The organism is Haemophilus sp. C1 (genome assembly GCF_001276515.1).
Classification (GTDB): Bacteria; Pseudomonadota; Gammaproteobacteria; order Enterobacterales; family Pasteurellaceae; genus Haemophilus.
In genome coordinates this window covers 57,672-115,342 of the sequence record NZ_LDVZ01000004.1, presented here as the reverse complement: position 1 = coordinate 115,342, position 57,671 = coordinate 57,672, and the positions used below count along the sequence as shown (strand labels likewise).

Annotated in this window: 56 protein-coding genes, 1 other RNA gene and 1 riboswitch (2 of these 58 cut by a window edge); of the genes, 34 read left to right on the top strand and 23 right to left on the bottom strand. The window is 38.0% G+C overall.

The annotated features are described in order from the left end of the window. From recG to gmk, 4 genes are all read right to left on the bottom strand, one after another. On the bottom strand, positions 1 to 385 hold the 5' portion of the coding sequence (recG, locus tag ABW51_RS02895; RefSeq protein WP_053465494.1) for an ATP-dependent DNA helicase RecG. The gene continues 1,697 nt to the left of window position 1, outside the view; 385 of the gene's 2,082 nt are visible here — the first part of the coding sequence; its start codon is at positions 383 to 385; its stop codon lies off the left edge, out of view. Then, positions 382 to 2,496, bottom strand: a complete 2,115-nt coding sequence (gene spoT, locus ABW51_RS02890; RefSeq protein ID WP_053465493.1) for a bifunctional GTP diphosphokinase/guanosine-3',5'-bis pyrophosphate 3'-pyrophosphohydrolase — start codon at positions 2,494 to 2,496, stop codon at positions 382 to 384. Before spoT ends, recG begins: the two co-directional genes overlap by 4 nt. Before the next feature lie 72 nt (positions 2,497 to 2,568). Next, on the bottom strand, positions 2,569 to 2,835 hold the full coding sequence (gene rpoZ, locus ABW51_RS02885; protein ID WP_005625717.1) for a DNA-directed RNA polymerase subunit omega: 267 nt from the start codon (positions 2,833 to 2,835) through the stop codon (positions 2,569 to 2,571). 62 nt (positions 2,836 to 2,897) lie between these two features. Then, entirely contained in the window at positions 2,898 to 3,524 is a 627-nt protein-coding gene (gmk, locus tag ABW51_RS02880) for a guanylate kinase (RefSeq protein WP_053465492.1), read from the bottom strand. Between the two features lie 250 nt (positions 3,525 to 3,774). Here gmk and gap point away from each other — a divergent pair, with 250 nt between their 5' ends. Together gap and ABW51_RS02870 are read left to right on the top strand one after the other, a co-directional pair. Then, positions 3,775 to 4,794 carry a type I glyceraldehyde-3-phosphate dehydrogenase gene (gene gap / locus ABW51_RS02875; protein WP_005646416.1) on the top strand — a complete coding sequence of 340 codons (1,020 nt, stop codon included), beginning with the start codon at positions 3,775 to 3,777 and terminating at the stop codon, positions 4,792 to 4,794. 193 nt (positions 4,795 to 4,987) lie between these two features. Then, positions 4,988 to 6,796, top strand: a complete 1,809-nt coding sequence (locus ABW51_RS02870) for an AMP-dependent synthetase/ligase (RefSeq protein WP_053465491.1) — start codon at positions 4,988 to 4,990, stop codon at positions 6,794 to 6,796. Between the two features lie 36 nt (positions 6,797 to 6,832). Here ABW51_RS02870 and ABW51_RS02865 read toward each other — a convergent pair whose 3' ends face one another. Genes ABW51_RS02865 through ABW51_RS02855 form a run of 3 tightly spaced genes read right to left on the bottom strand, consistent with a single transcriptional unit; the run spans position 6,833 to position 9,185 of the window. Then, positions 6,833 to 7,618 carry a Cof-type HAD-IIB family hydrolase gene (locus tag ABW51_RS02865; protein ID WP_005630495.1) on the bottom strand — a complete coding sequence of 262 codons (786 nt, stop codon included), beginning with the start codon at positions 7,616 to 7,618 and terminating at the stop codon, positions 6,833 to 6,835. Between the two features lie 18 nt (positions 7,619 to 7,636). Further along, positions 7,637 to 8,101 carry an rRNA maturation RNase YbeY gene (ybeY, locus tag ABW51_RS02860; protein ID WP_053465490.1) on the bottom strand — a complete coding sequence of 155 codons (465 nt, stop codon included), beginning with the start codon at positions 8,099 to 8,101 and terminating at the stop codon, positions 7,637 to 7,639. A gap of 1 nt (position 8,102) precedes the next feature. After that, positions 8,103 to 9,185, bottom strand: a complete 1,083-nt coding sequence (locus ABW51_RS02855) for a PhoH family protein (RefSeq protein ID WP_053465489.1) — start codon at positions 9,183 to 9,185, stop codon at positions 8,103 to 8,105. Positions 9,186 to 9,319: 134 nt separating this feature from the next. On the opposite strand from ABW51_RS02855, the gene ABW51_RS02850 reads away from it, so the two are divergent. The 4 genes from ABW51_RS02850 to fbpC all read left to right on the top strand — a co-directional run bounded on the left by ABW51_RS02850 (position 9,320) and on the right by fbpC (position 14,753). After that, positions 9,320 to 10,864: a class I SAM-dependent methyltransferase gene (locus ABW51_RS02850; RefSeq protein WP_053465488.1), complete on the top strand. Its 1,545-nt coding sequence runs from the start codon at positions 9,320 to 9,322 to the stop codon at positions 10,862 to 10,864. 166 nt (positions 10,865 to 11,030) lie between these two features. Further along, entirely contained in the window at positions 11,031 to 12,029 is a 999-nt protein-coding gene (locus ABW51_RS02845; RefSeq protein WP_053465487.1) for an iron ABC transporter substrate-binding protein, read from the top strand. A 146-nt stretch (positions 12,030 to 12,175) separates the two neighbouring features. Further along, positions 12,176 to 13,696 carry an ABC transporter permease gene (locus tag ABW51_RS02840; protein ID WP_053465486.1) on the top strand — a complete coding sequence of 507 codons (1,521 nt, stop codon included), beginning with the start codon at positions 12,176 to 12,178 and terminating at the stop codon, positions 13,694 to 13,696. Continuing rightward, positions 13,683 to 14,753 (top strand): Fe(3+) ABC transporter ATP-binding protein FbpC, encoded by a 1,071-nt coding sequence (fbpC, locus tag ABW51_RS02835; protein ID WP_053465485.1) that lies wholly within the window; start codon positions 13,683 to 13,685, stop codon positions 14,751 to 14,753. The genes ABW51_RS02840 and fbpC overlap by 14 nt, the downstream gene beginning before the upstream one ends. Positions 14,754 to 14,787: 34 nt before the next feature. On the opposite strand, the gene ABW51_RS02830 is transcribed toward fbpC, so the two are convergent. The 5 genes from ABW51_RS02830 to ABW51_RS02810 form a co-directional block, all read right to left on the bottom strand. Beyond that, on the bottom strand, positions 14,788 to 15,468 hold the full coding sequence (locus ABW51_RS02830) for a M15 family metallopeptidase (protein WP_053465484.1): 681 nt from the start codon (positions 15,466 to 15,468) through the stop codon (positions 14,788 to 14,790). A 1-nt stretch (position 15,469) separates the two neighbouring features. Continuing rightward, a complete protein-coding gene (dapE, locus tag ABW51_RS02825) occupies positions 15,470 to 16,603 on the bottom strand; it encodes a succinyl-diaminopimelate desuccinylase (protein ID WP_053465483.1) in 1,134 nt (377 codons plus the stop codon). A 27-nt stretch (positions 16,604 to 16,630) separates the two neighbouring features. Next, positions 16,631 to 16,975, bottom strand: a complete 345-nt coding sequence (locus ABW51_RS02820) for an ArsC family reductase (RefSeq protein ID WP_053465482.1) — start codon at positions 16,973 to 16,975, stop codon at positions 16,631 to 16,633. Between the two features lie 79 nt (positions 16,976 to 17,054). Next, positions 17,055 to 18,935, bottom strand: a complete 1,881-nt coding sequence (htpG, locus tag ABW51_RS02815; RefSeq protein ID WP_053465481.1) for a molecular chaperone HtpG — start codon at positions 18,933 to 18,935, stop codon at positions 17,055 to 17,057. Between the two features lie 121 nt (positions 18,936 to 19,056). Beyond that, entirely contained in the window at positions 19,057 to 20,118 is a 1,062-nt protein-coding gene (locus tag ABW51_RS02810; protein ID WP_053465480.1) for an ABC transporter substrate-binding protein, read from the bottom strand. A gap of 48 nt (positions 20,119 to 20,166) precedes the next feature. Continuing rightward, positions 20,167 to 20,256, bottom strand: a riboswitch (TPP riboswitch). Positions 20,257 to 20,376: 120 nt separating this feature from the next. On the opposite strand from ABW51_RS02810, the gene uvrD reads away from it, so the two are divergent. The 5 genes from uvrD (at position 20,377) to ABW51_RS02785 (ending at position 26,540) form a co-directional block, all read left to right on the top strand. Then, positions 20,377 to 22,557: a DNA helicase II gene (gene uvrD / locus ABW51_RS02805; protein ID WP_053465479.1), complete on the top strand. Its 2,181-nt coding sequence runs from the start codon at positions 20,377 to 20,379 to the stop codon at positions 22,555 to 22,557. Positions 22,558 to 22,648: 91 nt separating this feature from the next. Continuing rightward, positions 22,649 to 23,650 (top strand): ABC transporter permease subunit, encoded by a 1,002-nt coding sequence (locus tag ABW51_RS02800; protein ID WP_053465478.1) that lies wholly within the window; start codon positions 22,649 to 22,651, stop codon positions 23,648 to 23,650. Positions 23,651 to 23,664: 14 nt separating this feature from the next. Beyond that, positions 23,665 to 24,552, top strand: coding sequence for an ABC transporter permease subunit (locus tag ABW51_RS02795; RefSeq protein ID WP_053465477.1), 888 nt, complete (start codon positions 23,665 to 23,667; stop codon positions 24,550 to 24,552). A 9-nt stretch (positions 24,553 to 24,561) separates the two neighbouring features. Then, positions 24,562 to 25,554, top strand: coding sequence for a dipeptide ABC transporter ATP-binding protein (dppD, locus tag ABW51_RS02790; protein ID WP_053465476.1), 993 nt, complete (start codon positions 24,562 to 24,564; stop codon positions 25,552 to 25,554). Positions 25,555 to 25,556: 2 nt separating this feature from the next. Then, complete coding sequence (locus ABW51_RS02785; RefSeq protein WP_053465475.1) at positions 25,557 to 26,540, top strand: peptide ABC transporter ATP-binding protein; 984 nt, start codon at positions 25,557 to 25,559, stop codon at positions 26,538 to 26,540. A gap of 28 nt (positions 26,541 to 26,568) precedes the next feature. Here ABW51_RS02785 and ABW51_RS02780 read toward each other — a convergent pair whose 3' ends face one another. Further along, the gene (locus ABW51_RS02780; protein WP_053465496.1) at positions 26,569 to 27,375 is read right to left on the bottom strand and encodes a DNA ligase; all 807 of its coding nucleotides are present in this window, start codon (positions 27,373 to 27,375) and stop codon (positions 26,569 to 26,571) included. A gap of 207 nt (positions 27,376 to 27,582) precedes the next feature. Between ABW51_RS02780 and lpcA the strand changes: the two genes are divergently transcribed. The 5 genes from lpcA to artM all read left to right on the top strand — a co-directional run bounded on the left by lpcA (position 27,583) and on the right by artM (position 31,113). Then, positions 27,583 to 28,167, top strand: a complete 585-nt coding sequence (lpcA, locus tag ABW51_RS02775; protein WP_053465474.1) for a D-sedoheptulose 7-phosphate isomerase — start codon at positions 27,583 to 27,585, stop codon at positions 28,165 to 28,167. A 126-nt stretch (positions 28,168 to 28,293) separates the two neighbouring features. Then, complete coding sequence (gene artP / locus ABW51_RS02770) at positions 28,294 to 29,025, top strand: arginine ABC transporter ATP-binding protein ArtP (protein WP_053465473.1); 732 nt, start codon at positions 28,294 to 28,296, stop codon at positions 29,023 to 29,025. A gap of 16 nt (positions 29,026 to 29,041) precedes the next feature. Beyond that, positions 29,042 to 29,761 (top strand): lysine/arginine/ornithine ABC transporter substrate-binding protein, encoded by a 720-nt coding sequence (locus tag ABW51_RS02765; RefSeq protein WP_053465472.1) that lies wholly within the window; start codon positions 29,042 to 29,044, stop codon positions 29,759 to 29,761. Positions 29,762 to 29,764: 3 nt separating this feature from the next. Further along, positions 29,765 to 30,430 carry an arginine ABC transporter permease ArtQ gene (gene artQ, locus ABW51_RS02760; RefSeq protein ID WP_053465471.1) on the top strand — a complete coding sequence of 222 codons (666 nt, stop codon included), beginning with the start codon at positions 29,765 to 29,767 and terminating at the stop codon, positions 30,428 to 30,430. Continuing rightward, positions 30,430 to 31,113 (top strand): arginine ABC transporter permease ArtM, encoded by a 684-nt coding sequence (gene artM, locus ABW51_RS02755; protein ID WP_053465470.1) that lies wholly within the window; start codon positions 30,430 to 30,432, stop codon positions 31,111 to 31,113. Before artQ ends, artM begins: the two co-directional genes overlap by 1 nt. A 230-nt stretch (positions 31,114 to 31,343) precedes the next feature. Here the strand turns inward: artM and ABW51_RS02750 are convergent, their stop codons facing one another. The 4 genes from ABW51_RS02750 to ABW51_RS02735 form a co-directional block, all read right to left on the bottom strand. Continuing rightward, positions 31,344 to 31,856 (bottom strand): opacity family porin, encoded by a 513-nt coding sequence (locus ABW51_RS02750; RefSeq protein ID WP_053465469.1) that lies wholly within the window; start codon positions 31,854 to 31,856, stop codon positions 31,344 to 31,346. 50 nt (positions 31,857 to 31,906) lie between these two features. Further along, positions 31,907 to 32,422 carry a SprT family zinc-dependent metalloprotease gene (locus ABW51_RS02745; protein WP_053465468.1) on the bottom strand — a complete coding sequence of 172 codons (516 nt, stop codon included), beginning with the start codon at positions 32,420 to 32,422 and terminating at the stop codon, positions 31,907 to 31,909. 698 nt (positions 32,423 to 33,120) lie between these two features. After that, complete coding sequence (gene metK, locus ABW51_RS02740) at positions 33,121 to 34,275, bottom strand: methionine adenosyltransferase (protein WP_053465467.1); 1,155 nt, start codon at positions 34,273 to 34,275, stop codon at positions 33,121 to 33,123. Between the two features lie 83 nt (positions 34,276 to 34,358). Beyond that, a complete protein-coding gene (locus ABW51_RS02735) occupies positions 34,359 to 34,952 on the bottom strand; it encodes an anthranilate synthase component II (RefSeq protein ID WP_053465466.1) in 594 nt (197 codons plus the stop codon). A gap of 56 nt (positions 34,953 to 35,008) precedes the next feature. Here ABW51_RS02735 and ABW51_RS02730 point away from each other — a divergent pair, with 56 nt between their 5' ends. Further along, entirely contained in the window at positions 35,009 to 35,980 is a 972-nt protein-coding gene (locus ABW51_RS02730; RefSeq protein ID WP_053465465.1) for an aminodeoxychorismate synthase component I, read from the top strand. After that, positions 35,980 to 36,546, top strand: coding sequence for an aminotransferase class IV family protein (locus ABW51_RS02725; RefSeq protein WP_053465464.1), 567 nt, complete (start codon positions 35,980 to 35,982; stop codon positions 36,544 to 36,546). Before ABW51_RS02730 ends, ABW51_RS02725 begins: the two co-directional genes overlap by 1 nt. Positions 36,547 to 36,585: 39 nt before the next feature. Here ABW51_RS02725 and ABW51_RS02720 read toward each other — a convergent pair whose 3' ends face one another. Further along, complete coding sequence (locus tag ABW51_RS02720; protein ID WP_053465463.1) at positions 36,586 to 36,930, bottom strand: DUF496 family protein; 345 nt, start codon at positions 36,928 to 36,930, stop codon at positions 36,586 to 36,588. A 186-nt stretch (positions 36,931 to 37,116) separates the two neighbouring features. Between ABW51_RS02720 and serC the strand changes: the two genes are divergently transcribed. Both serC and hisC read left to right on the top strand, forming a co-directional pair. Next, positions 37,117 to 38,205, top strand: a complete 1,089-nt coding sequence (serC, locus tag ABW51_RS02715) for a 3-phosphoserine/phosphohydroxythreonine transaminase (protein ID WP_053465462.1) — start codon at positions 37,117 to 37,119, stop codon at positions 38,203 to 38,205. 90 nt (positions 38,206 to 38,295) lie between these two features. Further along, positions 38,296 to 39,396, top strand: a complete 1,101-nt coding sequence (hisC, locus tag ABW51_RS02710; protein ID WP_053465461.1) for a histidinol-phosphate transaminase — start codon at positions 38,296 to 38,298, stop codon at positions 39,394 to 39,396. Between the two features lie 73 nt (positions 39,397 to 39,469). On the opposite strand, the gene grxD is transcribed toward hisC, so the two are convergent. Continuing rightward, on the bottom strand, positions 39,470 to 39,793 hold the full coding sequence (gene grxD / locus ABW51_RS02705; RefSeq protein ID WP_005627223.1) for a Grx4 family monothiol glutaredoxin: 324 nt from the start codon (positions 39,791 to 39,793) through the stop codon (positions 39,470 to 39,472). Between the two features lie 150 nt (positions 39,794 to 39,943). Continuing rightward, positions 39,944 to 40,984: a porin OmpA gene (gene ompA, locus ABW51_RS02700; protein WP_053465460.1), complete on the bottom strand. Its 1,041-nt coding sequence runs from the start codon at positions 40,982 to 40,984 to the stop codon at positions 39,944 to 39,946. A gap of 382 nt (positions 40,985 to 41,366) precedes the next feature. Between ompA and ydiJ the strand changes: the two genes are divergently transcribed. From ydiJ to cydC, 7 genes are all read left to right on the top strand, one after another. Further along, a complete protein-coding gene (gene ydiJ, locus ABW51_RS02695) occupies positions 41,367 to 44,450 on the top strand; it encodes a D-2-hydroxyglutarate dehydrogenase YdiJ (protein ID WP_053465459.1) in 3,084 nt (1,027 codons plus the stop codon). A gap of 13 nt (positions 44,451 to 44,463) precedes the next feature. After that, complete coding sequence (locus tag ABW51_RS02690; protein ID WP_053465458.1) at positions 44,464 to 44,880, top strand: hotdog fold thioesterase; 417 nt, start codon at positions 44,464 to 44,466, stop codon at positions 44,878 to 44,880. Continuing rightward, positions 44,877 to 45,848 (top strand): ferrochelatase, encoded by a 972-nt coding sequence (gene hemH, locus ABW51_RS02685; RefSeq protein WP_053465457.1) that lies wholly within the window; start codon positions 44,877 to 44,879, stop codon positions 45,846 to 45,848. The genes ABW51_RS02690 and hemH overlap by 4 nt, the downstream gene beginning before the upstream one ends. 79 nt (positions 45,849 to 45,927) lie before the next feature. Continuing rightward, positions 45,928 to 46,785 (top strand): co-chaperone YbbN, encoded by an 858-nt coding sequence (locus ABW51_RS02680; protein WP_053465456.1) that lies wholly within the window; start codon positions 45,928 to 45,930, stop codon positions 46,783 to 46,785. Positions 46,786 to 46,858: 73 nt separating this feature from the next. After that, entirely contained in the window at positions 46,859 to 47,815 is a 957-nt protein-coding gene (gene trxB / locus ABW51_RS02675) for a thioredoxin-disulfide reductase (RefSeq protein WP_053465455.1), read from the top strand. 61 nt (positions 47,816 to 47,876) lie between these two features. Then, the gene (gene cydD / locus ABW51_RS02670; protein ID WP_053465454.1) at positions 47,877 to 49,637 is read left to right on the top strand and encodes a heme ABC transporter permease/ATP-binding protein CydD; all 1,761 of its coding nucleotides are present in this window, start codon (positions 47,877 to 47,879) and stop codon (positions 49,635 to 49,637) included. After that, a complete protein-coding gene (gene cydC / locus ABW51_RS02665) occupies positions 49,637 to 51,367 on the top strand; it encodes a heme ABC transporter ATP-binding protein/permease CydC (RefSeq protein ID WP_053465453.1) in 1,731 nt (576 codons plus the stop codon). The genes cydD and cydC overlap by 1 nt, the downstream gene beginning before the upstream one ends. A 20-nt stretch (positions 51,368 to 51,387) precedes the next feature. Here the strand turns inward: cydC and ffs are convergent. Then, an RNA gene (ffs, locus tag ABW51_RS09720) (signal recognition particle sRNA small type) lies at positions 51,388 to 51,486 on the bottom strand. A 129-nt stretch (positions 51,487 to 51,615) separates the two neighbouring features. Between ffs and nrdG the strand changes: the two genes are divergently transcribed. Continuing rightward, a complete protein-coding gene (gene nrdG, locus ABW51_RS02660) occupies positions 51,616 to 52,083 on the top strand; it encodes an anaerobic ribonucleoside-triphosphate reductase-activating protein (RefSeq protein WP_053465452.1) in 468 nt (155 codons plus the stop codon). 56 nt (positions 52,084 to 52,139) lie between these two features. Here nrdG and hpt read toward each other — a convergent pair whose 3' ends face one another. Together hpt and pmbA are read right to left on the bottom strand one after the other, a co-directional pair. Further along, complete coding sequence (gene hpt / locus ABW51_RS02655) at positions 52,140 to 52,679, bottom strand: hypoxanthine phosphoribosyltransferase (protein WP_053465451.1); 540 nt, start codon at positions 52,677 to 52,679, stop codon at positions 52,140 to 52,142. 211 nt (positions 52,680 to 52,890) lie between these two features. Then, positions 52,891 to 54,246 carry a metalloprotease PmbA gene (gene pmbA, locus ABW51_RS02650; RefSeq protein WP_053465450.1) on the bottom strand — a complete coding sequence of 452 codons (1,356 nt, stop codon included), beginning with the start codon at positions 54,244 to 54,246 and terminating at the stop codon, positions 52,891 to 52,893. A gap of 88 nt (positions 54,247 to 54,334) precedes the next feature. On the opposite strand from pmbA, the gene yjgA reads away from it, so the two are divergent. The 6 genes in view from yjgA to rapZ are tightly spaced (at most 48 nt apart) and all read left to right on the top strand, a layout consistent with a single transcriptional unit that may run on beyond the window. Next, positions 54,335 to 54,871, top strand: coding sequence for a ribosome biogenesis factor YjgA (gene yjgA, locus ABW51_RS02645; RefSeq protein ID WP_053465449.1), 537 nt, complete (start codon positions 54,335 to 54,337; stop codon positions 54,869 to 54,871). 48 nt (positions 54,872 to 54,919) lie between these two features. Continuing rightward, complete coding sequence (lptC, locus tag ABW51_RS02640) at positions 54,920 to 55,528, top strand: LPS export ABC transporter periplasmic protein LptC (RefSeq protein ID WP_053465448.1); 609 nt, start codon at positions 54,920 to 54,922, stop codon at positions 55,526 to 55,528. Then, positions 55,509 to 56,027, top strand: coding sequence for a lipopolysaccharide transport periplasmic protein LptA (gene lptA / locus ABW51_RS02635; protein ID WP_005627192.1), 519 nt, complete (start codon positions 55,509 to 55,511; stop codon positions 56,025 to 56,027). Before lptC ends, lptA begins: the two co-directional genes overlap by 20 nt. Positions 56,028 to 56,030: 3 nt before the next feature. After that, positions 56,031 to 56,756 (top strand): LPS export ABC transporter ATP-binding protein, encoded by a 726-nt coding sequence (gene lptB, locus ABW51_RS02630; RefSeq protein WP_053465447.1) that lies wholly within the window; start codon positions 56,031 to 56,033, stop codon positions 56,754 to 56,756. Positions 56,757 to 56,758: 2 nt separating this feature from the next. Beyond that, the gene (gene ptsN / locus ABW51_RS02625) at positions 56,759 to 57,253 is read left to right on the top strand and encodes a PTS IIA-like nitrogen regulatory protein PtsN (RefSeq protein ID WP_053465446.1); all 495 of its coding nucleotides are present in this window, start codon (positions 56,759 to 56,761) and stop codon (positions 57,251 to 57,253) included. 15 nt (positions 57,254 to 57,268) lie between these two features. Further along, positions 57,269 to 57,671: the 5' end (the start) of an RNase adapter RapZ gene (gene rapZ, locus ABW51_RS02620; protein ID WP_005637682.1), read on the top strand. Its footprint extends 455 nt past the window's final position; 403 of the gene's 858 nt are visible here — the first part of the coding sequence; it begins with the start codon at positions 57,269 to 57,271; its stop codon lies off the right edge, out of view.

Here is a 57,671-nt window from a genome sequence, read left to right as displayed (position 1 = left end):
GAATTTCTGGCATGTGACGCCCACGTTTCACTTCGCCAAAAGCCTTTACTCGCACTCCTACTTGAAAACTATTACGCATCCCCGCATTAAAATTGAAAAAACGTAACATAATTTTCGATGTGCCGTCTGACAAACTAACCGATAAAATCGGGCGACGGCCAAAAGCAACCTCACTGGTTTGGACAATTCCTTCAATGGTAAAATATTGTTCGGAACGAAGATTAGCGATTGGCGTAATTCGCGTACGATCTTCATAGCGAATAGGTAAATGAAAGAGTAAATCTTGCAGATTATGAATGCCGATTTTAGCCAGTTTATTAGAAATGGCCGCGCCAACACCAGAGAGGCTGGTCAAAGGTACGGCATCGAGAAGTTCAAGGCTCATAGCTCATTAATATTGCGTTTGATATTCACTACACCAGTGATGCCTTTAATGCGATGAACGATATTGGCAAGGTGTTTGATATCTTTTACACAAACCTGCAAAATCACAAGCAATAAATTGTTCTCTAATTCTTCCGTCCAAATATTTTGAAGACTGCTTTCGCTCGCAGAAATTGCGGTCATTAAACTAAGCAAGGCATTCTGCTCATTCAATATTTCTATTTGTAATTCTGCCTCAAAATTCACCGCACTTTGAACGTTATCCCATTTAGCCAACGATTGGCGACAAGCATTTTTCAAACTTGCACAATGTTGATGGTGAACCACAACTGTATTTTTTCCTGTACAACATCCTACAATAGGATCACCAGGGATTGGATGGCAACATTGAGCAAATTGTGTTTTACCAACTTGCATTGGTGCAATAGTGAGTATTTTTGATTCAAATTCAAAATTCTGAGTATTAGCAGATTCTAATGGCACGCCCACAAATTGATGTGCAATGATAGAGGCAGACTGATTGCCTAAACCAATTTCTCGTAATAATTCATCTAAAGAAGAAAGTGCTAAAGCATCTAATACAGTTCTAATTTGTTGAATAGAAAAATCACCTAAATTATGTGGTTGTAATGCTGCATTAAGCTCAACTTCGCCTAATTTCACCGCATCCTCTTCACAACGCTGTTTGAGATAATGGCGAATCCGTGTTTTCGCACGCGCAGTTACCACGAAATTTAACCAGGCGGCTTCAGGATGCGCATTTGGATCGGTGATGATATTGACCGTTTGACCAGATTCAAGGGCTTGCGAAAGCGGATAAGGTTTATGCTCAACAGTCACACCAACACAAGTATTTCCCACATCTGAATGCACAGCATAAGCGAAATCTACTGCCGTTGCGCCCATTGGCAATTCAACAATTCGACCTTTTGGCGTAAAAACATAAATTTCTTTCGGGAAAAACTCTGATTTTACATTCTCAATAAACTCAAACGAATTACCTACACTTTGTTGAATTTCGACCAAACTTTGCAGCCAGCGTTGTGCGCGAATTTGTGCGGTTGTACTATCGTTTTTACCATTTTCTTTATAAACCCAATGGGCCGTGATACCCATTTCTGCGACTTGTTCCATATCCTCTGTATGGATATGAACTTCTACGGGAACTCCTTTCGGACCAATCATTGAAGTTTGCAAAGACTGATAGCCATTTGCTTTAGGTACCGCAATATAATCCTTAACTCGGCCAGGACGTGGCTTATAAAGATTATGCATTTGCCCCAAAACGCGATAACAATCATCAACATTTTTTACAATCACACGAAACGCATAAATATCCATGATAGAGTGGAATTCTTGATCCTTTATGCGCATTTTTTGATAGATCTTGTAAAGGTGTTTTTCACGTCCCCACACTCGGGCAAAAATGCCTGCGTTTTCTAACCGCACTTTAATCTCTTGTGAAATACGTTCGATTAAATCTTGTCGATTACTCCGCGCCACATCAATGAGTTTTTTCAATACCTCATAACGGTGTGGATGCATTGCTTGAAAAGATAAGTCTTCTAATTCATTTTTAATATGCTCAATACCTAAACGATGAGCAAGCGGACAATAGATTTCAAGGGTTTCTTTCGCAATACGGCGACGTTTATCTGGTCGTAACGAACCTAGCGTGCGCATATTATGCGTGCGGTCAGCAAGCTTGATTAACACAACGCGAATATCACGCGTCATCGCCAAAATCATTTTGCGAAAATTCTCGACTTGTGCTTCTTGGCGAGTACGAAATTTCAACTTATCGAGTTTTGATACACCGTCCACAATTTCAGCCACACTAGCACCAAACTCTTCTTTCAGTTGTTCTTCCGTATAAGGTGTATCTTCGATAACATCGTGCAAAAGCGCAGCCATTACTGCTTCGTGATCTAAGTGAAGTTGAGCAATAATAGAGGCTACCGCCACAGGATGGGTAATGTAAGGTTCGCCGCTGGAGCGAAATTGTCCTTCGTGCGCATCTCTTGCAATCACAAACGCACGCTTGATGAGTTCAATTTTATCTGCGGGCAAATACCCTTGAATAATTCGATCTAAATCCGCAAACAGTTCCAAAGGAGACCTACTTATCGTTGAAAGAGAAAGTGCGGTTAAAATATCGTGATTTTTTACCGCACTTTTAAAAGATTATTCTGTAATTAATGCAACAGCTGCTTCTTCCGTTTCTTGCACTTTCGCCATTTCTTGGAATTCTTGTGCATCCATAATATCTTGATTAATCAAACCTTTTTCGATTTCACGCAATGCGATTACTGTTGGTTTGTCATTATCTTCTGGCACTAACGGCGCACTTTGGTTAAGTTGTAATTGTCTTGCACGACGCGCAGCCGTTAAAATTAAATCAAAACGGTTACCAATTTTTTCTACCGCATCTTGCACAGTAACACGAGCCATAATTTACTCCGATTTGTCAAAAATTACTCTATTGAAAGGGCGTTATAATACTCAATTTCGCCCTATTTTGCTAGTAGCTGTTGAATTAACATTGCATTTTGTTTTTGTTGATAATCTTTTGTTAAGCGTTCCGATTGCAAAATACTTTGTAAATCTTTTAATGCTTTCTCAAAATCATCATTCACAATGACATAATCATATTCGTCATAATGCGAAATTTCACTTATCGCTTTTGACATTCGTTCAGCGATAACCTCTTCACTATCTTGCCCACGACCAATTAAACGACGCTCTAATTCAGGCAATGAAGGCGGTAAAATAAAAATGCTTTTTACTGAAGGCACTTTTTTACGGATTTGTTGGGCGCCCTGCCAATCAATATCTAAAAATACATCAATGCCTTTTGCTAAATTTTCTTCAATCGCAGGTAAAGAGGTTCCATAATAATTGCCACCAAAAACTTTGGCATATTCTAGAAATAAATCTTGCTCAATGAGTGATTCAAACTCTTCTTTTGATACAAAATAATAATGTACACCTTCAACTTCACCTGGACGTGGGGCTCGTGTCGTATGTGATACAGACACCATTTTTTGAGCTGAACTATCTGATGCCAATAACGCTGAAATTAATGAAGATTTTCCTGCGCCACTTGGTGCAGATAAAATATAAAGATTACCTTGAGACATAGAATATCTAACCTTCTCTAACAATTTCAGTCTATTATGCAGATTTCTCTATAAAAAATCATCAAAAGTGCGGTGATTTTTTACGGTACTTTTTCATTCTAATAATGATTTGATATAGATCACAAAAAAGTAGTAGGGTTTATAGTTTTATAAAAATGCTCGTGCTATACTCTGTGCGCTGTCTTACTGAGTGAGCAGTATTACTCAAAGCAAACAGATTTGTTTAACTTAAATAAAAGGTGAAAATCTTATGGCAATTAAAATTGGTATCAATGGTTTCGGCCGTATCGGTCGTATCGTATTCCGTGCAGCACAACACCGTGATGACATAGAAGTTGTAGGTATTAACGACTTAATCGACGTTGAATACATGGCTTATATGTTGAAATATGATTCAACTCACGGTCGTTTCGACGGCACTGTTGAAGTGAAAGATGGTAACTTAGTGGTTAATGGGAAAACTATCCGTGTAACTGCAGAACGTGATCCAGCAAACTTAAACTGGGGTGCAATCGGTGTTGATATCGCTGTTGAAGCAACTGGTTTATTCTTAACTGATGAAACTGCTCGTAAACACATCACTGCAGGCGCGAAAAAAGTTGTATTAACTGGCCCATCTAAAGATGCAACCCCAATGTTCGTTCGTGGTGTAAACTTCAACGCATACGCAGGTCAAGATATCGTTTCTAACGCATCTTGTACAACAAACTGTTTAGCTCCTTTAGCACGTGTTGTTCATGAAACTTTCGGTATCAAAGATGGTTTAATGACCACTGTTCACGCAACAACTGCAACTCAAAAAACTGTGGATGGTCCATCAGCTAAAGACTGGCGCGGCGGCCGCGGTGCATCACAAAACATCATTCCATCTTCAACAGGTGCAGCGAAAGCAGTAGGTAAAGTATTACCTGCATTAAACGGTAAATTAACTGGTATGGCTTTCCGTGTTCCAACTCCAAACGTATCTGTTGTTGACTTAACTGTTAACCTTGAAAAACCAGCTTCTTACGATGCAATCAAACAAGCAATTAAAGATGCAGCTGAAGGTAAAACTTTCAATGGCGAATTAAAAGGCGTATTAGGTTACACTGAAGATGCTGTTGTTTCTACTGACTTCAACGGCTGTGCTTTAACTTCTGTATTTGATGCAGACGCTGGTATCGCATTAACTGATTCTTTCGTTAAATTAGTATCTTGGTACGATAACGAAACGGGTTACTCAAACAAAGTATTAGACTTAGTAGCTCACATTTACAACTACAAAGGCTAATTAAAACTTTAGAAAAATTAACCGCTCTTCGGAGCGGTTTTTTATTATCTATAATTTAGTTTACGATCTAAAAATGAACAAGGGATCACTAAAAATAATTTAAAACAATCAATATTCTTCTAGCTTTTATTCCTATTTAAGATTATATTAGCGCACAACTGTTCGCTCAATAAAAATCAAAAATAGGGTTAATATGAATCTCGATCTCCATTTTGTTAATCGTATTCAACAACAAGCCAAAACTCGTGCAAATATGACCGCACTTCGCTATAAAGAACACGGCTTGTGGAGAGACATCTCTTGGAAAAATTTTCAAGAGCAACTCAATCAACTTTCTCATGCATTGCTTGCTCACAATATTGACGTGCAAGATAAAATCGCCATTTTTGCCCATAATATGGAACGTTGGACAATCGCTGACATTGCGACCTTACAAATTCGCGCAATTACAGTGCCTATTTACGCAACCAATACAGCCCAGCAAGCAGAATTTATCTTAAATCACGCCGATGTAAAAATTCTCTTCGTCGGCGATCAAGAGCAATACGATCAAGCATTGGAAATTGCTCATCATTGTCCAAAATTACAAAAAATTGTGGTAATGAAATCCACCATTCAATTACAACAAGATCCTCTTTCTTGCACTTGGGAAAATTTTATTGAAACAGGTTCAAACGCCCAACAAAATGAACTAACCCAACGCTTAAACCAAAAACAATTATCGGATTTATTTACGATTATTTATACCTCGGGCACTACTGGAGAACCTAAGGGTGTCATGTTAGATTACGCTAATCTCGCTCACCAATTAGAAACACATGATCTTTCACTTAATGTGACAGATCGGGACGTTTCACTTTCTTTCTTACCGTTCTCTCATATTTTTGAACGAGCTTGGGCGTCTTATATTCTTCATAGAGGTGCAATACTTTGCTATTTAGAAGATACCAATCAAGTGCGGTTAGCTTTAACGGAAATTCGCCCAACTTTAATGTGCGCCGTGCCACGTTTCTATGAAAAAATTTATGCAGCCGTATTGGATAAAGTTCAAAAAGCACCAAAACTTCGCCAAATAATGTTCCATTGGGCAATTTCTGTGGGACAAAAACATTTTGATCTACGTGCGAATAACAAAGCTATTCCATTCTTATTGAAAAAACAATTTGCTTTAGCGGATAAATTAGTGCTCTCAAAACTTCGCCAATTATTGGGTGGGCGTATAAAAATGATGCCTTGCGGAGGAGCAAAATTAGAACCAGCTATTGGGCTATTTTTCCATGCTATTGGCATCAATATCAAATTAGGCTATGGCATGACAGAAACAACTGCAACCGTTTCTTGCTGGCATGATTTCCAATTTAACCCAAATTCAATCGGCACACTCATGCCAAAAGCGGAAGTTAAAATTGGGGAAAATAATGAAATCCTCGTGCGTGGCGGAATGGTGATGAAAGGCTATTACAAGAAGCCAGAAGAAACAGCTCAAGCCTTCACAGAAGATGGTTTCTTAAAAACTGGCGATGCGGGAGAATTTGACGAACAAGGGAATTTATTTATTATCGATCGTATTAAAGAATTAATGAAAACCTCAAATGGAAAATATATCGCGCCGCAATATATCGAAAGCAAAATCGGTAAAGATAAATTTATCGAACAAATTGCGATCATCGCCGATGCGAAAAAATATGTATCTGCACTTATTGTGCCTTGCTTTGATAGTTTGGAAGAATACGCTAAACAGATCAATATTAAATATCATGACCGTTTAGAATTATTAAAAAATTCTGAAATTCTAAAAATGTTTGAGCAACGTATTAATTCGGTGCAAAAAGAATTAGCTCATTTCGAGCAAGTAAAAAAATTCACGCTACTTTCTCAAGCATTTAGCATTAAATTGGGTGAAATTACACCAACATTAAAATTGCGTAGAAAAGTGATTTTAGAACGTTATCGTAAGCAAATTGAAGATATGTATAATTCAAAAGAATCAAAAAATTTATAACTAAAAGGCTCTCGTTGAGAGCCTTTTTCTTACCGATTATTCAGGAAATTTTTCTTCCAAAATTAATGCTAGCCCATCTTCATTATTGGTCGCGGTGACTACATTTGCAGCTTGTTTAATTTCATCAGGTGCATTTCCCATTGCAACACCAAGCCCGACATGTTCTAGCATATCCAGATCATTAAAGTTATCACCAAACGCAATCACCTCACTGGTTTGTACGCCAAAATAATCTTCCAAAAAACACACCGCACTTCCTTTGGTAGCACTCTTATGCATCACCTCTAAAAAGTTAGCATGAGAACGACAAATACTCAGATGTGGAAATTTTTCCTTTAAAATAATTTCAATCTCAATGATTTCTTGAGCTTCCCCAATAATTTGAATTTTATGCGGCGAACGTGTCGCTACTTCATCAAAAGGATGAATCTCAATTTTAGTGACGCTGCGTTCAAAAATCACCCATTTATTTTCTACGTCACGAGCATGGCAATCATTATTTGTATAATAATTTACACCAAGCAAAGGGTGATCCGCCAAAACGGTATTAATGTCTAAAATATCTTTTGGTTCAATTTGTACGCTATAAATTGGTTCAAGGTGTTGATTCAAAATAAGCGCGCCACTAAATGCAACAAGCACATTATTCGTTTCAAGCTGTTTCCAATAAGGCAAAATCCCCAAAGGAGAACGCGCCGAAATTGGCACAAAAGGAATACCATTCGCCGTTAAACGCTTAATTGCTGCAACAGTTCGAGGGGAAATGGTATGTTGAGAGGTTAATAAGGTGCCATCAAAATCACTAAATACCGCTTTATACATCATTACTCCGAATAAAGATTATTTCTCTGCTAGATAAGGATCATCAAAGCCTAATCCTTGCATAATTTGGGTTTCTAAACTTTCCATTTCTTCAGCTTCATCGTCTTCAATATGATCGTAACCGAGTAAATGTAAGCTACCGTGCACGACCATATGTGCCCAATGTGCCATTAATGGTTTCTCTTGTTCTGCGGCTTCTCGCTCCACGACTTGACGACAAATAACGAGATCCCCTAGTAATGGCAACTCCACCTCATCGGGGCATTCAAATGGAAATGAAAGTACGTTAGTCGGGCGATCCTTGCCACGATAAGTTAAATTTAATTCATGGCTTTCGGTTTCATCCACGATACGAACCGTCATTTCGACTTCATCCCCTTCCGGTTTAACAGCAGCTGTTGCCCACTGCACAATCTGTTCTTCTGTTGGCAACCCCTCTATATTTTCTGTGGCAATTTGCAGATCAACGAATATACTTCCCATTTCACTCTCCTAAATTCTTTTCAATTTCTGACCGCTCTTTTTCACGTTCGGCTTTACGAAGCTCCGCTAATTCTTTTCGACGAATTTCATCTTGAACTTCCCATTCTTCGTATGCTTGCACGACTTTAGCCACCACCGGATGACGCACAATATCTTTGCTATCAAAATAGTTAAAACTTAATTCAGGTACTTTTTCCAACACTTCAATAGCATGGCGTAAACCAGATTTTGTGCTACGAGGTAAGTCAATTTGCGTAATATCGCCCGTAATCACGGCTTTAGAATTAAAACCAATACGAGTTAAAAACATTTTCATTTGCTCAACTGTCGTATTTTGGCTTTCATCTAAAATAATAAAACTATCATTAAGTGTACGCCCACGCATATAAGCCAAAGGGGCAATTTCAATAACATTACGTTCCATTAATTTTTGCACACGCTCAAAACCTAGCATTTCAAACAACGCATCATAAAGCGGACGTAAATAAGGTTCGATTTTCTGACCTAAATCTCCTGGTAAAAAACCTAGCTTTTCGCCTGCTTCCACCGCAGGGCGAGTAAGTAAAATTCGACGAATTTCTTGACGCTCTAAAGCCTCAACTGCAGCAGCAACCGCTAAAAAAGTTTTCCCCGTTCCTGCTGGGCCAATACCAAAACTAATATCGTGAGTTAAAATATTATGTAAATATTGAACTTGATTTTCGCCTCGAGGTTTAATCACACCTCGTTTAGTTTTAATCGTTGTACTGAAAACATTATTTTCAGCGCGGTTCGGTTCAGCTTGAGATAACATTCGGCTTTCTTGTAAAGCCATATGCACATCTTCCAAATCTAACTCTTTCACTTTACCTTTTACGGGCGCAGTTTCAACATATAAATCTTGAATTAATTTCACCGCACTTTTTATCAATTTTGCATGACAAGGTTTTGGATCCTCTTCCACTGTATCAATATTAAAAGTGAAATTATGACGAGCAATGACAAGATTAAATTCTTTTTCGATAAGTTTTAGATGATCATCAAATGCACCACATAAAGATTGCAAACGTGCGTTATCTTGAGGTTCGAGAGTAAATGAAAGCATGAGGACACTAAGCTGGTGAAAATTGCGGTTATTCTAGCGTAATTACAGTTTTATGGGAAATAATCATTGCTTTGTTTTTATCCATATTCCCTCTATAATATGCGCCCTTAATTATGTTACAAACTGGATATATTATGGCTGAGCAAAATAACCCTTACGACGAACTTAGATACTACTCAAAACCCTTTTCTTATACGAGCATTGCACTTTTGGAAGGAAATGCAACATTATGGGGATTAACACCACCAGCACTCAAAGGTGCTAAAGTATTAGAATTAGGTTCTTCTTTTGGTGGAAACTTAATTTCTCAAGCGGTTTATTATCCAGATACTGAATTTGTCGGCATTGATTTATCAGATAGTCAAATTACTCAAGGTAATGAAATCATTAAATCAATGGGATTAACAAATGTTCGTTTAGAAGCAAAAAATATTCTCGATATTACGCCTGAATTTGGCGTGTTTGACTACATTATTGTACATGGCATTTATTCTTGGGTACCAAATAATGTTAAAGATAAAATTCTTGAAGTTTGCCGAGAAAATTTAACGCCAAACGGTATTGCTTATATTTCTTACAACACCTATCCAGGTTGGAAAAACCGAGAAGTTGCACGAGATATTATGCTCTATGCTAATAAATACACACAAAATTTACCGCTTTCTGAGCAAACTCGTCGTGGTAAAGCCGTTGTTCAGTTATTCTCCGATGCAATTAAATCGATTGAATCAGAAAAAGAACGAAATAAATTTAGAATTTCAAATTTTGATACTATTCAAAATCAAGATGACCATTATATTGCGCATGAATATCTTGAATATCACAACGACCCTCTCTATTTAAATCAATTTGTGGATAGCGTCAATCAACATCAATTAGCTTATATTGGTGATACAAGTTTCCAACTTTCATATATTTCTTGGATGCCACAACACTTAAGAAATATGATTAATCAATTATCCGAGACAGATTATGTCGCCCGTGAGCAATGTCTTGATTATCTTTACGATGTTGCATTTAGAAGAAGTTTGTTATGTCATGCTAATTTACAAGATAAAATTAACCGCACTGAGAATATAAATATAAGTTTATTAGATAAATTAACCTTTATTAATCAAAGTAAAGAAAATAATCTGAGTAATATATTCAATAATCAAGATATTATAAGATTACTTGAACACTTTATTTATCAAGTGGGTAGTTTTACTATTAAATCATTAACTGATTATGTATCGAATAATAAAGAGTTTAAAAATATCACTAAAAATGAAATTTACTCTTCTGTATTACTATCTATAGTTCTAGGCTATATCAATGTTTTCCGCACACCATATCAAATATATGCATTTGAAGATAATAAAACTTATATACCAAAACGGTTTACTCAATATATACAGGCTTTGTTAGAGGGGGCAAATGAATATATTGGTGCGGGCAATATGTATAATGGAAGTATTGAAGATTTGAATAAACTTCATCTTCACATAATGTCCCAAATGGAAAAACCAACAACCCAAAAAGCACTTAACGCTTCACTCAAGGAATATTTAATTCAGAATGAATACAGAGATATGAACAATAATAAACTTATTGATGAAGAATATGATTGTTCAGGATTGTGTAATTCTCTTTGTGAAACTTTAGCTAACTTAGGTTATATTCAACCTGCTACGCTATAAGAAAAATTCAAAGAAATCAATATATTGAAGGAGAGCTAACCGCTCTTCTTTTGTTTTGTCACAAATAAAAATTGAGAATTATTTGCATTTAAATGAGTTTGGAAATAGAATAAGGGTCATTCAGGCTTAATTAAAACATTCATTCTCATAAAACAAGGAGTTTTCAATGACATTCAAATCTTTCAAAATTGCGACACTCGCTGCCGCACTTATATTCTCAGCAAGTAGCTTTGCCGATATTACCGTTTACAACGGCCAACATAAAGAGGCAGCGGCTGCGGTCGCAAAAGCATTTGAGCAAGAAACTGGCATTAAAGTAACACTAAACAGTGGAAAAAGTGCTCAGCTTGCGGGTCAATTAAAAGAAGAAGGTGATAAAACACCAGCTGATGTTTTCTACACTGAACAAACTGCAACCTTTGCAGATCTTTCTGAAGCAGGTCTTTTAGCACCAATTTCAGAACAAACCATTAAACAAACTGCACAAAAAGGTGTACCACGTGCACCGAAAAAAGACTGGGTTGCTTTAAGCGGTCGTTCTCGTGTTGTGGTTTACGATCACACTAAACTATCAGAAAAAGATATGGAAAAATCGGTGTTAGATTACGCTACACCAAAATGGAAAGACAAAATTGGTTATGTGCCAACTTCTGGCGCGTTCTTAGAGCAAGTGGTTGCATTAAGCAAAATGAAAGGTGATAAAGTTGCCCTTGATTGGTTAAAAGGTTTAAAAGCAAATGGTAAGCTTTATGCAAAAAATAGTGTTGCATTACAAGCTGTTGAAAACGGCGAAGTGCCTGTGGCTTTAATCAATAACTATTATTGGTACAACTTAGCTAAAGAAAAAGGCGTGGAAAACTTAAAAAGCCGTCTTTACTTCATTGGTCACCAAGATCCAGGCGCATTAGTTAGCTACTCTGGTGCTGCAGTGTTGAAAGCGTCTAAAAATCAAGAAGAGGCGAAGAAATTTGTGGACTTCTTAGCTAGCAAAAAAGGTCAAGAGGCTTTAGTTGCAGTACGTGCAGAATACCCGTTACGTACAGATGTAGTTTCACCATTTAATCTTGAACCTTACGCTAAACTGGAAGCCCCAGTGGTATCAGCAACAACAGCAAAAGATAAAGAACACGCAACTAAATTGATTGAAGAAGCTGGGTTGAAATAGTCTCTTAACATCGTGGGTAAATATACCCACGATTAAGTATGAGCATTCCCTTTTAATTAGGAAACTTTCAACTTTTCCCAAATAAGGGGAAATCTATGCTAGTCTAGGGTAACTCATTACCCTAGACTAAAATAAAGGATTTAACTTTGCCTCGCACTCCGCCATTCTGGCTCACTTTGCTTATCATCTTGATTGGACTTCCGTTACTCTTGCCATTTCTGTATGTGATTTTACGTGCAGAGGAAGTTGGGCTAACTCGAAGCGTTGATCTTCTTTTTCGTCCTAGAATGCTGGAGTTACTGACTAATACAATGGTCTTAATGCTCTGTGTAACTGTTGGTTCTATTTCGCTCGGTAGTCTTTGTGCTTTTTGGCTTGAACGCTATCGTTTTTTCGGCAAGTCATTTTTTGAAGTCGCGATGAGTTTGCCGCTTTGTATTCCGGCCTTTGTGAGCTGTTTTACTTGGATCAGTCTAACCTTTCGAGTAGAAGGTTTTTGGGGAACGATTGGCATCATGACATTAAGCTCTTTTCCACTCGCTTACTTGCCTATTTCAGCCACACTTAAACGACTAGATCGCTCTCTTGAAGAAGTAAGCCTTTCATTAGGAAAAAGCCAAACTTACACCTTTTGGCACGCTATTTTCCCGCAATTAAAACCAGCAATCGGTAGTAGTTTATTGCTAATAGCATTACATATGCTCGTGGATTTCGGTGCAGTTTCAATTTTAAATTACCAAACATTCACCACTGCGATTTTCCAAGAATATGAAATGTCTTTTAATAACAGTACCGCAGCACTACTTTCCGCTGTATTAATGGCAATTTGTAGCCTTATTGTGCTGGGAGAAACATTCTTCCGTGGTAAACAAACACTTTACAACAGTGGCAAAGGTGTCACTCGTCCTTATCCAGTAAAAACACTTTCTTTTGGCAAACAATGTTTAACCTTCGGGTTTTTCTCTAGCATATTCATCTTAAGCATTGGCGTGCCTGTGATTATGTTAATTTACTGGCTTATAGTGGGAACTTCACTCGAAAGTGCGGGGAATTTTTCAGAATTTTTATCGGCATTCAGCAATTCATTTATCATTTCAGGCTTAGGCGCACTGCTTACCGTAGTTTGTGCTTTACCATTGGTTTGGGCAGCTGTACGCTATCGTAGCAAATTAACCATTTGGATTGATCGATTACCTTATCTATTACACGCCGTACCCGGCTTAGTTATCGCATTATCGCTGATCTACTTTACGATCAACTATGCTAACAGCTTATATCAAACCTTTTTAGTTATTATCGTAGCTTACTTTATGCTCTATTTACCAATGGCACAAACTACACTTAGAGCCTCACTTGAGCAACTTTCTGATAATATTGAGAAAGTCGGACAAAGCCTAGGACGAAGCCCATTCTATATTTTCCGGACTTTAACATTACCCGCAATGCTACCAGGCATTGCGGCGGCATTCTCTCTAGTATTTTTGAATTTAATGAAAGAGCTTACTGCAACACTTTTGCTCACGCCAAACGACATCAAAACCCTTTCGATTGCCGTTTGGGAATATACCAGTGATGCGCAATACGCTGCAGCAACGCCTTATGCACTCATGCTCGTTCTCTTTTCAGGGATTCCTGTGTTTTTATTGAAAAAATATGCATTTAAATAAAATGATAAATAATCCGTTATTAACTGTTAAAAATCTCAATAAATTTTTTAATGAACAACAAGTTCTTCACGATATTTCCTTTACCTTGCAACGAGGTGAAATCCTCTTTTTGCTTGGTGCTTCTGGTTGTGGAAAAACAACATTATTGCGAGCGATCGCAGGATTTGAACAACCCAATACTGGCGAAATTTGGCTCAAAGAGCGGTTAATTTTTGGCGAGAATTCTAATGTGCCAACGCAACAGCGCCATCTAGGTTATGTGGTACAAGAAGGCGTTCTGTTCCCTCACTTAAATGTCTATCGCAACATTGCTTATGGATTAGGGAATGGAAAAGGGAAAACGGATGAAGAGAAAATGCGGATTGAGCAGGTAATGCAACTCACTGGAATTAGTGAACTGGCAGAACGTTTTCCACACCAACTTTCGGGCGGACAACAACAACGAGTAGCTCTTGCGCGAGCACTAGCACCGAATCCAGAACTAATTTTATTAGATGAACCTTTTAGTGCCTTAGATGAACATCTACGCCAGCAAATTCGTCATGATATGCTAAAAGCACTGCGTCAAAGTGGTGCATCAGCGATTTTCGTCACCCATGATCGTGATGAAGCACTACGTTATGCAGATAAGATTGCGATCATTCAACAAGGCAAAATTTTACAAATCGACACGCCTCGTACACTTTATTGGTCGCCAAATCATCTAGAAACCGCAAGTTTTATTGGTGACAACATCGTACTATCGGCAAATCTAATTGATGAAAATATCGCCCAATGCCAATTAGGTAATATTCCTGTAAAAAACAAATCAATCTCACCGAAACAAGGTAAGATTTTGCTTCGTCCAGAACAATTTAGCCTGTTTAAAACATCAGAAAATCCAACCGCACTTTTCAAAGGGCAAGTGAAACAAATTGAATTTAAAGGAAAAATTACCGCTGTTCAAATTGAAATTAATGGCTACGCAATATGGATTGAGAACGTTATTTCTCCCGATTTATCTATTGGCGATAATTTGCCTGTTTATTTACATAGAAAAGGGCTTTTTTATGCCTAAAAATAAAGCCTTATCTTCACAATAAGGCTTATTTTTAAACAATATATTCAGAAAAAATTCGTTCAATATTTGATATTAAACAGTCTACACCTAAAATATTTTCCCCTTTCCACGCCTGTTGCAAAATCTCTGGAGAAAATTGCTGGCTTGCCAATTCAGCTAACGGCAAATAACTGATATGCCAAGGCTCCCGCCCCACTTTCTTATTAGACTGCATATTTATAAAAGGCAAAGCAAAATCAAAGTGCGGTAAATTTTCCGTAAGAAATTCACTCAATTCAAAAAAGTAGCCGCCTTTTTCATATTCCCAAGGCTCCAGTTGTAAAGATTGCCCTTGTGGCAAAAGATCAGGATCGAAAATATCCACTTCCGTTCCCCAATGATGACGGCTAGCTGCTGGTAATGCAGACCAACGTAAAATCGCCTGACATTTTTGCCAGTCATCTAATTGGCTTAAATCTAATGCCTTTCCTGCGTCATCGTGTACTTTTCTCTCGCCCTTAAATTTGCTGTTCCAAATAAGCTGTTGGCGTTCAAAATCACGAAAACTGCTCGCAGGCTGTAAATTAAAGCCATTTTTTGTCGCACTTTGTTGCAACCCTTGAAATGCTTGCACAGCTTGCGTTTGCAAAAAATGATTTGAGGAATGAATTGCGGGTAAATTGACTAAATGCTCACGAGACTTTCCTGTAAGCATTTCTGGCGTTAATTTCATTTTAGCTATCCAATAAATTCACTAACATTTTGTGATAAATTTCACCGCACTTGCCAAGATCTTCCACGCTGACACATTCATTGACTTTATGAATAGTTGAATTTAACGGGCCAAATTCCACTACCTCAGAACCCATCAATGCAATAAAACGACCGTCTGAGGTGCCACCACCTGTTTCAGCCTTTGGCATTATGCCTGTGGTTTCCTCAATAGCGGTGGTTATCGAATCTAATAATTTACCTGGTTTTGTTAAAAACGGTTTACCTGATAAATTCCATTCAATACGATATTTCAAATTATGTTTTTCTAGCATTTCAGCTACTTTTTGCTTAATGATTTCATCTGTTACTTCTGTGCAATAACGCAAATTAAACTGAACATATAACTCACCTGGAATCACATTATTACTTCCTGTGCCCGCATGAATATTAGCAATTTGTAGGTTTGTTGGAGGGAAAAACTCATTACCTTCATCCCATTGGTAAGTCGTTAAGTCTTGCAAAAATGGCACTGCTTTATGGATTGGATTTTCGGCTAAATGCGGATATGCCACATGCCCTTGAATCCCCTGAACATAAAGATTTCCTGTAATCGAGCCGCGGCGGCCATTTTTGACAACATCGCCTAAGTTTTTAGCACTCGATGGCTCGCCAACCATACAATAAGTAATTTGTTCATCACGCGCCATTAAAGTCTCAACCACACGCACTGTACCATCTTTTGCGGCGGCCTCTTCATCAGACGTAATCAATAATGCAATTGTACCCTTATGATTGGGATTTGCTTTTACATATTCTTCTGCCGCCACAATCATTGCTGCAAGGGATCCTTTCATATCCGCCGCACCACGACCATAAAGCATACCATCGATAACCTCAGCAGAAAACGGAGAATACGACCATTGATTTTCATCACCAGTAGGCACAACATCCGTATGTCCCGCAAAAGCAATAACTGGCTCACCCGATCCATGTTTTGCCCACAAATTCAACGTATCATTAAAAGGCATCCATTCAATTTGAAAACCTAACTTTTCTAAACGTTCTCCAATAATTTGCTGACAGCCCTCATCATTCGGGCTAATAGACGGGCGACGAATTAAATCTTGCGCCAACGAAATTACTTTTTCTTTCATAAAAACTCCTAAGAAAATAACCGCACTTTAAGCAAATGTAGCCTGATATTCCTTTTCATTAAAACCAATTAATGCCTTTCCATCTTGTAAAATAATGGGGCGTTTAATCAAGGTTGGATTCTCTGCCAACACGGAAAGTGCGGTCGTTTTATCAAGGGAATTTTTAACTTGTTCATCCAAATTACGCCAAGTTGTACTGCGTTTATTTACCAACACATCCCAGCCAAATTGAGCTTCTGCCTGAGTTAAAAAATTCAAATCCAAACCATCAACACGGTAGTCGTGAAGTTTATGTTCAATATTGTGATCCGCAAGCCATTTCAACGCTTTCTTCACTGTGTCGCAATTTTTAATGCCGTAAACTGTAATCATATTTCACCTAAAAAAAGAAAAACCCTCAATCTAATCAGACTGAGGATTTTAACCCTTATACTACTTCATCTCAAATGAATTAACCCAACAACTTATTGATACGTTTAATAAACACAGCTGGATTTTCCAAAGATCCGCGCTCTGCTAACATAGCTTGTTCAAGTAATAATTCCACCCAATCAGCAAATTCAGTTTCATCTGCAATATCAGCCACTTTTTTCACTAAGTGGTGTTCTGGATTAAGTTCAAAAGTGTATTTGACTTCTGGTACAGGTTGCCCTGCGGCTGCAAACAATTTCGCCATTTGGGTCGTCATTTGATCATTATCTGTAGAAACTACCGCTGGTGTATCCGTTAAATTGTGAGTTAAACGCACCGTTTTCACACGTTCTCCAAGCAAGTTTTTCACACGCTCAATAAAACTACCAAAGGCTTCATCTTGTTGTTTTTGCGTTTCAGATTCTTTATCCGCTAAATCGCCTAAATCCAAATCTGCTTTCGTGATACTTTGTAATGGTTTACCGTCAAATTCAGTTAAATAGCTTAACATCCATTCATCAATGCGATCAGAAAGCAATAAAACCTCAATGCCTTTTTTATTGAATAATTCCAAGTGCGGACTATTTTTTGCTGCAACATAACTATCCGCTGTAATGTAATAGATAGCTTTTTGCCCCTCTTTCATACGCGTGATGTAATCTTCTAAAGAAACAGTTTGCTCGCTGCTATCATTATGCGTTGAAGCAAAACGTAATAACTTCGCAACAGTTTCTTTATTAGAAAAATCTTCTGCAGGGCCTTCTTTCAAGACTAAACCAAACTCTTTCCAGAATTGAAGATATTTTTCTGCATCATCTTTTGCTAATTTTTCTAGCATTTGTAATGAACGCTTAGTTAATGCTTTGCGTAATGCAGCAGTAATTTTGTTATCTTGTAAAATTTCACGAGATACATTTAATGGCAAGTCATTGCTATCGATTAAACCGCGCATAAAACGGAGATAATTCGGCATAAATTGCTCAGCATCATCCATAATAAATACACGTTGAACATAAAGTTTTAAGCCGTGTTTATGTTCGCGATTAAATAAATCCCAAGGTGCTTTAGCTGGCACATAAAGCAAACTAGTATATGCTTGATTTCCTTCAACTTTGTTATGCGCCCAAGTCACAGGATCAGCAAAATCATGGCTTAAATGTTTGTAAAACTCCTTATATTCCTCATCGGAGACATCATTTTTAGAACGCGTCCAAAGTGCATCGGATTTATTAATTTTCTCCCATTTTTCGCCGCACTCTTTGCCTTCATCATCATATTCTTTCGTCAGCATTTCCACTGGCAAGCCAATATGGTCAGAATATTTACCGATAATTTCACGCAAACGCCATTCGTTTAAAAATTCTTTTTCATCTTCACGTAAGTGTAAAATCACATCTGTGCCACGGGATTTTTTCTCAATATCCGCCACAGAATATTCGCCTTCGCCAGCAGATTCCCAAAGCACCGCTTTATCCGCCTCTTCGCCAGCTGCTCTAGTTTTTACAGTCACTTTATCTGCCACAATAAAAGCTGAATAAAAACCCACACCAAACTGCCCAATAAGTTGGCTATTTTTTGCTTGGTCTTGGCCAAGTGCGGTTAAAAATTCTTTTGTTCCTGATTTCGCAATCGTACCCAAATGATCTATGACTTGCTCACGGGTCATACCAATGCCGTTATCGCTAATTGTGATCGTTCCTTTATCCGCATCAAAGCTAACACGCACACGTAAGTCGCCATCGCCTTCATATAAAGCAGGGTTGGAAAGTGTTTTAAAGCGTAATTTATCTGCTGCATCAGAGGCATTAGAAATTAATTCACGTAAGAAAATTTCTTTATTGGAATACAAAGAATGGATCATTAATTGGAGGAGTTGTTTGACTTCAGATTGGAAGCCGCGAGTTTCTTGATTTTGTGACATAATTTTTTCCTTCATAAAGATAAAAATTGAACGTCACAGATATAAGAATAAAAAGAAAGATTTCAAGGGGAAAAGCAAAGTGCAGTGAAAATTCACCGCACTTTTATCAGGCTAATATCAATTACTCTTTTCTTTCCTTCACATTTTCAACCCAGCGTTCTATTAATCGCTTCGCTTCTTGATCTGAACCAAACTTGATGAAATCAATATCAAGTAATTTAAGTTTTGCTGGCTCTGAAAGATGTGGATGCGCTTTGGCATGAATATTTGTTGGCAGTTGGTAAGAATCCGCCTCACGCCAAGGAATTTCTTGAGCTTCAGCAGAAAGAACAAAATCGACAAAGCGTTTAGCATTCTCTAAATTGCGTCCATTTTTAATGATACTGACCGCTCCTAACGTATAGCCTGTGCCTTCGCAAGGTAAAGCACCAATAACCAGTGCGCCTTTATCCTTTTCACGCACATAAGTATGCATAAAACCAATATCAACTGCGGCTGCGCCCGTAGAAATATTAGCCGTTGCTAATCCAGTTTTCGTGTATTGAGCAATGTTTTTATCAAGTTCTTTCAAATAAGCAAAGGCTTTATCTTCGCCCATAATTTCAATTAAAGTTGTAAGAATAGTGTAGCCAGTGCCAGATACTCGAGGATCTGGATATTGAATTAACCCTTTAAATTCTGGTTTTAATAAATCAGCATAGCATTGAGGTTTCGCGATATTTTTTTCGGCTAGCAGTTTTTCGTTCATCCCAATGCCAAGTTCCATAAGATAAATAATCGACGTGGTATCGCCACGTTGTTCCGTGAGCTTTTTGAATTGAGGCATAATTTCTTTTTGCAGAGGAGAACGATAAGTTTCTAACAAACCAGCATCTCGCGCTTGAAAGTGCGGTTCCAATGTACCGCCATACCATACATCTGCTTGTGGATTTTCTTTTTCGGCTTTGATTTTGCCTAATACAGTCCCAGTGCTATTACGCACAAACTGAGTGTCCACATTATATTTTTTGCTAAAAGCGTGAGCGACTTTTTCACAAGTCGTGTTTTGGACGCTGCAATAGAGCACTAATTTGCCTTCCGCTTGAGCAGGTGTTGATAAACTTAATCCTAATAAGCCGTAACCAAGCACGCTGGAAAGTGCGGTCAATTTAAAAGAATTTTTTAAAGAAAAAGAGAGTTTCATGATGCATCCTTACTTATATGAATACAGAAAAAAGTAAGTCAGCCCTTTAAGGAGGAGAGATTAGTTTCCTACGCCAGTGCTAACTGTTTCAGGTTCACGGGTATTTTCTCAGCGATGTCCGCACCCCGACTAACCGCGAATCAATATAAGTTGTAATACTATTTTTGTAAAGTCGGATAAGTTTATGATTTTCTTGATTGTGATATAAAAAAATTAGACTTATAATTCCTGTAAATTTGAACAGATAAAAATTTCATCATGGATATTTCTGAATTACTTGACGGACTTAACGATAAACAACGCGAAGCCGTAGCAGCCCCTCTTGGTAATCACTTAGTGCTAGCTGGTGCAGGCTCTGGCAAAACGCGTGTATTGACACACCGTATCGCTTGGTTAATTGCGGTAGAAAATATTTCTGAAGGCAGCATTATGGCGGTGACGTTTACCAATAAAGCAGCAGCAGAAATGCGTCATCGTATTCAAGCGACACTTGCCAAACACGCACAACATCAATTATTTGGTATGTGGATTGGTACTTTCCACAGCATTGCCCATCGTTTGTTGCGAGCTCATCATTTAGATGTGGGATTGCCACAAGATTTCCAAATTTTAGATTCAGAAGATCAACTGCGTTTAATTAAACGGTTATTAAAATTACATAATTTTGATGAAAAAGCTTTTCCGCCTAAACAGGCTTGTTGGTACATCAATAACAAAAAAGATGAAGGCTTGCGACCAAAGGACATTGAAGATTTTAATGATCGTCAAGAGCGTGAATGGATTAAAATTTATCAGATTTATCAAGACACTTGCGATCGCGCAGGATTGGTCGATTTTGCTGAATTATTAATTCGGGCCTATGAATTATTTGAGAAAAAACCATTAATTTTGCAACGTTATCAACAACGTTTTCAGCATATTTTGGTGGATGAATTTCAAGATACCAATAAAATTCAATATAAATGGATCAAAATTCTCGCGGGAGAAACAGGCAAGGTCATGATCGTAGGCGATGACGATCAATCTATTTATGGTTGGCGTGGCGCACAAATCGAAAATATTCAAAAATTCTTAAAAGATTTCAATGCCGAAACAATTCGCCTTGAACAAAACTATCGTTCTACCGCCAATATCCTAAACAGCGCAAATGAATTAATTGCAAACAATAGTGATCGTCTTGGTAAAAATTTATGGACAGAGGGTGAAAAAGGCGATCCTGTGGGCATCTATGCTGCCTTTAATGAATTGGACGAAGCAAAATTTGTTGCCTCACAAATTCAGGATTGGGTAGAACATGGCGGAAAACTTGATGATTGTGCCGTGCTTTACCGTAGTAATAGCCAATCACGGGTTATTGAAGAAGCCTTGATTCGTTGTCAAATCCCATACCGTATTTATGGCGGTATGCGTTTCTTTGAACGCCAAGAAATTAAAGATGCGTTAGCCTATCTTCGTTTGATTAATAATCGTCAAGATGATGCAGCTTTTGAGCGTGTAATAAATACGCCAACCCGAGGCATTGGCGACCGCACTTTAGATATATTGCGTAACTTAACACGGGAACGCCAAATTACCTTATGGCAAGCAGTACAAGTCGCAACACAAGAAAATATGTTGGCTGGGCGAGCCTCAACAGCATTATTGCGTTTCCAGGAATTAATTAATTCATTACAACTTGATACTGCAGAAATGCCGCTTTTCGCACAAACTGATTTTGTGATTAAACATTCGGGCTTATATGAAATGTATCAACAAGAAAAAGGTGAAAAAGGCGAAGTGCGTATTGAAAACTTGGAAGAATTAGTTACCGCAACCCGTGAATTTATCAAACCTGATGATGCGGAAGAAATGACCGAACTCACTGCCTTTTTAACGCACGCTTCCTTAGAAGCTGGCGAAGAACAAGCCTCACCGCATCAATCCTGTGTAGAAATGATGACGTTGCACTCTGCAAAAGGCTTAGAATTTCCTCGTGTGTTCATGGTGGGCGTAGAAGAAGGTTTATTCCCAAGTTTCCGCTCTTTTGAGGAACCTGGGCGTTTAGAAGAAGAGCGTCGTTTAGCTTATGTCGGCATTACTCGAGCGAAGAAAAAACTAACAATTTCTTATGCGGAAAGCCGTCGATTATATGCTAAAGAAGAACGTCATTTGCCATCACGTTTTATCGCAGAATTACCACAAGAATGTATCCAAGAAATTCGTTTACGAGGAACTGTCACGCGTGCGATGAATCTAGCAAAAGTTGGTTCAGTATCTCCTGTCGGTACAAATGAAAATGAATGGAAAATGGGGCAAAAAGTCAAACACGAAAAATTTGGTTTTGGCACTGTGATTAATGTGGAAGGATCTGAGAATAACACACGTTTACAAATAGCATTCCAAGCGCAAGGCATTAAATGGTTGATTGCGCATTTGGCAAAACTGGAAAAAGTGCGGTAGAATCCAGAAGCGTTTTTATTTTTTACCGATGAATTTTTTTGAAAAGTGCGGTGGATTTTTACCGCACTTTTATTGTCTATTGAGTGCTGGAATGTTTAAATTTGTTTTCAAACGTATCTTAATGGTGATTCCTACTTTTATTGCCATTACTTTTATTACCTTTGCCCTTGTGCATTTTATTCCCGGTGATCCTGTGGAAATTATGATGGGGGAACGCGGTTTAACGCCAGAAGTACATCAACAAATGATGCACCAATTGGGCTTAGATTTACCTCTTTATCAGCAATATTTCCACTATATTGGCAATGTAATTCAAGGGGATTTTGGGGCATCATTTCGCACTCAACAACCTGTTCTTAGTGAATTTTTTACACTTTTCCCTGCCACCGCTGAATTAGCATTTTTTGCGTTATTTTGGTCGTTATTAGGCGGGGTGATTTTAGGCACAATTGCCGCAGTAAAAAAAGATAGTTGGATTTCTCACACAGTTACGGCTGCATCGCTCACCGGTTATTCTATGCCGATTTTCTGGTGGGGTTTAATTTTAATTTTATATGTTTCGCCACAACTCGGTTTACCACAAGGCGGACGTTTAGATAATGAATTTTGGATCGATACACCAACAGGATTTATGCTCATTGACAGCTGGCTTTCTGGTATGCCAGGTGCCTTCGAAAATGCGGTTAAATCGTTGATTCTTCCTGCAATAGTCCTAGGCACAGTTCCTCTCGCCATTATTACGCGTATGACACGCTCTGCAATGTTGGAAGTGTTAGGTGAAGATTACATTCGCACGGCAAAAGCAAAAGGCTTAAGTTATACTCGAATCGTCATTGTTCATGCATTACGTAATGCGTTAATCCCTGTTGTCACTGTGGTGGGATTAATTGTAGGTCAATTGCTTTCCGGTGCCGTACTGACAGAAAACATTTTCTCATGGCCGGGAATTGGAAAATGGATTATTGATGCTATTCAAGCGCGTGATTATCCGGTGTTGCAAGGTTCTGTACTGATTATTGCAACAATTATTATTGTGGTAAATTTAACTGTCGATTTACTTTACGGCGTGGTCAATCCGCGTATCCGTCATTAATTGTAGGAGAAATTATGTCTGACACGCCTTCAACTTTCGCGCCAAAAACGCCCTTGCAAGAATTTTGGTTTTACTTCAAACAAAACCGAGGCGCGCTAATTGGTTTAATTTTTATTTTGATTGTTGCCTTAATTAGCATTCTCGCGCCTTATATTGCGCCTTTTGATCCAACAGAACAAAATCGTACCGCACTTTTACTTCCTCCTGCTTGGTATGAAGGCGGCAATCCTGCCTATTTACTCGGAACAGATGATATTGGGCGAGATATTCTTTCTCGCATCATTTACGGAACGCGAATTTCCGTCTTTGCTGGATTTGTCATTGTATTGCTATCTTGCGCCTTTGGTACCAGTCTTGGCTTGATTTCTGGTTATTATGGCGGCGTGTTAGATACAATTATCATTCGCCTAATTGATATTATGCTCGCGATTCCAAACTTGCTCTTAACGATTGTGGTCGTCTCTATTTTAGAGCCATCACTCGCCAATGCCACTTTAGCTATCGCCGTTGTATCGATTCCTAGCTATGTGCGTTTAACTCGAGCAGCGGTGATGAATGAAAAAAATCGTGATTATGTCACCTCATCTAAAGTCGCTGGCGCAGGTGTTCTTCGCCTCATGTTTATTGTGATTTTACCAAACTGTTTAGCACCCTTGATTGTGCAAATGACTATGGGGATTTCTAATGCGATCTTAGAACTCGCGACACTTGGTTTCTTAGGCATTGGTGCAAAGCCACCAACACCTGAGCTTGGCACAATGCTTTCAGAAGCACGTGGTTTTATGCAAGCAGCAAACTGGTTGGTTACAATTCCTGGCTTAGTTATTTTATCTTTGGTACTGGCTTTCAACTTAATGGGTGATGGCTTGCGCGATGCACTTGATCCAAAACTCAAACAATAGGAAAACAGAATGGCATTATTAGACGTAAAAGAACTTTCTGTTCACTTTGGCGATAAAAAAACGCCATTTAAAGCAGTGGATCGAATCAGCTATCAAGTTGCACAAGGAGAAGTACTTGGCATTGTGGGAGAATCAGGTTCGGGTAAATCTGTGAGTTCTCTCGCAATTATGGGATTAATTGATCATCCTGGGCGTGTATCGGCAGAATCCTTGCAATTTGAAAACACCAATTTACTCACTTTAAATAGTAAAGCTAAACGCCAGCTTATTGGTGCTGATGTCGCAATGATTTTCCAAGATCCGATGACAAGTTTGAATCCAGCTTATACTGTGGGTTTCCAAATTATGGAAGCGTTAAAAACTCACGAGGGTGGCACAAAAAAGGCGAGAAAAGACCGCACTTTAGAGCTTTTAAGATTGGTCGGTATTCCAGATCCTGAATCTCGAATGAATGTTTATCCCCATCAGCTTTCTGGCGGTATGAGCCAACGTGTGATGATTGCGATGGCAATTGCCTGCAGACCTAAATTATTGATTGCTGACGAGCCAACCACCGCATTGGACGTGACTATTCAAGCACAAATTATGGAACTCTTACTTGAATTGCAAAAGAAAGAGTGTATGTCCCTAATTTTGATTACTCACGATCTAGCACTTGTGGCTGAAGCGGCAGATCGAATTATCGTGATGTATGCTGGACAAATCGTTGAAGAAGGCATCGCAAAAGATATTTTCCGCGAGCCAAAACATCCTTATACGCAAGCCTTGTTACGTTCATTACCTGAATTTGCAGAAGGAAAATCTCGCTTAGCGTCATTACAAGGTGTAGTACCTGGAAAATACGATCGCCCAACAGGCTGTTTATTAAATCCTCGTTGCCCTTATGCAACCGAATACTGTCGCCAAGCTGAACCTCTATTGCATCAGATCGGTTCGCGTAAAGTAAAATGCCATACTCCGCTGAACGAGCAAGGCAATCCCATTGAATATCAAGGAGCTTAATAATGACGAATGAAGTAAAAGAAAATACGCCATTATTAAATGCCATTGGCTTAAAAAAATATTACCCTGTAAAAAAAGGCTTGTTTGCAAAACCACAGCAAGTAAAAGCGTTAGATGGTGTCTCTTTTCAGCTTGAACGAGGTAAAACTTTAGCTGTCGTGGGGGAGTCAGGTTGTGGAAAATCCACGTTAGGGCGTTTGCTAACCATGATTGAACAACCAACTGAAGGCGAGCTGTATTACAAAGGGCATAATTTTTTAGAAAATGATCCTGAAACAAAGGCGCTACGTCGTAAAAAAATTCAAATTGTTTTCCAAAATCCTTATGCGTCATTAAATCCACGCAAAAAAATTGGTTCAATTTTGGAAGAACCTTTGATCATCAATACAAAACTTTCCGCCAAAGAACGGCGAGAAAAAGTTTTATCGATGATGGAAAAAGTCGGATTGCGCGCTGAATTTTATGATCGTTATCCCCATATGTTTTCAGGTGGACAACGCCAACGCATCGCCATAGCTCGTGGATTAATGTTAGATCCCGATGTTGTTGTTGCCGATGAACCTGTTTCTGCATTAGATGTTTCCGTGCGTGCGCAAGTACTGAATTTAATGATGGATTTACAAGATGAATTAGGTTTGTCTTACGTGTTCATTTCGCACGATCTTTCTGTGGTAGAACATACCGCCGATGAAGTGATGGTAATGTATTTAGGTCGTTGTGTTGAAAAAGGGACGACAGAGCAAATCTTCTCTAATCCTCAACATCCATATACCAAAGCGTTACTTTCCGCGACACCACGTTTGTCGCCAAACTTGCGTCGTGAACGTATAAAACTGACGGGCGAATTGCCAAGTCCGATTAATCCACCAAAAGGCTGTGCATTTAATCCTCGTTGTTGGAAAGCGACAGAAAAATGTCGTGAAAATCAACCGCACTTAGCGCAACATACTGATGGCAAATTAATCGCTTGTTTCCATATTGATTAAATTCATTTTGTCAAACTGATAAATAGGCTTATTTTTTCTCTCGCCAATAGGTTGCAAATCGAGGTTTTCCACGACTCGTGAGACCTCGATATTTATAAGTAATTACAGATCCTATCGGAGGGGGATTTTCTCGTTCGTTTAAATTAAAACCCGAACCGATTTTAAATTCTCCCCGATGATTTTTACAAGTTAAAGCACCCATCACATTTTCAAATTGTCCTTTGCCTTTATTGTGTGCAATGACTGTACATTCTTCATCTCGTGCTGTTTTTAATTTTAAAATTTGTGAGCTTCGCTTACGTTCATAAGGTGCATTGGGGTTGCGTACAACAACGCCCTCGCCTTGCAAATTTTCGACTTGTGCAAGAAATTGATATAAATGGGTTTTATCTTTAACAGGAATTTGCTCAATAATTTCAATATAAGTTGTAGGATGTTCAAGTAAATAGGCTTTCAATTTAGCTAAACGCTCAAATAAATTCCCCTCTGCATCAGGCACATCAAAAACATACAATTTCAGCTTTTCCCAACCGTCGCCTTTGAAAGATTTTGTGATGGATGAAATTTCCTCAAAATGATTCCGCTCACTAAATAATTCGCCATCAATGGCAAAAGGCGGAAAATCCTTAATGAAATAAGCGGGCGGCGATAAAGGTTGCCCTTGTCGGGTTAATAATTGCTTTCCATTCCAATAACCGCGTACGCCATCTAACTTTTCAGACATCACCCAACCCTCTATAGATTGATTATTATAGGTATGAAGAAGCATTAAATCTGAGTTAGCAAAAGCAAAAGAACTAGTAAAGAAAAGTAACAAAGTGCGGTAAAATTTCATTGTGTTTTTGAAAATTAAAGGGCAAATAAGTTTACGCAAGATAAACATATCTTGAAAAATCCCCAACCACTCAAACTTCTTTTTTCGATCTAAATCGCAAAAAATCATCATTTCATCGAAAAAAGATGAATTTTTATTTACGCTAGCGAAGAATCTTTATCTGCTATACAATGCCATCGCGATTTTATTCCCAACAAGGAGCAATCAATGTATTTAGATCAAATCAAAGCGGAACTTGTAGAAGCACAAGATGTGTTAAACAAATTTATTGCTGATGAAAATAACATTAAATTAATTCAAGAAGCCGCATTATTAATTTCCAACAGTTTCAAGCAAGGCGGAAAAGTGCTTTCTTGTGGTAATGGCGGTTCGCACTGTGATGCGATGCATTTTGCAGAAGAATTAACGGGTCGTTATCGTGAAAATCGCCCAGGTTATCCCGCTATTGCGATTTCAGATGCAAGCCATTTAAGCTGTGTAAGTAATGATTTTGGCTATGAATATGTATTTTCACGCTATGTTGAAGCGGTGGGGCAAAAAGGCGATGTGTTATTCGGCTTATCGACTTCAGGCAATTCAAAAAATATCTTAAATGCTATTGAAGCGGCAAAAGCAAAAGGAATGAAAGTGATTGCGATGACAGGAAAAGACGGCGGGAAAATGGCAGGATTAGCAGATGTTGAAATTCGCGTACCCCATTTCCGTTATGCAGATCGTATTCAAGAAATCCATATCAAAGTCATTCATATTTTAATGATGTTAATTGAGTTTGAAATGGCAAAGCAAGCCTAAAGTGCGGTTGATTTCAATCAAGTTTTTAAAATCCCAAATTTTTTTGGGATTTTTTATTAATAGCACTTGCATAATTATTCATAAAAATGTAATATTTTTTCATCTTATAAAGCATAGAGAAGAAAAATGGCTATTCGTGTTAAAAATCTCAATTTCTTTTACGGTTCATCACAAGCGTTATTCGATATTAACCTTGAAGCTGAAGAGGGCGATATCGTTGTGTTGCTGGGCCCAAGTGGCGCAGGAAAAAGCACATTAATTCGCACATTAAATTTGTTAGAAGTGCCAAAATCTGGCGAATTAAGCATTGCAAACAATGATTTTAATTTATCCAATGCAATAGCAAATCCCAAAGCAATCAGACAATTACGTCAAGATGTAGGAATGGTGTTTCAACAATATCATCTTTGGCCGCACTTAACTGTGATTGAAAACCTAATTGAAGCACCAATGAAAGTACGTGGTGTGAGTGAAAATGAAGCGAAAACCGATGCAATGGAATTGTTAAAACGTTTACGTTTAGAACAACTTGCCGATCGCTTTCCATTACATTTGTCAGGCGGGCAACAACAACGTGTTGCTATAGCCCGCGCGCTGATGATGAAGCCACAAGTTCTGCTATTTGATGAACCAACGGCTGCATTAGATCCAGAAATTACGGCACAAGTTGTAGATATTATTAAAGAATTACAAGAAACCGGCATTACGCAAGTGATTGTAACCCACGAAGTCAATGTGGCGCAAAAAGTGGCGACAAAAGTCGTCTATATGGAACAAGGTAAAATCGTCGAAATGGGATCGGCAGATTGCTTTGAAAATCCAAAAACGGAACAATTTAAACACTATCTTTCTCACTAGAAATAAGGAGCTTACGATGAAAAAAACATTATTAACTGCCATTTTATTGGGAACATCTGTTGCTGCAAGCGCACAAGAACTCACTTTTGCAATGGAACCTAGCTATCCACCATTTGAAACCACAAATGAAAAAGGCGAAATTATCGGGTTTGATGTGGATGTGGCGAATGCAATTTGTCAAGAAATTCAAGCAACCTGTAAATTCAAAGGCGAAGCCTTTGATGCGTTAATTCCAAATTTAAAAGCAAAACGTTTTGATGCTTCAATTTCTGCTATTGATATTACTGATGCTCGTGCAAAACAGGTTTTATTCTCTGATGCATATTACGACAGTACAGCAAGCTATGTTGCTCTTAAAGGCAAAGCGACCTTAGAAAGTGCAAAAAATGTAGGCGTTCAAAATGGAACTACATTCCAACAATATACCGTAGCGGAAACCAAGCAATATAGTCCAAAATCCTATGCAAGTTTACAAAGTGCTATTTTAGACTTAAAAAGCGGTCGGATTGACATTATTTTTGGCGATACCGCAATGCTTGCCGATATGATTTCCAAAGAGCCAGAAATTCAATTTGTAGGCGAAAAAGTGACCAATAAAAAATATTTTGGTAATGGTTTAGGCATTGCAATGCACAAATCAAACAAAGATTTGGCTGCACAACTAAATAAAGGTTTAGCTGCAATTAAAGCGAATGGCGAATACCAAAAAATCTATGATAAATGGATGACAAAATAATCTATGAGTTATGACTTTCTTTCTTTAATGCTTACCGCTGCCCTAATGACTTTAGGGCTTGCGGTCTGTTCATTGATCTTAGGCTTATTTTTAAGCCTAATTTTTGCCGCACTTGAAGCAAATCGTTTTGTTGGCAAACCAATGACAGTATTTGTGGCATTATTACGTGGCTTACCCGAAATTATTGTTGTATTACTTATCTATTTTGGTTCCACCGAATTAGTCGAAATGCTAACAGGCGAATACATTGAATTTGGGGCATTTGGTTGCGGTGTATTTGCACTTTCTCTCATTTTTGCAGCTTATGCTTCACAAACATTACGCGGAGCCATTCAAGCTATCCCGAAAGGTCAATGGGAGTCTGGCGCAGCGTTAGGCTTAAGCAAAAGCTATACGTTCATTCACATTGTCATGCCACAAGTATGGCGTCACGCCTTACCAGGTTTAAGCAACCAATGGCTTGTATTACTAAAAGATACGGCATTGGTTTCATTAATTGGCGTGGACGATTTGATGCGCCAAGCGGATCTGATTAATACCAATACACATCAACCCTTTACTTGGTACGGTATTGCTGCGTTAATTTATTTGGCGGTGACATTAATTAGCCAAGTTGGTATTCGAAAATTAGAGCTGCGTTTTACTCGTTTTGAAAGGGGCGTGAAATAATGTTTCAAGAATATTTAAGCGTGATCGCACAAGGGATCCCAACAAGTTTACTACTTACAGTCGTATCCTTACTGATTGCTTTCTTTTTAGCCTTATTTCTTACTTTTTTACTTTCAATGGGAAATAAATGGGTAAAAAGTGCGGTCAATTTATACCTTACTTTATTCACTGGCACTCCACTGTTAGTACAGTTCTTTTTAATTTATGCGGGGCCCGGTCAATTTCAATGGATTATTGACAGCCCATTATGGTTTTTCTTATCCAATGCGTGGTTCTGTGCCGCATTAGCTTTAGCACTAAACAGCGCAGCCTATTCCACCCAATTATTTCACGGTGCAGTAAAAGCCATTCATAAAGGACAATGGGAAAGTTGCGCAGCGTTAGGGTTAAGCCGATTACAGACACTTAAAATCTTAATTCCCTACGCTTTAAAACGCGCATTGCCGTCTTACAGTAACGAAATTATTTTGGTATTTAAAGGCACGGCGTTAGCTTCCACCATTACCATTATGGATATTATGGGCTACGCTCGCCAACTTTATGGTACAGAATATGATGCACTCACAATTTACGGCATTGCGGGCGGTATCTATTTAATTATTACGGGCATTGCGACTTTATTACTACGTAAATTAGAGAAAAAAGTGTTGGCATTTGAACGTTTTGAAGTAAGCAAAGCATAAAGTGCGGTAAGATTTTTAGTGATTTTTAAATCCCAACCTAAGTTGGGATTTTTTATATTTTAATGTAATAGTTTTCTCAAAAGCTATTGAAAAATAAGATTTCCGAGAATTTTAACCGCACTTTTACTCAACTATTTTCTACTCCGCCCTAAAACGAATAACGGTGATCGCCTTAGACGATCACCGTTAAATTAAAGTGTTTTATAAAAAAGATTTTTGTATTCTAAAAATTAGAATCCGTAACCCACACCAACTTTTGCACCATAGTTATTAACTTTGGTACTATCAAAATTACCTAAACGATTGTACTCAACCCCACCATTTGCGTACCAATTGCCATCTAACTTATATTTCGCACCTGCTACAACACCATATCCGAGCTTAATTTCTGAAGAACTTCTATATGGTTGGTTAGCTCTGTTATCATATTTAAACTGGTTAGCTGCAACACGAGCACCTACATAAGGTTGCACTTTAGAATTCGTGTCAAAATCATATAATACTGATGCACCTAAACCGTGAATTTTCGCACCATCAATTTTTCCGTGATGAGTATAATCACCCGCAACACGTGTATTTCCTACTTTATATCCAACGGATACACGAGGTTCAATTCTTGTATTGTTACTACCATTTGCTTTGGTTCGAGATAAACCGACATCGCCTTCAGCATAGATATTCGCATTTGCAACAGAAGCAAAGGCAAATGCACCAACAATAACTGCTAATAAAGATTTTTTCATTGGATAACTCCTTTATTTATTGAATAAACTGGAAAAATATATCACAAAAATTATTCTGTTTCATCGACAAAAACTAATTTTCCCTTACATTTTCTACATAAATATTCAATCTTTTCTCTTACTATTCTATTATGACGGCGAATACTTAGAAAATGTGTTTGGCACGCACAACGATATTCAAAGGTTTCACCTTGCACATTTTTTATATCAAATTGATGGCAAGTGTCTGCGGGAAGCTTAAAAATTTCATTCATTACAAGCTGCCACTCTTTCCCGTGTGGTTTTACGCGACCAAACATTTGATACACAATCAAATGCGCAAGCTCGTGTGGCACGACTTGTCGAATAAATTCATCTGCATTTTCTAATAACAAAGTGCGGTTAAATTTTATTTGATTTTTTTGCAGATAAGCCACGCCTGCCTTTATGCCACGCAAATCATAATTTACCTCAGGCATTGTAAACTTTCGATTAAAATAAGCCTCTACAAGCTGCAAAGATTGATTCAATTTACGTTGCACTTGCATTTTTAAATGACGGAATGGAATTAATGATATTGATGTCATAGGTAAAAGCAAAAACCGCTAGATAAGCGGCTTTTATATGATAGAATGATCAGTGGCTGGTCAGGTGTTGTCATTACCTGACTGGGGGGTCAGGTAATGCAATCATCTCGATCAGTTTGTTTTAACACTGATTGGGAGACAAAATTGATGAAAATTATCTTTATAATTGTCATCGCACTTATTGTGTTACTGTATAGCTCGCCAGCTTGGTAACACTTATCAGTCAAGGCAACAAGTAACCTTGTTGCCTTTCCAATATAAGCCTTTCAAACTAAAAATTCAAGCCTATTATTTTAATCCTACCGCAATACGTAAGAGTGCGGTTAAATTTACAAGAATTTATTCAATTTACGTTGCACTTACATTTTTAAATGACGAAATTGAATGAGTGATATTGATGTCATCGGTAAAAGCAAAAACCGCTAGATAAGCAGCTTTTATATGATAGAATAAACAGTGGTTGGTCAGGTACGTTATTGCCTGACTGGCGGGTCAGGCAGTAACTCAATCTCGATCAGCTTTGTTTAACAACTCTGAAAGGAGATAGCCTTATGATAAAAATCATCTTAATGATTATTATCGGGTTCTTGTTGCTGTCCTTTAGCTCCCCAGCTTGGTAGCAACCTAAACCAACTAAGGCAGCAAGTAACCTTGTTGCCTTTCCAATATAAGCCTTTCAAACTAAAAATTCAAGACTATTATTTTAAACCTGCTGCAACACGTAATTCTGCTGCACGATCCACTTTTTCCCAAGGGAATTGCTCACGACCGAAATGACCATAAGCTGCCGTTTCACGATAGATTGGTTGAATTAAATCTAACATTTTAATTAAGCCATAAGGACGTAAATCAAAAAATTCACGAACTAATGACACTAATAATTCATTTGCAACTTTTCCAGTTCCAAAGGTTTCGACCATGATAGATGTTGGATCAGCCACACCAATCGCATAAGAAAGTTGGATTTCACAACGATCTGCTAAACCTGCTGCCACAATATTTTTTGCGACATAACGTGCAGCATAAGCAGCGGAACGATCTACTTTAGATGGATCTTTTCCTGAGAATGCGCCACCACCATGACGAGCAGCACCACCGTAAGTATCTACGATAATTTTACGACCAGTTAAACCACAATCGCCCATTGGTCCACCGATTACAAAACGACCAGTTGGGTTAATGAAAAACTTTGTTTCTTTAGAAAGCCATTCACTTGGTAATACAGGTTTGATAATTTCTTCCATCACACCTTCATGTAAATCTTTTTGGCTAACTTCTTCAGAATGTTGAGTAGAAAGCACAACCGCATCCACACCAACAATTTTATTATCTTCATATTTTAAAGTTACTTGGCTTTTCGCATCTGGGCGTAACCATGCTAATTTACCGCTTTTACGCACCTCAGCTTGTTTTTCCATTAAACGATGAGCATAAGTAATAGCTGCAGGCATTAATACATCCGTTTCATTAGTGGCATAACCAAACATAATACCTTGGTCGCCTGCGCCTTGATCTAATGGATTTTCACGATCAACGCCTTGATTAATATCTGCAGATTGTTTACCAATCGCATTAAGCACTGAACAAGAATGGCCATCAAAACCCATTTCAGAATGCTCATAACCAATATCACAAATCACTTTACGGGTTAAATTCTCAATATCGACCCATGCTGATGTGGTAATTTCACCACCCACCAATGCCATACCAGTTTTTACGTAAGTCTCACAAGCTACTCGTGCTTTTGGATCTTGTTTTAGGATTTCATCAAGTACCGCATCAGAAATTTGATCGGCAATTTTATCTGGATGCCCTTCAGAGACAGATTCGGATGTAAATAAATAACTAGACATATTTTCTCTCTTATCTTTTAAATTTGGATGTATTGACGTATAGACGGCTATAATACGCATTTTTGCTTAATAAGCAAGCGGTATTATGGGGTAGTTGTGGGGGTAGTTGTGGGAGTAATCGCCAACCAATTACGCAAAATTTGCTCTCCAAAGTCTGACATATATGACTCAGGATGAAACTGAACACCATAAATTGGTAACGATTTATGCTGCATAGCCATTACCACACCTTCATCACAAAGTGCGGTAACTTCTAGGCAATGAGGTAAATCGTCTTTATGTACACCCCAAGAATGGTATAGCCCGATATTAAATTCAGTTGGAAGATCAAAAAACAATGGGGAATTTGACCGCACTTTTAATGTTCTTTTCTGCCCATGACGAACTTTCTCTAAGTTATACAATGTACCGCCAAAAAATTCACATAAGGTTTGATGCCCTAAACACACACCTAAAATAGATTTTTGCTGATAATATTTTTCCAACATAGAAAAAAGTTGTGGGTAAGAGCGTGGCACATCGGGCCCCGGCGAAATCAATATATGACTATAGTTCTCCGCTGTATTTTCTTTCAAATCTTCCACGTTTAAAACGTCATAAGGCACATTTAATTTCCGAATTAAATCTACCAAGTTAAAAGTAAAAGAATCGTGATTATTAATGATGAGTAATTTCATAACCGCTCGGCATTCGTTATAATCGGGCAATTTTACGCAAAATGACATAAAGCACAATGCAACATTTTATTGAACAGGCTAATCATTATGGCAAACAACGCACGCCATTTTTCTTTCTCATTGATTTTGAAAAAGAAAAACCATTGATTTGTCCTCTCGAAAATTCTGCACAACAAGGCATTTATTTTGATATTTTAGGGAAAAGAAATTGCACAATTTTTCCACAACCAATCCATCTTAATTTTACCAAACATCCAATGCCCTTCTCGCGTTATCAACAAGGTTTTAAACTTGTTCAAAGTGAATTACAGAAAGGCAATTCTTATTTATTGAATCTCACCTACCCCACTGAAATTTCAGGTAATCTGTCACTTGAACAGATTTTTCATCAAACAAATGCACCTTATAAATTGTGGTTACAAGATCAATTTGTTTGCTTCTCACCAGAATGTTTTATCAATATTCATGACAACAGCATTTTTACTTATCCCATGAAAGGGACAATTAATGCGTCTCTGCCCGATGCAGAAAATCAGTTACTCACAAATGAAAAAGAACAACGCGAGCATTACACAATTGTTGATTTAATGCGTAATGATTTATCCATGGTGGCAGAAAACATTCAGGTGAAAAAATTTCGTTATATCGATCGCATCAAAACACAAAAAGGCGAAATACTGCAAACCAGTTCTGAAATTTACGGAAAATTGAATGAAAACTGGCAAAATCAAATTGGTGATATTTTAGCGAAACTCTTGCCTGCTGGTTCCATAAGTGGCGCCCCAAAAGAAAAAACCACACAAATTATTCAACAAGCAGAAAAACAAAAACGCGGTTATTACACAGGAATTTTTGGCATATTTGATGGTGAAACACTACAAAGTGCGGTGGCAATTCGCTTTATTTCTGAAGTAGATGAAAAATTTTATTTTCATAGCGGAGGCGGTATTACCATTCATAGCAATGTGCAAGATGAATATAAAGAATTGTTAGAAAAAGTCTATTTACCGATTAAAGGTGCTGATTAATGTATCCCCTATTTGAAACCCTTTGTATTGAAAACGGGAAAATTCAAAATATCGATTTACACCAAACGCGATATGAACGTAGTTTGCGTGAATATTATGGCAAAAGTGCGGTGAAAATTTTTAATCTTTTTTCACTCATTCAACTGCCTGCTTACTTACAAAATCGATTAGTTCGCTGCCGCATTGATTACAATGCCGAAACCACACAAATTCAATATTTTGAATACCATCGTAAAATTTACCGCACTTTTCAACCTGTAATTTGTGACGATATCGAATATAGCTTGAAATATGCTGATCGGTGTTTAATTAACACATTGTTTGCTCAACGTGGTTCTTGTGATGAAATTATTATTATCAAAAATGGAAAAGTGACAGATTGTTCCATTGGTAATTTAATTTTCCGCCAAGGGGAAAAATGGTACACACCAGACACGCCATTGCTTTTAGGCACACAACGAGAAAAATTATTACAAGAGGGGAAAATTCAAGAACGCACAATATTCCAAGAAGATATTGTCAATTTTGATGAAATTAAAATCATTAACGCAATGAATAGCTTATAAAAAATAAGCCGACTGATTCAGCCGGCTATTTTATTACAATTATTTTTCAGAATTTTTCAATAATTCCGCATGTGCCTTTTTCTGGCTTTTCATTTTCGCACTGATCTCACGACGTTGCGTAGAAAGCTCCGCATTGCGAATCGTATAATCATCAACACGACTTTCATAGTCATCACGCATACTTTCAATAATTCCACGCACCTCTTCGATGGTCATATCATCACGAATGTATTGATTTAAGTTATCTAACAATAATACGCGTTTTTGATTGTCACGGATTTTACGATTATTGTCTTCCATGTCGCGTTTAATTTTGTTTTTCGAACGATACATACGCACGTATTCCAACACTTCTTGGAAAGATTGCTTGTTTACAGTTTCCATAATGACTCTCTTTTAGTAAGAAAATTGATGGCGGTAATGTAGCCTCTTTTTGGTAATTCGTCAAAAGCTGAAAGTAAATTTTGTGAGTCAGCTCAAAAAAATTTTTTATTTACCGAAAAAGAGTTTGATTCTCTGCTTTTGTAGTGATAAAACAGATCCAACTATCTACAAAAATAAGGAAACACAATGTCACAAGTCTTTAATTTTAGCGCTGGCCCAGCGATGATTTTTCCAGAAGTGCTACAAAAAGCACAAGGTGAACTGACAAACTGGCTCAATCAAGGCGTATCCGTGATGGAGGTGAGCCATCGCGGTAAATATTTCATGGAACTTATTGAACAAGCAGAAAAAGATCTACGTGATGTTTTCAATATTCCTGATAACTATCGCGTACTTTTCCTACAAGGTGGTGCTCGCGGTCAATTTGCTGCGATTCCGATGAACTTAATCGGTAAAAAAGGCAAAGCCCTTTATTTAAATAGTGGGCATTGGTCAGCTACAGCGGCAAAAGAAGCAAGAAATTTTGCAGAAGTTGATGAAATCAGTATCGTAGAAAATGGCGAACAGACTCGAATTACCGATCTTGATTTTAGCCATATCGCTGATCAATATGACTACGTTCATTATTGCCCAAATGAAACCATCAGTGGTGTAGAAATTTTTGATGTACCAAATGTGGGCGATGCCGTATTGGTCGCTGATATGTCTTCAAATATTCTTTCACACCAAATCGATATCAGTAAATTTGGTGTAATTTATGCAGGTGCGCAAAAAAATCTTGGTCCTGCGGGCATTACATTAGTCATTATTCGTGATGATTTAATCGGTAATGCACGTAAAGAAACCCCATCTATTTGGAATTATGCGACTCAACGTGATGCAGACTCAATGATCAATACACCCCCAACATTTGCTTGGTATTTATGTTCCCTCGTATTTAAACATCTTAAAGAGATGGGTGGCTTAGAGGTGATCGCAAAACGTAATGCGCTAAAAGCGCAAACACTTTATGATTATATTGATTCGAGCAAACTTTACCGCAATGTGGTAGCAAAAGAAAACCGCTCAACAATGAATGTCACTTTCATCACAGGCAATACTGAATTAGATGCAAAATTTGTCGCAGAATCTACTGCTGCAGGCTTACAAGCCTTGAAAGGTCACAAGGTTTTAGGTGGAATGCGAGCATCTATTTATAATGCTATGCCACAAGAAGGCGTTGAGACACTCATTTCATTTATGAAAAAATTTGAAGCTGAAAATCTTCCTCAATAGTTAAAGAACATTTTCATATGGGCGTATTGACTACGCCCAAATTTACTTGAAAATTAATCCTAATCCACATCAATATTTTCAAATAACACTATGCAGTACATCAACATTGCCAATCGTGGCGTAAAATCCTTATCACCTTACCAAGCTGGTAAACCAATTGAAGAATTAGAACGAGAACTTGGTATTTCCAATATCGTTAAACTTGCCTCAAATGAAAACCCATTTGGTTTTCCAGAAAGTGCAAAAAAAGCAATCTTCGAACAATTAGATAAACTGACTCGTTATCCAGATGCGAATGGCTTTGAACTAAAACAAACTATCGCAAAAAAATTTGGCATTCAAGCAAATCAAATTACGCTCGGAAATGGCTCAAATGATTTATTAGAACTTTTTGCTCACACCTTCGCAACAGAAGGCGATGAAATCATTTATTCACAATATGCCTTTATTGTTTATCCTTTAGTAACTAAAGCGATTAATGCAGTTGCAAAAGAAATTCCAGCTAAAAATTGGGGGCACGATTTACAAGGATTTTTGACCGCTCTTTCTGATAAAACAAAGCTCATTTACATTGCTAATCCTAATAATCCAACGGGTAATTTTTTAACGTCGCAAGAAATTGAAGATTTTTTAGCAGAAGTTCCCCAAAATGTAATCGTGGTATTAGATGAAGCCTACACTGAATTTACCAGTTCTGAAGAACGAGTGGACTCCTTCCGTTTATTAAAAAAATATTCAAATTTAATTATTTCACGCTCTCTTTCTAAAGCCTATGGCTTAGCAGGTTTACGCATTGGTTATGCTGTATCTAATCCTGAAATCGCAGATTTATTAAATCGAGTTCGACAACCATTTAACTGTAATTCTTTGGCATTAACCGCTGCTGTTGCCGTAATGAATGACGATGAATTTGTTGAGAAAGTAGCTGAAAATAATCGAGTAGAAATGCGACGTTATGAAGACTTTTGTCAAAAAAATCAATTGGAATATATTCCCTCCAAGGGAAATTTTATAACGATTGATTTCAAACAACCTGCAGCCCCAATTTATGCTGCATTATTACATGAAGGCGTAATTGTTCGCCCAATTGCTGGGTATGGCATGCCGAATCATTTGCGTATAAGTATTGGTTTACCTGAAGAAAATGATCGATTTTTTACCGCACTTTCTAAGGTATTAAAACTTGCCTAGACTATGTGTTCAATAAAAACAAATTTATTTGTATAAAAAACCCGCTATAAGCGGGTTTCATTTTTCTCATATCTTAAGCGTGTTTTGCTGCAACTTCAGCTAATAAAGTTTGTAATTCACCAGATTGATACATCTCTAAAATGATATCACAACCACCAATTAATTCCCCCTCTACCCATAATTGCGGAAAAGTTGGCCAGTTTGCGTATGCTGGTAATTCAGCACGAATATCTGGATGTTGCAAAATATCTACATAACCAAAAGGTACTTTACAATTCATCAATGCTTCAGATGCACGGGCAGAAAAGCCACAAGATGGTAATTTTGGTGAACCTTTCATATAAATAAGAATTGGATTTTCACTAATTTGCTTTTTGATTTTGTCTAAGGTTTCCATAATGTTCCCTATAAATAAATGAGAACAGCATTCTATCATAAGTTAAAACTTGATTGAAATGCTTGGTTTTATATTCATATAAGACAAAAGGCCTAAACCGAAGTTTAAGCCTTTTGCTGTATTTAATCTTTCGTTAAACGAATACTAAAATTATTTAGTACCGTTTACCGCGATTTCTACACGACGGTCTGGAGCAAGACAAGCGATAAGCGCTTTACGACCTTTAACTTGGTCACAAGTTGCGCCAGTCACTGGGTTTGCTTTACCATAACCAGTTGCAGAAATCGCATCTGCAGCAACACCTTTAGACACGAAATAGTTAGCTACAGAGTCAGCACGTTGTTGAGAAAGTTTAACGTTGAATGCGTCAGAACCAATACGGTCAGTGTAACCAGCAACAGCTACTTTAGCACCGTTGATTTGTGCGATTTCACCGTAAATACCATCTAAGGTTGCTTGAGCTTGTGGTTTTAAATTCGCTTTACCAAATGCGAAAGTCACATCAGAGTTTAAGTTGAAAGTTTTGCTTACAACTTCAGGTGCAGCTACAACTGGCGCTGCGCCTTGACCGAAACGGTAAGAAACACCCGCGTTGATAGAACCAATCCATGGATTGTAATTAATTGCACTATTTGCATCATCTCCTGTACGTAATTTACCTACACGAGTTAGCCATTGGTATTCTAAACGAACTGCTAACTCTGGTAACACTGCATATTCTGCACCAACTGCGAATAAACCAGAAGTACGCAAGCTATGTTCACGGAACTGATCACTAACTTTTTTATAGTCAGAACGAACTAAAGCAACACCTGCTTTACCGTAAACATCTAAACCATTTAACACTTCGTAACTACCTTTAAAGCTTAAGTGAGCACCGTGGTTAGTGTGTTTAGCAATAGTTTTACCAGCATTACGACCTTTCGCACGACCGAAATCGTCGTAACCTAATTCAACCGCTAAACCTAAGTTATCTTGATTTAAAATTTGATAACCACCGAATACGCCATAAGTAAAAGAATTACGGTGATAACCAGCACTATTTTCACGAGCTAGGGCACGAACGCCATCATGGAAAGATGCTTGACCAGCTTTAACACCTGCATAGAAAGTGTTTTCTTGTGGAGCTGCTTGAGCTACTGAAGCTGCTGCTAAACCAGCAACTACTAATGCGATTGCAGTTTTTTTCATTTTGATGTCCTCTATTTAGTCATCGAATAGTAATAAAAAAATTATTCCCGTTTAGACTGAACTTTTAATCAAAGTTATATCCTAAACAGTCACTTAACGAGGGTTTGAATTTGCCTCATTGCTACCTTTTGACAAATTCAATTCCTTTGTTTATGTTTACCCCAAAGGAACGTTCAAAAGTGCGCTTATTATCCTATAAAAATTGTAAAGATCAAATTCTTTTGAGTGTTTTGCCTATTATTTAATCAAAAAATATCGTTTTCTTGACTAATTCACTCCATAAAATGCCTCCCAAAAACGCTTAAAATCTAATTCGACATCATTAGCGCCTTAAGATATTATCAATAACCTGCCATTTTTACCTTTAAATGAGTTAAATACTATGTTGCCAAGTCTAAATCGCATTCCTCAAATTGAACAATATGTACTTGATTATCTTGATGATCTTCAACGCCAACATTTTGAGGGGGATATTGCGACAAATTATTCGGATAGATTAAGTCTGGCTACGGATAACAGCGTTTACCAACAGCTTCCTCAAGCAATTCTTTTCCCGAAAACTGTTGCTGATATAGTGCGTATAACCAAATTAGCAAATTTACCTGAATATCAATTGCTCACCTTTACGCCTCGCGGTGGAGGCACTGGCACAAATGGACAATCCATCAATAACAATATAATAGTGGATCTTTCTCGCTATATGACTGCCATTTTAGAACTCAATGTAAAAGAACGTTGGGTTCGAGTACAAGCAGGCGTAGTAAAAGATCAACTTAATCAATTTTTAAAACCATATGGCTTATTCTTTGCCCCAGAGTTATCCACCAGCAATCGAGCGACTTTAGGTGGAATGATTAATACGGATGCCTCAGGGCAAGGCTCATTGCAATATGGTAAAACCTCTAATCACGTTTTGGCATTACGCGCAGTATTAATAAATGGCGAAATTTTAGATACAAGTGCGGTCAATTCTGTCGATGTTTTAGAAAACATCGATGCGCTTGAATTAAGTGATAGTAGCAAAAGACTCCATCAAACCATTGCGCAACACTGTAAAGAAAAAAGAGCGGCAATCATTAAAGATTTGCCACAACTTAACCGTTTTTTAACGGGATACGATCTGAAAAATGTATTTAATGAAGATGAAAGTGAATTTAATCTCACCAGAATTCTCACTGGTTCTGAAGGTTCTCTCGCATTTATTTGTGAAGCCAAACTCAATCTTCTGCCTATACCGCAGTATCGCACTCTCATCAATATTAAATATCGTTCTTTTGATGCGGCATTACGCAATGCACCTTTTATGGTCAAAGCCAATGCGCTTTCTGTGGAAACCGTTGATTCCAAAGTCTTAAACCTCGCCAAACAAGATATTATTTGGCACTCTGTGAATGAACTTCTTACAGAAGATGAAAAAGATCCAATTCTCGGTTTAAATATTGTGGAATTTGCTGGTAATAATAAAGAAAAAATCGACCGCCAAGTCACCGCACTTTGTCACTCACTTGATGAAAAAATTGAACACAATCAAGATCATATTATTGGCTATCAAGTCTGTTCTGATTTACCGTCTATCGAGCGAATTTATGCAATGCGAAAAAAAGCCGTGGGCTTACTGGGTAATGCAAAAGGTGCAGCCAAACCGATTCCTTTTGTAGAAGATACTTGCGTACCACCAGAAAATCTTGCGGACTACATCAGTGAATTTCGTGCTTTATTAGACCAGCACAATTTACAATATGGCATGTTTGGGCACGTAGATGCGGGCGTGTTGCACGTTCGCCCTGCGCTTGATTTATGCGATAAAGAACAAGTGAAATTATTCAAACAAATTTCAGATGAAGTGGCAGAACTTACGATTAAATATGGTGGATTACTCTGGGGAGAACATGGAAAAGGCGTGCGATCCCATTACGGCGAAAAATTCTTTACCCCAGAACTCTGGCACGAACTTCGTTATATCAAAACCTTATTCGATCCTAACAATCGCTTAAATCCCGGCAAAATCTGTACGCCTTTAGATTCCAAAGAGGAACTTTATTCTATTCTTTCGCCAATGCGGGCTGATAAGGATCGCCAAATTCCTATCCAAATACGCGATGAATTTAAGGGTGCGATGAACTGCAATGGAAACGGCTTATGTTTCAATTTTGATGAACACAGCATTATGTGTCCATCGATGAAAGTAAGTAAAAACCGTGTATTTTCGCCGAAAGGTCGCGCAGCCATGGTTCGAGAATGGCTGCGATTGATGGCGAATGAAAATGTCTCTCCCGCACAATTAGACTTTCGTAAAACAGAAATAAAACTAACCGCACTTGTAAAAAGACTACGAAATACAGTTCAAAAATGGCGAGGCAATTATGATTTTTCTCACGAAGTAAAAGCCACAATGGATACTTGCCTTGCTTGTAAAGCCTGTGCAAGCCAATGCCCGATTAAAATCGATGTACCAAGTTTCCGTGCGAAATTCTTTCATTTTTATCACAGCCGCTACTTACGCCCCGCAAAAGATCACGTTGTGGCAAATTTAGAGTTCGCTGCGCCTTATATGGCAAAACAGGCAAAGTTCTTTAACTATTTTACCAAGCTAAAAGTCACGCAAACATTAGTGGAAAAAACACTAGGCATGACCGATTTGCCCTTACTTTCTGAACCCAATTTGCAACAACAGCTGGTGGAAATTCATTATCAAGGCAAATCCTTAGAAGAATTGGAAGACCTAAGTGCGGTAGAAAAAAACGATATTTTATTTATTGTGCAAGATCCTTATACCTCTTACTATGATGCGAAAGTGGTTCGCGATTTTGTTATGCTTACGCAAAAATTAGGCTTCAAACCAATTCTGTTGCCATTTAAACCAAACGGCAAAGCAATGCACATTAAAGGCTTCTTAAAACGCTTTAGCAAAACAGCACAAAACCAAGCAGAGTTTTTAAATCGAATGGCAAAATTAGGCATTCCACTTGTAGGCGTTGATCCAGCCATCGTGCTGTCTTATCGAGATGAATACAAGGAAGCACTACAAGAAAAACGTGGCGATTTTCACGTTCTCACCGCACACGAATGGTTAAAACAAAGATTACAAAATGCGGCGTTACAAGATAAACTAAAAAACATCGCCAAAACTGACCGCACTTCCGCTTGGTATTTATTCCCGCATTGTACGGAATCTACTTTTATGCCGAACAGTCCAAAAGAATGGCAAGAAATTTTTGGAAGATTTGGACAACAACTTAATGTAGAAAAAGTAGGATGTTGCGGTATGGCTGGTGTATTTGGACATGAAGTGCAAAATCAAAAAATGAGCCGAGAAATCTACGATGTATCGTGGCATAAAAAACTCCACGGAAAAGATCCGCACTTTTGTTTAGCCACAGGTTATTCTTGCCGCAGTCAGGTAAAACGTTATGAACATGTGGTGCTAAAACACCCTGTGCAGGCGTTATTAGAAATTTTAGCATAATGAAAGGAACATCATGATTTGGCAAAAAAACTTCACGCTCGAAAACTTAAATCAACTTTGTGCTAACAGTGCAGTTAGCCATCTTGGCATTGAAATTTCAGCTTTTGGCGAAGATTGGATTGAAGCGACAATGCCTGTGGATCATCGTACTATGCAGCCGTTTGGTGTGTTGCATGGCGGGGTTTCAATTGCTTTAGCTGAAACAATTGGATCGCTTGCGGGTTCGCTTTGTTTAGAAGAAGGCAAAACTGCAGTTGGATTGGATATTAACGCCAATCATCTTCGCCCTGTTCGTTCAGGTAAAGTAACTGCAAGAGCAACGCCAATTAATTTGGGTAGAAATATCCAAGTTTGGCAAATTGACATCCGCACAGAAGAGAATAAACTTTGTTGTGTTTCTAGATTAACCCTTTCCGTAATCAATTTATGACAAAATCCGCAAAAATCGGCGTATTACTTGCTAATCTAGGCACGCCAGATAGCCCGACACCGAAGTCAATTAGTCGTTATTTATGGCAATTTTTAACGGATCCTCGTGTGGTAGATTTACCGCGTTGCAAATGGTATCCACTGCTCAAAGCCATTATTTTGCCATTGCGTTCAAAACGTATCGCTAAAAATTATCAAGCAATTTGGACAGAACAAGGATCGCCTTTACTTGCCATTTCGCGACAACAAAAAGACGCATTACAAGCCTATTTAGATAATCAAAATATCGATACTCAAGTAGAAATTGCCATGACGTACGGCAATCCATCAATGCAAAGTGCGGTAAAAAACTTGCTTGAAAATCAAGTTGAGCGAATTGTTGTTTTGCCACTTTATCCGCAATACTCTAGCTCAACCACGGGCGCAGTATTTGATGCTTTCGCTAACACTCTTAAAGAAGAACGAGGATTAGTGCCTTTTGATTTCATCCATTCTTATCACGTCGATGAAAATTACATTAACGCCTTAGCAGATTCCATAAAAGTGCGGTTAAAACCCGATGAGTTTTTGCTATTTTCTTATCACGGTATTCCTTTGCGTTATGAAAAAATGGGCGATTATTATCGTGAACATTGTAAACAAACGACTATTGCAGTGGTTAATAAGCTAGGCTTAACAGAAAACCAATGGGGAATGACGTTTCAATCTCGCTTTGGACGTGAAGAATGGCTACAGCCTTATACCGATAAATTTTTAGAATCTGCCGCAACACAGAACATTCAAAAAATTGCTGTTATTTGCCCAGGTTTCTCCGTTGATTGTTTAGAAACCATTGAAGAAATTGACAAAGAAAATCGAGAAAATTTCCTAAACCATGGCGGACAATCTTATCAATATATTCCTGCACTTAATGTAGAGCATGCACATATTGAAATGATGGGAAAATTGATCTTAAAGAAACTTGATTAATAATAGAAATGGTAAAACGTTTCTAAAATCTTCCGCACTTTGCTAAAATCAGCCATTATTTTTTTCACAAGGATAAAACATGGCTGATTTTCCTTTTATCGTTGAGATCAACGAACAAAATCTTACTGAAATACTGCAACAATCCTTAGAAAAACCACTTGTCATCAATTTTTACGCGCCAACCCATAAAGAATCGGCAGATTTTTTGGTGCTACTTGAGCAAGTTGCAGAACAATATCAAGGACAATTTATTCTTGGAAAAGTAAATTGTGAAAAAGAGCAAATGATTGCCGCACAATTCCGCATCCAAGCATTACCAACCACCTATTTGTTTAAAGAAGCACAGGCATTAGATGCATTTCCAGATACGCTTGATAAAGAGTCATTAATCCAACGATTAAGCATTATTTTACCGAAAGAAGAAGATTTAAAATTCCAACAAGCATTAGATTTCTTGCAAGTAGAAAATTACGAAGCTGCATTGCCATTATTGAAAGATGCGTGGGAGCTTTCTGATAAGAAAAACAGCGATGTCGCCCTACTCTACGCAGAAACCTATATTGCAATGAAGAAAACAGAGCCAGCACAAGAAATTTTAAATCAAATTCCATTGCAAGATCGTGATAGTCGTTGGCACGGATTACAAGCACAAATTGGGCTGCAAATTCAAGCTTCAGATACGCCTGAAATCCAACAATTACAAGCTGATTATGCCAAAAATCCAACGCCTGAAATTGCAATAAAACTTGCCGTACAACTTCATCAAGCTGGACGAAATGAAGAAGCATTAACACTACTTTTCGGTATTTTAAAAACCGACTTAGGTGCACAAAATGGCGAAGTGAAACAACAATTTTTATCTATTTTAAGCGCAATGGGCAATGCTGATCCGCTGACAAATAAATTTCGTCGATTACTTTATTCGCTGCTTTATTAAGCAAAAAGTTTATAATCAGTAAAATGCAACTTATTGCATTATATTATTACTTAACTACAAACAAGGATTCTTTATGTCAGATACCAAACACGCAAAACTTTTAATTTTAGGCTCAGGCCCTGCTGGTTATACGGCAGCCATTTATGCAGCACGTGCAAACTTAAAACCAGTATTGGTAACGGGTTTACAACAAGGTGGCCAGCTTACCACTACAGATGAAATTGAGAACTGGCCAGGCGATTTTGAGATGACTACAGGTTCAGGTTTAATGCAACGTATGTTGCAACATGCAGAAAAATTTGAAACAGAAATCGTCTTCGATCATATCAATCGCGTAGATTTATCCTCTCGTCCATTCAAACTTTTTGGCGATGTGCAAAATTTCACTTGTGATGCGTTAATTATCGCAACAGGTGCCTCTGCACGCTATATTGGCTTACCTTCAGAAGAAAACTACAAAGGTCGTGGTGTTTCCGCTTGTGCAACCTGTGATGGTTTCTTTTATCGTAATAAACCAGTCGGTGTGATTGGTGGAGGAAATACTGCGGTAGAAGAAGCGCTTTACTTAGCCAATATTGCAAGTACAGTGCATTTAATTCACCGTCGCGATAGCTTCCGTGCGGAAAAAATCCTTATCGACCGTTTGTACAAAAAAGTGGAAGAAGGAAAAATCGTTCTTCATACTGACCGCACTTTAGATGAAGTGTTGGGTGACAACATGGGCGTAACCGGATTACGTTTAGCCGACACAAAAACTGGGGAGAAAGAAGAACTCAAATTAGATGGCTTATTCGTAGCGATTGGTCACTCGCCAAATACGGAAATTTTCCAAGGGCAACTAGAATTAAATAATGGCTATATCGTTGTAAAATCTGGTCTTGAAGGCAATGCAACAGCCACCTCAGTGGAAGGCGTGTTCGCAGCAGGCGATGTCATGGATCACAATTATCGCCAAGCCATTACCTCCGCGGGAACTGGCTGTATGGCAGCCTTGGATGCAGAACGCTACTTAGATGCGCAAGAAGCATAAATTTTCTAGCTAATTCCCCTCTTTTAAAAGAGGGGAACTTTTTCTATATCTCGATAAACCTATGAATAAAGTTCGTCAAAAATATTTACAACAATGGCTTCGCGCACAACAAGAACCTATCAAAAAATTAATGCGCGCAAACATTGCTCTCGCTACGCTTTCTGCATTCATTTTAGTTGTGCAAACTTATTTTCTTGCGACTTTGCTCGATAAACTGATTATGCAAAATGTGCCTCGTGATGAACTTATTCCTTATTTTCTCGGGCTGATTATCGGCTTCGGCTTGAGAGCTATTATTTTATGGGTAAGAGAAAAAATTGGCTTCCGAAGCGGACAATTATTACGCAACCATATTCGTCAAAAAATTCTGGATAAAATTCATCTTGTCGGCCCCGCGACAATCAATCAAAAACCTGCTGGAAGTTGGGCAAGCATTATGTTAGAACAAGTTGAAAACTTACATAATTTCTATGCCCGTTTTCTCCCGCAACAAAGTCTTTCAGCTATTGTTCCAGTGGTTATTTTCATTGCTGTATTTCCGTTGAATTGGGCTGCAGGCTTAATCTTAATGATTACCGCACCGCTTGTTCCTCTGTTTATGATCATTGTCGGTATTGCTGCGGCAGACAACAGCCAAAAAAATATGGATACCCTTTCTCGCCTCAGCGCCCAATTTTTAGATCGCTTACGCGGCTTAGAAACCTTGCGTCTTTTTAACCGCACTTCTGAACAAACTGAGCATATTGAAAACGCCACTGAAGATTTTCGTGAGACCACAATGGATGTGCTAAAACTCGCTTTTCTATCTTCTGCCGTATTGGAATTTTTTACCTCTATTTCCATTGCACTGATGGCGGTCTATTTTGGTTTTAGCTACTTAGGTCAAATTGAATTTGGCACCTATAATGCACCGCTTACACTTTTCACAGGTTTCTTTTGTTTAATTCTTGCACCTGAATTTTATCAACCCTTACGCGATCTTGGCGCTTATTACCATGACCGAGCAGCGGGTATTGGTGCAGCAGATGCCATTGTTGATTTCTTAGAAGCCGATTATTTAACTGTACATCAAAATGAAAAAACAATTTCTTTAGAAAGTGCGGTTGAAATTTCTGCCGAAAATTTAGTGGTGCTTTCGACACAAGGTTCAGCCTTAACCAAGCCGTTAAACTTCCAAATTACAGCAAATCACAATGTTGCGCTTGTAGGACAAAGTGGTGCAGGGAAAACTTCATTAATGAATGTAATTTTGGGCTTTTTACCTTATAAAGGCTCACTCAAAATTAATGGTCAAGAACTTCGCGAAAGCAATCTAGCTGACTGGCGAAAACATATTGCGTGGGTAGGACAAAATCCATTGTTATTACAAGGTACAATTAAAGAAAACTTACTACTTGGCGATATTCAAGCCAACGATGAAGAAATTAATCAAGCATTAATGCATTCTCAAGCGAAAGAATTTACCGATAAACTTGGACTTCATCACGAAATCAAAGATGGTGGATTAGGCGTTTCTGTGGGACAAGCGCAACGTCTTGCCATTGCTCGTGCACTGTTACGCAAAGGCGATTTGCTTCTGCTCGATGAGCCAACCGCAAGCTTAGATGCGCAATCAGAAAATCTTGTTTTGCACGCACTGAATGAAGCAAGCCAGCATCAAACTACGCTGATGATTACCCACCGAATTGAAGATTTGAAACAATGTGATCAAATTTTTGTGATGCAACGAGGAGAAATAGTACAGCAAGGTAAATTTGCCGAATTACAACATGAAGGTTTCTTTGCTGAACTACTCGCTCAACGACAACAGGATATCCAATAATGCGCACATTACTTCCGTTTATACGTTTATTTAAATTCGCCAAATTTCCTCTTATTTTAGGCTTGGTGCTGATGATTTTAGGTTTGGGATCCAGCATGGGCTTGCTTACCGTTTCAGGCTGGTTTTTAGCTGCTACAGCCATTGCAGGACTAGGAACGCTATTTAACTTTTTCTATCCTTCAGCCAGTGTGCGAGGTTTAGCTATCGGGCGAACCGTCATGCGCTATTTTGAAAAAATAGTGACTCATGATGCAACATTCCGCATTTTGTCCAAATTACGCGTACAAGTATTTGAAAAAATCATTCCTTTAAGTCCAGCGGTATTAAATCGTTATCGTAACAGCGATTTGTTAAATCGTTTAGTCTCCGATGTGGATACACTTGATAGCCTCTATTTGCGTTTACTTGCGCCATTTTTCACTGCTGCATTTGTAATCATTGCCATGACGATTGGACTTAGCTTTGTCAATATTCCACTCGCACTTAGTTTAGGTTTATTTTTGTTAATCTTATTAATTATTATCCCAACCATTTTTTATCGCTTAGGACAGCAATTTGGCGAACGCTTAATCCAAGCACGCGCGACCTATCGAACCCAGTTCTTAGAATTTATCCAAGCACAAGCCGAGCTTTTATTATTTAATGCAGAAGATAAATTAAAAGAGAAAATGTCAGTCACAGAAAAAACATGGCAGGAAGATCAAGCCAAAGAAGCAAAATTAAGTGGATTTTCGACCGCACTTGTTCTCTTTCTTAATGGTTTATTGATTTCTGGAATGCTATGGTTTGCAAGTAACGCCGATTTTGGTACAGATGAATATCGCACGGCTTATATTGCACTTTTCACTTTTGCTGCACTTGCCGCCTTTGAGATAATCATGCCATTGGGTGCAGCATTTTTACACATAGGTCAAGTTATTGCGGCAGCAGAGCGAGTGACCGAAATCATTGAGCAAAAACCGCTTGTCGAGTTTAATGGCAGCGAGGAATTTGAAACAAAAGTGCGGTTGATTTCTGCGAAGAATTTAAATTTTTCCTATCCCGAACAAGAAACGCTTGTATTAAAAAATCTTACATTAGACTTAGAACAGGGCAAAAAAATTGCTATTTTAGGCAAAACAGGAAGTGGAAAATCTTCACTCCTTCAACTTTTAGTACGCAATTATGATGCAAATCAAGGCGAGCTTTTATTAGCAGAAAAACCCATTTCCGCCTATTCAGAAGAAACATTACGCCGCCAAATTTGTTTTTTAACTCAACGTGTTCACGTATTTAGCGATACACTTCGTCAAAATTTACAATTTGCAAGTGCGGATGAAATTTCTGATGAAAAAATGATTGAAGTGCTACATCAAGTCGGTTTAAGCAAATTACTTGAGCAAGAAGGAAAAGGTTTAAATCTTTGGCTGGGAGATGGTGGTCGTCCACTTTCTGGTGGAGAACAACGCCGCTTAGGTTTAGCGCGCATTTTACTCAATAATGCACCAATTTTATTATTGGATGAACCTACAGAAGGCTTAGATCGCGAAACTGAACGTCAAATTTTACGTTTAATTCTGCAACATGCTGAAAATAAAACCCTAATTATGGTTACTCATCGTCTCAGTTCAATTGAACAATTTGATAAAATTTGTGTAATTGATAATGGAAAATTAATCGAAGAAGGCGATTACAATAGCCTAATCACAAAAGAAGATGGGTTCTTTAAAAGATTGGTTGAGCGAGTATAAGAAAAGAAAGTTGGGCGGAAACCTTCCCAGCTTCTTCTCGGCACACAGTAATTCCGACTTTGGCTGCTTTCTTCCGAACCTGACCGAGTAAACCAGACACCGTTGCGAGAGACCGAGAAAGTTTCCATTGATATCGCAAATGCGATTGCTCGCTATTATGCAGAATTTATTGCCCTATTGCAAAGACTAATTCAAAAGTGCAGTGAATTTGGCGAGAATTTAAGCCACATTTTCAGGATTTTTATGAAATGAACTACCTCCAATACTACCCGACCGATGTTATCAATGGCGAAGGCACAAGATGCACACTTTTCGTCAGTGGCTGTACGCACGCTTGCAAAGGCTGCTACAACCAAAAAAGTTGGTCATTTTCAGCGGGTGTATTATTTGATGAAGCAATGAAACAACAAATCATCAATGATTTAAAAGACACTCGCATTAAACGCCAAGGGCTGACGCTTTCAGGTGGCGATCCACTTCATCCTCGCAATGTAGAAACATTATTACCGTTTGTGCAACGAGTAAAACGAGAATGTCCCGATAAAGACATCTGGGTTTGGACAGGTTATAAGCTGGATGAATTAGATGAACAACAACGTGCTATCTTGCCTTATATTGATGTGTTAATTGATGGGAAGTTTATCCAAGAACAGGCAGACCCAAGTTTGGTTTGGCGAGGCTCAGCAAATCAAATTATTCATCGATTTAAGTTATAAAAAGTGCGGCTAAAAATTCATTTAAAATTTCAACCGCACTTTTCAATAAAATCAAATTATTCTTCTAAAACAACTTTACCGATATAGCCTAAATTACGATGGTGTTGTGCGTAATCGATACCATACCCCACCACAAATTCATCAGGAATTTCAAAACCAACCCATTCAACAGGCACTTCCACTTCACGGCGAGAGGGTTTATCAAGTAACGTACAAATTGCAAGACTAGCAGGCTCACGCAAACTCAAAATATCACGCACTTTTTCCAAGGTATAACCCGTATCAATAATATCTTCCACAATTAAAACGTGTTTACCTTTTATATCACCGTCTAAATCTTTGGTAATACGAACGTCGTGATTCGTGGTCATACCTGTGCCATAACTTGAAGTGGTCATAAATTCAATTTCCACAGGTAAATTTATCTGACGAACGATATCCGCCATAAACATAAAGGAACCACGTAAAAGCCCTACGACAACAAGGCTATCGATCTGTTTTTCTTGATAAAATTTTGTAATTTGAGCACCTAATTCAGCAATACGAGCATGAACATCGTTCTCTGAAATTAAAACGTCAACGTGGTGTTTTTTCATTGTGTTTCCTTATGAAATGACAGGGGATAAAATCGTTTGCTATTTTACAAAAAAAAGGCTGAAGTTTAAACCTTCAGCCTTTTTGAACCCTAACGAATTTACTTTCTACTCTACCTGTTGGAGCAACCTGCAATCGCTTAACAGATGTGCGTATAGTAGCAGACATTTAGTTATTGTCAATAAGAATAATTCTCAATTTTAGAAATATTTTTTAATTTCCTGAAATTTTCATCTTATCTAACAAAATAGAACCAGTTTGGATGTTAGAACGATGCTCTATATCATCCGCTACAGCAACCATATTCTTCAACATATCTTGTAGTTGCCCTGCAATAGTAATTTCAGCCACTGGATACTGAATTTCGCCATTTTCCACCCAAAAACCTGATGCGCCACGGGAATAATCGCCCGTAACAATATTGACACCTTGTCCCATAACATCCGTTACTAACAATCCAGTTCCCATTTGATGTAAAAGCGCGGTCAATCCACCAGCCAAATTTGGCTTAACAAGCCAGTTGTGAATGCCTCCAGCGTGCCCTGTACTTGGCATACCAAGTTTTTTACCACTGTAACTTGTCACTAAATAAGTTTGTAATATCCCGTCTTCGACAATTTCACGATCTTGCGTACGAACACCTTCACTATCAAAAGGCGTTGAAGCCAAACGACGTAATAAATGTGGTCTCTCACTGATATTGAACCAATCTGGTAAGACCTGTTTACCTAAATGATCGAGCAAGAAACTCGATTTTCTATATAAACTGCCACCACTTATTGCTGCGGCAAAGTGAGAAATAAGACCAGTTGCAACATCATTTAAGAAAATAACTGGCACTTCTCGTGTACTCAATTTTTGAGGATTTAAACGAGAAACGACCTTCTTTGCACAATTTTCGCCAACCCAAATTGGCGATTGAAGTTTGTCAAATTCACGAGAAATTGTGTATTCGTAATCATTTTCTAAGGCATCTTCTACGCCACCAATAACCGAACAAGATAAGGAATAACGGCTTGATAAATAACTTTGCAACATGCCATGGCTATTTCCATAAACTTTCACACCTGTATGTGAATTAAAACTTGCACCATTACTATTTATAATGCGTTCATCCGCCTCTAAAGCCGCCTTTTCAGCCTGAAGTGCAAGTTCTGTTGCTTTATCAACATCCACATCAGCAGCATGATAAAGCTCTAAATCAGGTGCCTCAAAAGCCATTAAATCCTTATCCGCAAGGCCTGCGCAATCATCGGGTGAAGTGTATTTTGCAATAGCAAGTGCGGCTTCCACTGCATTTCGAATAGCACCTTCACTTAAATCTGATGTCGATGCATTGCCTTTTTGTTGTCCCATATAAACGGAGATCCCCAATGCGCCATCATTAGTGAATTCAACATTTTCAATTTCTTGCAAGCGTGTGGATACTGACAATCCACTCACTTTAGTGACGGCGACTTCTGCACTCGCGCCTGATTTTGTTGCTAATTCAATAGCAAAGCTGACTGCTTGACGTAATTCTTGTTCTTGAGCTTTCAAAAGCGCGGTTTGATTTTCGGCTATTTTCATTATTTTTTCCCATTAAAAATTTGTCACATTTTATATTATTTTGAAACTTTGTGCTAAAATACGCGCCAAATTTTAGTTGAGAGAAATTATGGCAAAACGTAAGAAAAAAGAAGCTTTCGATTGGGAAGATGAAGAGCAAGAAGAAATTATTTGGGTAAGTAAAAGCGAAATCAAACGCGATGCTGAAGACTTAAAACAACTTGGTGAAAAGATTGTAAATTTAACCAAAGCTAATCTTGCTAAAATCCCACTTGATGAATCCTTACTTGATGCCATTGAGCTTGCACAGCGTTTACAAAAAGAAGCTCGTCGCCGTCAATTACAGTATATCGGCAAATTATTTCGAGGAATTGATGTTGAACCCATTCGTGAAGCATTAGATAAAATCGAAAATAAACATAACCGACAGCAGGCTATGCTGCACAAAATCGAAAAAGTGCGGGATGAATTAGTAGAAAAAGGTGACGTGGCTCTAACCGATTTATTCAATGATTATCCCGATGTAGATCGTCAACAACTACGTAATCTTATTCGTTCAGCACAAAAAGAACGTGAGCAAAATAAACCATCGAAAGCCTATCGAGAAATTTATCAAATGCTCAAAGCATTGATGTTGGAAGATTAAAAAATATTAAATTTTTATCCGCACTTTTCGAGTAACAAATTTAAAAATATGAATATTCGTTGGAATGTAATTTTAGGTCTTATCGCTCTCGGTTCGCTGGGATGGTTTTATTCTTTAAATAGCGATAAACCTGATTTATCAAACTTAGTAAAAAAACCAGATAGTCCTGATTATATTGGAAATAAAATGGAAACTACGGTGTTTTCCCCTGAAGGTAAGAAACAATATCTCTCAACCGCAGACAAAGTGAAACATTATACAGTTGATGGCCATACTGAGTTTGAAATGCCTTTGATGTACTTATTCGATGTCTCTACACCTAATAATGCTGAAAAATCAAATAATTCAGCAAAATTATTAGAATCACAAAGTTGGAAACTTAGCGCAAAAAAAGCCAAATTGACGAAAGATGAAATGCTTTATTTAGAGGGTGATGTCGTTGCTGAAAGTTTAGAACCAACTTCTCGGTTACAGCGAATCGAAACACAAGTTGCAGAGGTTAACTTAAAAACTCAAGATATTTCATCAGATACAATGGTGAAAATAAACGGACAAAATTTTAACTCAACAGGCTTAAAAATGATTGGCAATCTACGCCAACAAATTGCAACATTAAAAGAACAGGTAAAAACATATTATGAAATTAACAAACAATAAAATTATTTTACTCGCCACATTAATCATGACCTCTTTCTCTGCTTTAGCGTTGAAAGATGATACGAATCAACCGATCAACATTGTTTCTGATAATCAATCATTAGATATGGAAAAAAGTGTTGTTACTTTTACTGATAACGTTTCAATTACTCAGGGTTCAATTTTAATCAAGGCAAATAAAGTTGTCATTACGCGCCCACCTGAAAATTCAGGTAAAAAAGAAACCGTAGAAGCATTTGGTACCCCAGTAACATTCCATCAACAGCTAGATAATGGTAAGCCAGTGGATGGGAAAGCAAACAAAGTTCACTATGATCTTGGTACTGAATTTTTAACATTAACTGATAATGCTGAATTAAAGCAACTTGATAGTAAGATTAATGGACAACTAATTACCTACGATGTGAAAAAACAGCAACTTAAAGCTAATGGCAATGGGAAATCACGTGTAACAACAGTCCTTATTCCATCGCAATTACAACAAGCTAAAGGGAAGTAATTTATGTCAATTCTGACTGCTGAAAATTTAGCTAAGAGCTATAAAAGCCGTAAAGTTGTTTCAGATGTAAGTTTAACTGTAAACTCTAATGAAATTGTCGGTTTGCTCGGACCAAACGGTGCTGGGAAAACAACAACCTTCTACATGGTTGTCGGGTTAGTTCACCAAGATCAAGGCAAAATTATTATTGACGGAGAAGACATTAGTTTGCTCCCAATGCATAATCGTGCGCAACGTGGAATCGGTTATTTACCACAAGAAGCCTCTATTTTTCGCCGTTTGACTGTATACGAAAATCTAATGGCTGTATTAGAAATACGCAAAGATTTAACTACTCAACAACGTCGAGAAAAAGCTGATGAATTGATTGAGGAATTTAATATTGGCCATATTCGGGATAGTTTAGGTCAGTCATTATCTGGCGGTGAACGTCGTCGAGTTGAAATCGCACGAGCATTAGCTGCAAATCCTAAGTTTATTCTATTAGATGAGCCATTTGCTGGTGTAGATCCAATTTCTGTGAGCGATATTAAGAAAATTATCACCGACTTACGTAACCGAGGACTAGGTGTTTTGATTACCGATCATAATGTACGTGAAACACTTGATGTATGTGAACGCGCTTATATTGTTGGCGAAGGTAAAATTATCGCAACAGGCACACCAGAACAAGTTATGAACGATGAACACGTTAAACGCGTTTATCTGGGCGAACAATTCAAATTATAAAAATGAAAATAACTGAACTATTAAGCCCTGAGAATATTCGTCAGGGCGTTAGTTTTTCTAGCAAAAAACGATTATTTGAATCTATCGCACATTTTGTAGAAGAAAAACTTCACTGTGATAAAGGTGAGCAAGCGTGCTTTGAATCTCTTTTTGAGCGTGAAAAGCTGGGTAACTCAGGGTTAGGCAATGGCATAGCAATGCCTAAAGCGAAAATGCCTCTTGAGGTATGTGACAAAGTAATTGCCATGTTTATGCAATTGGATAACCCAATTAATTATGATTCTCTTGATGGTAAACCTGTAGATTTAATTTTTGCTATACTTATTCCAGAGAATCAATGCGAAACATACATCCCTATATTGGCATCATTAATCGAAAAACTTACCGATAAAAATATGTTAAAACAATTACGTTCAGCCAAAAGTGCGGATGAAATTTGGCAAGTTTTTGAGATTTCAGATAGAGCTGAAAGTTCGCCGGAAGAAACGCAAGAATAATTTAAAGGGGGAATTATGGAAATTATCATTATTAGTGGACGTTCTGGCGCAGGAAAATCCGTAGCCTTACGAGCATTAGAAGATGCCGGATATTATTGTGTTGATAATATTCCTCTGGATTTACTGCCTCAATTGACTGATATTCTATCTCAATCCCAATCTTCGGTCGCAATCAGCCTTGATATTCGTAATATTCCTAATTCAGCCAATACTCTTGAACAAACCCTAAATACTTTACAAAAATATCATCAATTAAAGATTATTTTCCTTGAAGCAGATCGTGGTACATTGATTCGTCGTTATAGCGATTCACGCCGTCTGCACCCACTTTCCTTGAAAGATTTATCTCTTGAAGCAGCAATAGATGAAGAATATCGCTACCTTGAGCCATTAATTCAACACGCCAACTTTATTATTG

Coding starts and splice junctions, on each gene's coding strand:
- ABW51_RS02865 (WP_005630495.1), bottom strand. CDS start 7,618: ATGTATAAAGCGGTATTTAGTGATTTTGATGGCACCTTATTAACCTCT.
- nrdG (WP_053465452.1), top strand. CDS start 51,616: ATGAACTACCTCCAATACTACCCGACCGATGTTATCAATGGCGAAGGC.
- ybeY (WP_053465490.1), bottom strand. CDS start 8,101: ATGGGAAGTATATTCGTTGATCTGCAAATTGCCACAGAAAATATAGAG.
- lpcA (WP_053465474.1), top strand. CDS start 27,583: ATGTATTTAGATCAAATCAAAGCGGAACTTGTAGAAGCACAAGATGTG.
- cydC (WP_053465453.1), top strand. CDS start 49,637: ATGCGCACATTACTTCCGTTTATACGTTTATTTAAATTCGCCAAATTT.
- ABW51_RS02845 (WP_053465487.1), top strand. CDS start 11,031: ATGACATTCAAATCTTTCAAAATTGCGACACTCGCTGCCGCACTTATA.
- ABW51_RS02800 (WP_053465478.1), top strand. CDS start 22,649: ATGTTTAAATTTGTTTTCAAACGTATCTTAATGGTGATTCCTACTTTT.
- ABW51_RS02730 (WP_053465465.1), top strand. CDS start 35,009: ATGCAACATTTTATTGAACAGGCTAATCATTATGGCAAACAACGCACG.
- lptB (WP_053465447.1), top strand. CDS start 56,031: ATGTCAATTCTGACTGCTGAAAATTTAGCTAAGAGCTATAAAAGCCGT.
- yjgA (WP_053465449.1), top strand. CDS start 54,335: ATGGCAAAACGTAAGAAAAAAGAAGCTTTCGATTGGGAAGATGAAGAG.
- ABW51_RS02795 (WP_053465477.1), top strand. CDS start 23,665: ATGTCTGACACGCCTTCAACTTTCGCGCCAAAAACGCCCTTGCAAGAA.
- artM (WP_053465470.1), top strand. CDS start 30,430: ATGTTTCAAGAATATTTAAGCGTGATCGCACAAGGGATCCCAACAAGT.
- ABW51_RS02680 (WP_053465456.1), top strand. CDS start 45,928: ATGGCTGATTTTCCTTTTATCGTTGAGATCAACGAACAAAATCTTACT.
- ABW51_RS02830 (WP_053465484.1), bottom strand. CDS start 15,468: ATGAAATTAACGCCAGAAATGCTTACAGGAAAGTCTCGTGAGCATTTA.
- fbpC (WP_053465485.1), top strand. CDS start 13,683: ATGCATTTAAATAAAATGATAAATAATCCGTTATTAACTGTTAAAAAT.
- dapE (WP_053465483.1), bottom strand. CDS start 16,603: ATGAAAGAAAAAGTAATTTCGTTGGCGCAAGATTTAATTCGTCGCCCG.
- cydD (WP_053465454.1), top strand. CDS start 47,877: ATGAATAAAGTTCGTCAAAAATATTTACAACAATGGCTTCGCGCACAA.
- dppD (WP_053465476.1), top strand. CDS start 24,562: ATGGCATTATTAGACGTAAAAGAACTTTCTGTTCACTTTGGCGATAAA.
- grxD (WP_005627223.1), bottom strand. CDS start 39,793: ATGGAAACCTTAGACAAAATCAAAAAGCAAATTAGTGAAAATCCAATT.
- ABW51_RS02870 (WP_053465491.1), top strand. CDS start 4,988: ATGAATCTCGATCTCCATTTTGTTAATCGTATTCAACAACAAGCCAAA.
- ptsN (WP_053465446.1), top strand. CDS start 56,759: ATGAAAATAACTGAACTATTAAGCCCTGAGAATATTCGTCAGGGCGTT.
- uvrD (WP_053465479.1), top strand. CDS start 20,377: ATGGATATTTCTGAATTACTTGACGGACTTAACGATAAACAACGCGAA.
- ompA (WP_053465460.1), bottom strand. CDS start 40,984: ATGAAAAAAACTGCAATCGCATTAGTAGTTGCTGGTTTAGCAGCAGCT.
- ABW51_RS02735 (WP_053465466.1), bottom strand. CDS start 34,952: ATGAAATTACTCATCATTAATAATCACGATTCTTTTACTTTTAACTTG.
- lptA (WP_005627192.1), top strand. CDS start 55,509: ATGAAATTAACAAACAATAAAATTATTTTACTCGCCACATTAATCATG.
- ABW51_RS02690 (WP_053465458.1), top strand. CDS start 44,464: ATGATTTGGCAAAAAAACTTCACGCTCGAAAACTTAAATCAACTTTGT.
- ABW51_RS02745 (WP_053465468.1), bottom strand. CDS start 32,422: ATGACATCAATATCATTAATTCCATTCCGTCATTTAAAAATGCAAGTG.
- pmbA (WP_053465450.1), bottom strand. CDS start 54,246: ATGAAAATAGCCGAAAATCAAACCGCGCTTTTGAAAGCTCAAGAACAA.
- serC (WP_053465462.1), top strand. CDS start 37,117: ATGTCACAAGTCTTTAATTTTAGCGCTGGCCCAGCGATGATTTTTCCA.
- artP (WP_053465473.1), top strand. CDS start 28,294: ATGGCTATTCGTGTTAAAAATCTCAATTTCTTTTACGGTTCATCACAA.
- ABW51_RS02765 (WP_053465472.1), top strand. CDS start 29,042: ATGAAAAAAACATTATTAACTGCCATTTTATTGGGAACATCTGTTGCT.
- rpoZ (WP_005625717.1), bottom strand. CDS start 2,835: ATGGCTCGTGTTACTGTGCAAGATGCGGTAGAAAAAATTGGTAACCGT.
- gmk (WP_053465492.1), bottom strand. CDS start 3,524: ATGTCTCAAGGTAATCTTTATATTTTATCTGCACCAAGTGGCGCAGGA.
- ABW51_RS02785 (WP_053465475.1), top strand. CDS start 25,557: ATGACGAATGAAGTAAAAGAAAATACGCCATTATTAAATGCCATTGGC.
- ABW51_RS02725 (WP_053465464.1), top strand. CDS start 35,980: ATGTATCCCCTATTTGAAACCCTTTGTATTGAAAACGGGAAAATTCAA.
- ABW51_RS02855 (WP_053465489.1), bottom strand. CDS start 9,185: ATGCTTTCATTTACTCTCGAACCTCAAGATAACGCACGTTTGCAATCT.
- metK (WP_053465467.1), bottom strand. CDS start 34,275: ATGTCTAGTTATTTATTTACATCCGAATCTGTCTCTGAAGGGCATCCA.
- artQ (WP_053465471.1), top strand. CDS start 29,765: ATGAGTTATGACTTTCTTTCTTTAATGCTTACCGCTGCCCTAATGACT.
- lptC (WP_053465448.1), top strand. CDS start 54,920: ATGAATATTCGTTGGAATGTAATTTTAGGTCTTATCGCTCTCGGTTCG.
- ABW51_RS02820 (WP_053465482.1), bottom strand. CDS start 16,975: ATGATTACAGTTTACGGCATTAAAAATTGCGACACAGTGAAGAAAGCG.
- hpt (WP_053465451.1), bottom strand. CDS start 52,679: ATGAAAAAACACCACGTTGACGTTTTAATTTCAGAGAACGATGTTCAT.
- hisC (WP_053465461.1), top strand. CDS start 38,296: ATGCAGTACATCAACATTGCCAATCGTGGCGTAAAATCCTTATCACCT.
- trxB (WP_053465455.1), top strand. CDS start 46,859: ATGTCAGATACCAAACACGCAAAACTTTTAATTTTAGGCTCAGGCCCT.
- ABW51_RS02850 (WP_053465488.1), top strand. CDS start 9,320: ATGGCTGAGCAAAATAACCCTTACGACGAACTTAGATACTACTCAAAA.
- ydiJ (WP_053465459.1), top strand. CDS start 41,367: ATGTTGCCAAGTCTAAATCGCATTCCTCAAATTGAACAATATGTACTT.
- hemH (WP_053465457.1), top strand. CDS start 44,877: ATGACAAAATCCGCAAAAATCGGCGTATTACTTGCTAATCTAGGCACG.
- ABW51_RS02750 (WP_053465469.1), bottom strand. CDS start 31,856: ATGAAAAAATCTTTATTAGCAGTTATTGTTGGTGCATTTGCCTTTGCT.
- ABW51_RS02780 (WP_053465496.1), bottom strand. CDS start 27,375: ATGAAATTTTACCGCACTTTGTTACTTTTCTTTACTAGTTCTTTTGCT.
- ABW51_RS02810 (WP_053465480.1), bottom strand. CDS start 20,118: ATGAAACTCTCTTTTTCTTTAAAAAATTCTTTTAAATTGACCGCACTT.
- htpG (WP_053465481.1), bottom strand. CDS start 18,935: ATGTCACAAAATCAAGAAACTCGCGGCTTCCAATCTGAAGTCAAACAA.
- gap (WP_005646416.1), top strand. CDS start 3,775: ATGGCAATTAAAATTGGTATCAATGGTTTCGGCCGTATCGGTCGTATC.
- ABW51_RS02720 (WP_053465463.1), bottom strand. CDS start 36,930: ATGGAAACTGTAAACAAGCAATCTTTCCAAGAAGTGTTGGAATACGTG.